Annotated in this window: 47 protein-coding genes and 1 other RNA gene (2 of these 48 only partly in view); 18 read left to right on the top strand and 30 right to left on the bottom strand. The window is 45.3% G+C overall.

Annotated elements, in window-relative coordinates:
• A protein-coding gene (locus A4R26_RS01475) for a hypothetical protein (protein WP_133054506.1) crosses the window boundary here: on the bottom strand, window positions 1–308 show its 5' portion. 232 nt of this gene lie to the left of the window's left edge; 308 of the gene's 540 nt are visible here — the first part of the coding sequence; the start codon lies at window positions 306–308; its stop codon lies beyond the left edge, outside the window.
• A complete protein-coding gene (locus A4R26_RS34600) occupies window positions 283–564 on the bottom strand; it encodes a hypothetical protein (protein WP_133054505.1) in 282 nt (93 codons plus the stop codon). Before A4R26_RS34600 ends, A4R26_RS01475 begins: the two co-directional genes overlap by 26 nt.
• An 877-nt stretch (window positions 565–1,441) precedes the next feature.
• On the opposite strand from A4R26_RS34600, the gene A4R26_RS01470 reads away from it, so the two are divergent.
• The 3 genes from A4R26_RS01470 (at window position 1,442) to A4R26_RS01460 (ending at window position 3,999) form a co-directional block, all read left to right on the top strand.
• Window positions 1,442–2,137 (top strand): rhodanese-like domain-containing protein, encoded by a 696-nt coding sequence (locus tag A4R26_RS01470; RefSeq protein ID WP_081158983.1) that lies wholly within the window; start codon window positions 1,442–1,444, stop codon window positions 2,135–2,137.
• A 112-nt stretch (window positions 2,138–2,249) separates the two neighbouring features.
• Window positions 2,250–3,266 (top strand): WD40/YVTN/BNR-like repeat-containing protein, encoded by a 1,017-nt coding sequence (locus A4R26_RS01465; RefSeq protein WP_081158981.1) that lies wholly within the window; start codon window positions 2,250–2,252, stop codon window positions 3,264–3,266.
• Between the two features lie 211 nt (window positions 3,267–3,477).
• Window positions 3,478–3,999: a ferritin gene (locus tag A4R26_RS01460; RefSeq protein ID WP_081158978.1), complete on the top strand. Its 522-nt coding sequence runs from the start codon at window positions 3,478–3,480 to the stop codon at window positions 3,997–3,999.
• Between the two features lie 331 nt (window positions 4,000–4,330).
• Here A4R26_RS01460 and smc read toward each other — a convergent pair whose 3' ends face one another.
• On the bottom strand, window positions 4,331–7,858 hold the full coding sequence (gene smc, locus A4R26_RS01455; protein WP_081158975.1) for a chromosome segregation protein SMC: 3,528 nt from the start codon (window positions 7,856–7,858) through the stop codon (window positions 4,331–4,333).
• A gap of 543 nt (window positions 7,859–8,401) precedes the next feature.
• On the opposite strand from smc, the gene A4R26_RS01450 reads away from it, so the two are divergent.
• Window positions 8,402–8,716 carry an antibiotic biosynthesis monooxygenase family protein gene (locus tag A4R26_RS01450; RefSeq protein WP_081158972.1) on the top strand — a complete coding sequence of 105 codons (315 nt, stop codon included), beginning with the start codon at window positions 8,402–8,404 and terminating at the stop codon, window positions 8,714–8,716.
• 241 nt (window positions 8,717–8,957) lie between these two features.
• Complete coding sequence (locus tag A4R26_RS01445; protein ID WP_207625656.1) at window positions 8,958–9,386, top strand: hypothetical protein; 429 nt, start codon at window positions 8,958–8,960, stop codon at window positions 9,384–9,386.
• Between the two features lie 133 nt (window positions 9,387–9,519).
• Here A4R26_RS01445 and fsa read toward each other — a convergent pair whose 3' ends face one another.
• From fsa to A4R26_RS01430, 3 genes are all read right to left on the bottom strand, one after another.
• Window positions 9,520–10,194, bottom strand: a complete 675-nt coding sequence (gene fsa / locus A4R26_RS01440) for a fructose-6-phosphate aldolase (RefSeq protein ID WP_081158970.1) — start codon at window positions 10,192–10,194, stop codon at window positions 9,520–9,522.
• A gap of 212 nt (window positions 10,195–10,406) precedes the next feature.
• An RNA gene (ffs, locus tag A4R26_RS01435) (signal recognition particle sRNA small type) lies at window positions 10,407–10,506 on the bottom strand.
• 143 nt (window positions 10,507–10,649) lie between these two features.
• Complete coding sequence (locus A4R26_RS01430) at window positions 10,650–11,945, bottom strand: type IX secretion system plug protein (RefSeq protein ID WP_081159429.1); 1,296 nt, start codon at window positions 11,943–11,945, stop codon at window positions 10,650–10,652.
• A 199-nt stretch (window positions 11,946–12,144) separates the two neighbouring features.
• On the opposite strand from A4R26_RS01430, the gene A4R26_RS01425 reads away from it, so the two are divergent.
• Window positions 12,145–13,374, top strand: a complete 1,230-nt coding sequence (locus A4R26_RS01425) for an ABC transporter permease (RefSeq protein WP_081158967.1) — start codon at window positions 12,145–12,147, stop codon at window positions 13,372–13,374.
• 102 nt (window positions 13,375–13,476) lie between these two features.
• On the opposite strand, the gene A4R26_RS01420 is transcribed toward A4R26_RS01425, so the two are convergent.
• The 4 genes from A4R26_RS01420 to fabF form a co-directional block, all read right to left on the bottom strand.
• A complete protein-coding gene (locus A4R26_RS01420; protein WP_081158964.1) occupies window positions 13,477–15,408 on the bottom strand; it encodes a menaquinone biosynthesis decarboxylase in 1,932 nt (643 codons plus the stop codon).
• A 420-nt stretch (window positions 15,409–15,828) separates the two neighbouring features.
• The gene (porG, locus tag A4R26_RS01415; RefSeq protein ID WP_081158961.1) at window positions 15,829–16,698 is read right to left on the bottom strand and encodes a type IX secretion system protein PorG; all 870 of its coding nucleotides are present in this window, start codon (window positions 16,696–16,698) and stop codon (window positions 15,829–15,831) included.
• A 307-nt stretch (window positions 16,699–17,005) separates the two neighbouring features.
• Window positions 17,006–17,647: a carbohydrate-binding family 9-like protein gene (locus A4R26_RS01410; RefSeq protein WP_081158959.1), complete on the bottom strand. Its 642-nt coding sequence runs from the start codon at window positions 17,645–17,647 to the stop codon at window positions 17,006–17,008.
• A 257-nt stretch (window positions 17,648–17,904) separates the two neighbouring features.
• Window positions 17,905–19,146 carry a beta-ketoacyl-ACP synthase II gene (gene fabF, locus A4R26_RS01405; protein WP_081158956.1) on the bottom strand — a complete coding sequence of 414 codons (1,242 nt, stop codon included), beginning with the start codon at window positions 19,144–19,146 and terminating at the stop codon, window positions 17,905–17,907.
• Window positions 19,147–19,235: 89 nt separating this feature from the next.
• Between fabF and A4R26_RS01400 the strand changes: the two genes are divergently transcribed.
• A complete protein-coding gene (locus A4R26_RS01400; protein WP_081159426.1) occupies window positions 19,236–19,646 on the top strand; it encodes a winged helix-turn-helix transcriptional regulator in 411 nt (136 codons plus the stop codon).
• A gap of 113 nt (window positions 19,647–19,759) precedes the next feature.
• Here the strand turns inward: A4R26_RS01400 and A4R26_RS01395 are convergent, their stop codons facing one another.
• Window positions 19,760–21,295 (bottom strand): S10 family peptidase, encoded by a 1,536-nt coding sequence (locus A4R26_RS01395; protein WP_081158953.1) that lies wholly within the window; start codon window positions 21,293–21,295, stop codon window positions 19,760–19,762.
• 172 nt (window positions 21,296–21,467) lie between these two features.
• Here A4R26_RS01395 and A4R26_RS01390 point away from each other — a divergent pair, with 172 nt between their 5' ends.
• The 6 genes from A4R26_RS01390 to A4R26_RS01365 all read left to right on the top strand — a co-directional run bounded on the left by A4R26_RS01390 (window position 21,468) and on the right by A4R26_RS01365 (window position 27,959).
• Complete coding sequence (locus A4R26_RS01390; RefSeq protein WP_081158950.1) at window positions 21,468–22,250, top strand: (Fe-S)-binding protein; 783 nt, start codon at window positions 21,468–21,470, stop codon at window positions 22,248–22,250.
• A gap of 343 nt (window positions 22,251–22,593) precedes the next feature.
• The gene (locus A4R26_RS01385) at window positions 22,594–23,301 is read left to right on the top strand and encodes a hypothetical protein (RefSeq protein ID WP_081158947.1); all 708 of its coding nucleotides are present in this window, start codon (window positions 22,594–22,596) and stop codon (window positions 23,299–23,301) included.
• Window positions 23,302–23,326: 25 nt separating this feature from the next.
• Entirely contained in the window at window positions 23,327–24,436 is a 1,110-nt protein-coding gene (locus tag A4R26_RS01380; protein ID WP_081158944.1) for a hypothetical protein, read from the top strand.
• Window positions 24,437–24,460: 24 nt separating this feature from the next.
• Window positions 24,461–26,257: an OmpA family protein gene (locus tag A4R26_RS01375; RefSeq protein WP_081158941.1), complete on the top strand. Its 1,797-nt coding sequence runs from the start codon at window positions 24,461–24,463 to the stop codon at window positions 26,255–26,257.
• Between the two features lie 66 nt (window positions 26,258–26,323).
• A complete protein-coding gene (locus tag A4R26_RS01370) occupies window positions 26,324–27,100 on the top strand; it encodes an ABC transporter permease (protein ID WP_081158938.1) in 777 nt (258 codons plus the stop codon).
• A 1-nt stretch (window position 27,101) separates the two neighbouring features.
• Entirely contained in the window at window positions 27,102–27,959 is an 858-nt protein-coding gene (locus A4R26_RS01365) for an ATP-binding cassette domain-containing protein (RefSeq protein WP_081158935.1), read from the top strand.
• Window positions 27,960–28,034: 75 nt separating this feature from the next.
• On the opposite strand, the gene A4R26_RS01360 is transcribed toward A4R26_RS01365, so the two are convergent.
• The gene (locus tag A4R26_RS01360) at window positions 28,035–30,935 is read right to left on the bottom strand and encodes a TonB-dependent receptor (protein WP_081158931.1); all 2,901 of its coding nucleotides are present in this window, start codon (window positions 30,933–30,935) and stop codon (window positions 28,035–28,037) included.
• A gap of 145 nt (window positions 30,936–31,080) precedes the next feature.
• Between A4R26_RS01360 and A4R26_RS01355 the strand changes: the two genes are divergently transcribed.
• Window positions 31,081–32,010, top strand: a complete 930-nt coding sequence (locus A4R26_RS01355; RefSeq protein ID WP_081158926.1) for a phosphoribosylaminoimidazolesuccinocarboxamide synthase — start codon at window positions 31,081–31,083, stop codon at window positions 32,008–32,010.
• A 226-nt stretch (window positions 32,011–32,236) separates the two neighbouring features.
• Here A4R26_RS01355 and A4R26_RS36010 read toward each other — a convergent pair whose 3' ends face one another.
• From A4R26_RS36010 to A4R26_RS01330, 5 genes are all read right to left on the bottom strand, one after another.
• The gene (locus tag A4R26_RS36010) at window positions 32,237–32,491 is read right to left on the bottom strand and encodes an ATP-grasp domain-containing protein (protein WP_081158923.1); all 255 of its coding nucleotides are present in this window, start codon (window positions 32,489–32,491) and stop codon (window positions 32,237–32,239) included.
• 31 nt (window positions 32,492–32,522) lie between these two features.
• Window positions 32,523–33,284 carry a hypothetical protein gene (locus A4R26_RS01345; RefSeq protein ID WP_081158921.1) on the bottom strand — a complete coding sequence of 254 codons (762 nt, stop codon included), beginning with the start codon at window positions 33,282–33,284 and terminating at the stop codon, window positions 32,523–32,525.
• 266 nt (window positions 33,285–33,550) lie between these two features.
• On the bottom strand, window positions 33,551–34,261 hold the full coding sequence (locus tag A4R26_RS01340) for a phytanoyl-CoA dioxygenase family protein (RefSeq protein WP_081159424.1): 711 nt from the start codon (window positions 34,259–34,261) through the stop codon (window positions 33,551–33,553).
• A 143-nt stretch (window positions 34,262–34,404) separates the two neighbouring features.
• Window positions 34,405–35,877, bottom strand: a complete 1,473-nt coding sequence (locus A4R26_RS01335; RefSeq protein ID WP_081158918.1) for a hypothetical protein — start codon at window positions 35,875–35,877, stop codon at window positions 34,405–34,407.
• Between the two features lie 265 nt (window positions 35,878–36,142).
• Complete coding sequence (locus tag A4R26_RS01330) at window positions 36,143–36,457, bottom strand: tetratricopeptide repeat protein (protein ID WP_081158914.1); 315 nt, start codon at window positions 36,455–36,457, stop codon at window positions 36,143–36,145.
• Between the two features lie 1,010 nt (window positions 36,458–37,467).
• Here A4R26_RS01330 and A4R26_RS01320 point away from each other — a divergent pair.
• Window positions 37,468–38,580: a lactonase family protein gene (locus A4R26_RS01320; protein WP_081158905.1), complete on the top strand. Its 1,113-nt coding sequence runs from the start codon at window positions 37,468–37,470 to the stop codon at window positions 38,578–38,580.
• Window positions 38,581–39,417: 837 nt separating this feature from the next.
• Here the strand turns inward: A4R26_RS01320 and trhO are convergent.
• The 4 genes from trhO to A4R26_RS01300 form a co-directional block, all read right to left on the bottom strand.
• A complete protein-coding gene (gene trhO, locus A4R26_RS01315) occupies window positions 39,418–40,458 on the bottom strand; it encodes an oxygen-dependent tRNA uridine(34) hydroxylase TrhO (protein ID WP_081159422.1) in 1,041 nt (346 codons plus the stop codon).
• Window positions 40,459–40,726: 268 nt separating this feature from the next.
• Window positions 40,727–43,192 carry a DUF5686 and carboxypeptidase regulatory-like domain-containing protein gene (locus A4R26_RS01310; RefSeq protein WP_081158903.1) on the bottom strand — a complete coding sequence of 822 codons (2,466 nt, stop codon included), beginning with the start codon at window positions 43,190–43,192 and terminating at the stop codon, window positions 40,727–40,729.
• 175 nt (window positions 43,193–43,367) lie between these two features.
• On the bottom strand, window positions 43,368–43,757 hold the full coding sequence (locus A4R26_RS01305; protein WP_081158900.1) for a hypothetical protein: 390 nt from the start codon (window positions 43,755–43,757) through the stop codon (window positions 43,368–43,370).
• Between the two features lie 37 nt (window positions 43,758–43,794).
• Window positions 43,795–46,254: a penicillin acylase family protein gene (locus A4R26_RS01300; RefSeq protein WP_081158898.1), complete on the bottom strand. Its 2,460-nt coding sequence runs from the start codon at window positions 46,252–46,254 to the stop codon at window positions 43,795–43,797.
• Between the two features lie 686 nt (window positions 46,255–46,940).
• Here A4R26_RS01300 and A4R26_RS01295 point away from each other — a divergent pair.
• A complete protein-coding gene (locus A4R26_RS01295; protein WP_081158897.1) occupies window positions 46,941–47,426 on the top strand; it encodes a cupin domain-containing protein in 486 nt (161 codons plus the stop codon).
• Window positions 47,427–47,531: 105 nt separating this feature from the next.
• Here A4R26_RS01295 and A4R26_RS01290 read toward each other — a convergent pair whose 3' ends face one another.
• Window positions 47,532–48,626, bottom strand: a complete 1,095-nt coding sequence (locus tag A4R26_RS01290) for an aminotransferase class I/II-fold pyridoxal phosphate-dependent enzyme (protein ID WP_081158894.1) — start codon at window positions 48,624–48,626, stop codon at window positions 47,532–47,534.
• 86 nt (window positions 48,627–48,712) lie between these two features.
• On the opposite strand from A4R26_RS01290, the gene A4R26_RS01285 reads away from it, so the two are divergent.
• Window positions 48,713–49,321, top strand: a complete 609-nt coding sequence (locus A4R26_RS01285) for a MiaE family protein (protein WP_081158891.1) — start codon at window positions 48,713–48,715, stop codon at window positions 49,319–49,321.
• Window positions 49,322–49,437: 116 nt separating this feature from the next.
• On the opposite strand, the gene A4R26_RS01280 is transcribed toward A4R26_RS01285, so the two are convergent.
• Window positions 49,438–50,136 carry a uracil-DNA glycosylase family protein gene (locus A4R26_RS01280; protein WP_081158888.1) on the bottom strand — a complete coding sequence of 233 codons (699 nt, stop codon included), beginning with the start codon at window positions 50,134–50,136 and terminating at the stop codon, window positions 49,438–49,440.
• Between the two features lie 110 nt (window positions 50,137–50,246).
• Here A4R26_RS01280 and A4R26_RS01275 point away from each other — a divergent pair, with 110 nt between their 5' ends.
• Entirely contained in the window at window positions 50,247–51,596 is a 1,350-nt protein-coding gene (locus A4R26_RS01275) for a Gfo/Idh/MocA family protein (RefSeq protein ID WP_081158885.1), read from the top strand.
• A gap of 155 nt (window positions 51,597–51,751) precedes the next feature.
• Here the strand turns inward: A4R26_RS01275 and A4R26_RS01270 are convergent, their stop codons facing one another.
• The 7 genes from A4R26_RS01270 to A4R26_RS01245 form a co-directional block, all read right to left on the bottom strand.
• Window positions 51,752–52,756 (bottom strand): GSCFA domain-containing protein, encoded by a 1,005-nt coding sequence (locus A4R26_RS01270; RefSeq protein ID WP_081158882.1) that lies wholly within the window; start codon window positions 52,754–52,756, stop codon window positions 51,752–51,754.
• Between the two features lie 212 nt (window positions 52,757–52,968).
• Complete coding sequence (locus A4R26_RS01265; RefSeq protein ID WP_081158879.1) at window positions 52,969–53,856, bottom strand: hydroxymethylglutaryl-CoA lyase; 888 nt, start codon at window positions 53,854–53,856, stop codon at window positions 52,969–52,971.
• 230 nt (window positions 53,857–54,086) lie between these two features.
• Window positions 54,087–54,851: a 23S rRNA (guanosine(2251)-2'-O)-methyltransferase RlmB gene (gene rlmB / locus A4R26_RS01260; protein ID WP_081158877.1), complete on the bottom strand. Its 765-nt coding sequence runs from the start codon at window positions 54,849–54,851 to the stop codon at window positions 54,087–54,089.
• A complete protein-coding gene (locus A4R26_RS01255) occupies window positions 54,835–55,395 on the bottom strand; it encodes an NUDIX domain-containing protein (RefSeq protein WP_081158874.1) in 561 nt (186 codons plus the stop codon). The genes rlmB and A4R26_RS01255 overlap by 17 nt, the downstream gene beginning before the upstream one ends.
• A 199-nt stretch (window positions 55,396–55,594) precedes the next feature.
• Window positions 55,595–55,759 carry a hypothetical protein gene (locus A4R26_RS34725; RefSeq protein WP_165760114.1) on the bottom strand — a complete coding sequence of 55 codons (165 nt, stop codon included), beginning with the start codon at window positions 55,757–55,759 and terminating at the stop codon, window positions 55,595–55,597.
• Window positions 55,760–55,859: 100 nt separating this feature from the next.
• Window positions 55,860–57,113 carry a methionine adenosyltransferase gene (gene metK, locus A4R26_RS01250; RefSeq protein ID WP_081158871.1) on the bottom strand — a complete coding sequence of 418 codons (1,254 nt, stop codon included), beginning with the start codon at window positions 57,111–57,113 and terminating at the stop codon, window positions 55,860–55,862.
• A gap of 170 nt (window positions 57,114–57,283) precedes the next feature.
• Window positions 57,284–57,671, bottom strand: the end of a protein-coding gene (locus A4R26_RS01245) for a glycogen/starch synthase (protein WP_081158868.1). Its footprint extends 425 nt past the window's final position; 388 of the gene's 813 nt are visible here — the last part of the coding sequence; its start codon lies beyond the right edge, outside the window; the stop codon is at window positions 57,284–57,286.

The following is a 57,671-nucleotide window of genomic DNA, read 5'->3' as shown; positions in this document are numbered from 1 at the left end:
GTCAACAACAAGCCTTTTGCCTGCGAGGTCAGCCTGATCTGCTGTAATTTCAGAATGATCTCCCAGATGATAGCGCCCGTAATGAGCAGCAATCCTGCGCCCAGTACATATTCAAGCACATTGGTGGTAAACCCCCTTATTATACAGTTCACCAGCGAGGCAGCCAGTAAAGCGGGCGCCGCCAGTTTCGTGAATTTCTTTACGGCGGCAGAAGAAGTAGAAAAATATAGAACGGAAAGTACTATAGGGACGTCGAGCAGTTTATAGATCACCGTGCATAACTCAAGGGTGCGAACCGGCAAAGCCATCCATGGCAAAACATTCATCAATGCGCACAACACCCAGTATAATGCCAATAACCTGAATGGCACTGCTGACCAAAGCTTTTTTCCAAGTACGATGAGCAAGGGAACTAAATGCAGGCCCAACGCCAAAATAGCCACAATCTGGTAAATACTGCTTTTCAAAATCGTTGATAGAGTTACGCTCTAAAATCGTCAAAAATTGAATAAATATTGCGTCTGGCGTGTTTTTCAGTAATTGTACCTTTACCGCTTTCTGCATAAAATACGATCAAAAAAATCAATTCTACACAAACGTTTGCATAAGGGAAATAGAGAATAGTCAACCAATCTGGCATAATTGTACTTCTATTATCGATTTAGCCGTAAATATCGTGTAAACAATCAGGTTATATCTGTACAACTCAACCGATATTTCTACTTAGTTCCCGGCACATCTGTTTACGTAAAATTTCACCGGCCTGAACATGCTTCATTTTTCCACGCGTTTTATCGACCATTTTTCAACAGTTGAATTACCAGTAAAAGTTCTTTACGGGTTAAGGTCAATCACTCCCTTCAAAAGATCTTATTACGGCCTGACAATAGGGCTTCCCATAGCCCGTTTTCGTAATTTTACTATACCACTAACTGGTTATTTACCCGCCACCTATGTTACTTAAACTATATACAACGTAATAACTGAAGATTATAAAATGAGCATATTTGCTCTATGAATTAAAGAGTTTAACATATATTTTTGATATACTGATTTAAACGATCAGCTAGTAGTAAGTTTTTAAAGAGGTTTTAAAATCCAACGTATCCTGAAAGACCATCCAACATCCAAATGACAAAACCTTGTTCTCTAAAAACGTAGAAATTACGTATGTAGATCGTATCCTGAAAAACCGTCCAAAGTTCAAGTCCAATTCCTTAAAAAAAACCGATCCAATTGAATCCCTGAAAAACCCAGTCGATATCCTGAAAACCCGTCCGTTAAAGTGATTTACCTTTGAAATGAAATCCAATACTTTTGAAGAGGTCTCAAATTTGGTAAGGTTCGACTGAAAATATTTAGTCCCGCTTTTAGCGGGACTTTTTTTTATTTCATACTTACGGTTTAACTTTTGGCTTTATTGAACTGTTAGTTTATTAATATGAAGAAACAAACCATCATTTTGTGCCTTGTGCTGTCTGCCTTTGTTTCGTTCAACGCGATTTCGCAGCAATTGCCCCCGGCCGACTTCGAAAAGGGCATGGCCGGTAAAACCAGCCAGTTACTCGACGTGCGAACCGCCGGTGAATATAAGTCGGGCCATATTGCACGTTCGCTGCAGGCCGACTGGAATAACCAGGACCAGTTCAAAAGCCGCGTGGCGCACCTCGATAAATCAAAACCGGTATACGTTTATTGCGCTTCCGGCGGTCGCAGCCGTTCTGCCGCCCGGTGGCTTCGAACCAATGGCTATACACAGGTATATGAACTTACCGGTGGTTTTATAAAATGGAAAGGAGAAGGCAAACCTGTTGAAGGCATGCCCGTTACCCAACCAATGACAACCGAAGCATTTAATGCAGCGATCTCAGGCGCCGGTATTGTACTGGTCGACTGTGGCGCCGAATGGTGCGCCCCCTGCCGTAAAATGAATGACGTGCTGCAGGTACTGGAAAAAGACCTCGCCGGTAAATACAAATTGGTGAAGATAGATGCGAGTGTTGATACAGAACTGATGAATGAAATAAAGGCCAGTGAGCTGCCCACTTTCATATTATATAAAAACGGGAAGGAAGTATGGCGCAAAACCGGTGTAGTTGAACTGGAAGAATTAAAAAAGCAGATCACCGGTCAATAACAACCAGGGTGGCCGGTAATTTAGGCAGGCCGTTCAAATGGTCGATCCTGTTTGAGATTTGGTAGTTGTTTTTGACCTATATTGTCGGTGCTAATCCAAAACTACATCACCGATGATCACCCGCTTAACTTTAATACTTATCTTCCTGATCGGTTCCAAAGTTCCCGCTTCTGCCCAAACCATTGAAATGCTTACGAGCGGACAATCCGTTTCGATACGGGGACTTTCGCCGGTGAACGACAACGTTGTTTGGGTAAGCGGCAGTCATGGCACCGTTGGAAGATCATTAGACGGTGGTAAAACCTGGCAATGGATCATCGTAAAAGGATTCGAAAAAACCGACTTCCGCGACATAGAGGCTTTTAATGCCAATACAGCCATCATCATGGGCATTGCCGAACCTGCAAGGATCTTAAAGACCACCGATGGCGGCGCCAGCTGGAAGGTAGTGTTCAGCGACTCAACAAAAGGCATGTTCCTCGACGCAATGGATTTCTATGATAACAAACACGGCGTTGTGGTGGGCGACCCTATAGATAACAAGTTCTTTATAGCAAAAACCACCAATGGCGGCAATACCTGGCGTAAAATACCTGCAGTGATGCAATCGAATGCCCTTGCCGGCGAAGCCTGTTTTGCCAGCAGCGGCACCAACATCCATTATTTCCGCAACAAGGATTTTCTTTTCGTAAGTGGCGGCAAAGCCAGCCGCTTACATGACGATGCCGGCGGCCGGCTTATCCCCATTATACAGGGTAAAGAAAGTACGGGCGCCAATTCCATTGCCGTTCGCAGTGATGGCCCGCGGGTAGCCAATACTTTTATCATTACCGGCGGCGATTTCACCAATGATAAAGACACTACCCTTAACTGTGTGCTCACTAACGACGGCGGCCATACCTGGATTCACCCCACTACCCCGCCCCATGGCTACCGCAGTTGCATTACCTATATCAGCAATAAAAAACTGTTGTGCTGCGGCACTTCGGGTGTCGACCTGTCGACCGATAGCGGAATGACCTGGCGCCTCATCAGCACAAATGGTTTTCATGTATGCCGGAAAGCCAAACACGGGAAAACGGTATTTTTAGCTGGAAGTAACGGACGCATTGCGAAGCTTGTTATGTGATATCCTGAACAGTTTGTGGTTTGTTGTTCTTTAACGCCGCAAGCAAATACAGTTTATAGCTGAAAGCAATTGCACGGTCTGGTAACCTGTTACCACGCTTCTTATGTATCGTTGCCTTTATGCCCCGCCGTACGCATATTTCAAAAATAAAGATGATTTCAGTAATGTTTTGACTATATTATTTCAGTAATTTGGATAAAATTTTTCACGTATGATCTCGAGCAAAATTGAAGAGGCATTAAACCGGCAAATAGACCTGGAAGGGTATTCTTCGATGTATTACCTTTCCATGGGCTCCTGGGCAGAAGTAAAAGGATATAAAGGCGTGGCGCAGTTCCTGTATCATCATTCCGATGAAGAAAGAATGCATATGTTGAAATTGTTCCGTTATATCAACGACCGCGGCGGCCGTGCTATAGTTCCTCCTTTTGCCGCTCCTCAAAAAGACTTCAAAGATATTCGCGAGATATTCGATATCGTTCACTCACATGAGGTAAAAGTATCAAACGAGATCAACGCGCTGGTTGAACTGTGTATCCAGGAAAAGGATTACACCACGCACAACTTCCTGCAATGGTATGTTACCGAGCAGATCGAGGAGGAAAGCCTTGCCCGTGAGATCATCGACAAGCTGAACCTCATTGGTGAAGATAAAGGCGGCATGTACCTGTTCGATCGCGACCTGGCTACAATGACCGGCCAGCAGGGCGGTAAAGGTGGACATGGACATTAAAACAAGAGACTTACATACATAAAAATCCCTCCGGTGTGCCGGAGGGATTTTTATTTTTCAACCATTGCAAAAAAAATATCGCAAATGGGACCTTCAGTAATTTACGATTCATGGCTATTTGTGGAGAGTTACTGAAAGGTGCGGCAAAAATAAAACAGGTAATCATATTTTATTGTACGAATTCATATCTGTGCAGATTTGGGCTAAAAGTGTGCACTTTTAGCATAAAAGCGTGCAAACTGAACTTGAAAATAAGTGTGCCACACCATGAATAAGTGTGCCACACCTTGAAGGTGTGGCACACTTAACTATATAAAGCGCTTTTTAGCTTTTAATTCAGTCCCCTGAAGTCGACCGGAACAAGCTTGCTCACCCCGGGCTCCTGCATGGTAACCCCGTAGATCACATCCACAGCGCTCATCGTTTGCTTGTTGTGTGTTACGATGATGAACTGGCTCTCCTGGCTGAACTTGCGGATCATTTGCGTGAACTTGCCCACGTTGGCGTCATCGAGCGGTGCATCCACCTCATCGAGGATACAGAATGGCGCCGGCTTAATAAGGTAGATCGCAAACAATAACGCTGTTGCTGTCAATGTTTTTTCTCCCCCGCTCAACTGGGTGATCGATGACGGCCTTTTTCCTTTAGGCTTGGCCACGATGTCGATGCTGGTCTCGGCCAGGTTCTCAGGGTTTTCAAGGATCATATCGGCCGAATCATCTTCGGTAAACAATGCCTTGAACACCTTCTGGAAGTTCTCACGCACCTTGTTGAAGGTATCGAGGAACTGCTGGTTGGCCGTGGCCTCTACTTCCTGTATTGTTTGTAGTAAACTATCTTTAGCGGTAACGAGGTCATTCTTTTGTTCAAGAATGAACTCATAACGTTTTTTCATTTCCGTGAACGCTTCAATGGCCGTTGGGTTCACTTCACCCAGGTTCTCGAGGCGTTTCTTCATACGATCGCCTTTCTCCTGCAACTCCTCAACGGGTGTATCGCCGGTGCGTGGCTGATCGAGGATATCGTCGAGGTTGATCTTGAACTCAACATTCAAACGCTCTTTCATTCCCGCCAGCTGCAGTTTCAGCTCGTTCAGCTTGTCCTTGATCTCGTTCAGCAAATGGTCTGTCTGCTCTCTTTCTTTCGATTTATGACGCAGTTCGCTTTCCTTTTCGCTCAGTGCATTGCGCAGGTTATAATAGGCCTGGTCGGCTTCGTTCAGTTTTTTCTCTTCTTCTTCCTTGCGGCGCATCATCTCAACCAGTCCGTTCTCGGCATTGCTCAGCTGCTCTTCACTTTCGGTGATATTCTCCAGCGTTTGCTTCAACTGCGAAGCATTCGACTCTACCTGGTTGCGCAGGTCAACCAGCTGTTTGCTCTTATAATCGAGCTCCTGCTTCATTGAATTGATCTTGCTGGTTTGCCTTGTTAACTGCAGGTTGTACTCATTGAAAACATTCTGCGCGTTGTTGTATTCGCTTTCGGCCGATTTGTAATCGTTCTCTACGATACCCAACTGTTCTCTCAGCTCATTCAACTGTTTTACCAGCTCTTCCCATTGCTGACGGGTGCCGGAAATAGATGAAGTCGTTTCCTCGAGGTTCATTTGCAGTTCTTCCAGCCTGTTCTGCGAAGAACTTTGTAAACCATGCAGGTTTTCCATTTTGTTCTCGAGTGAGAACATCTGGTTGGTGAGCGTATTGATATCGGCCTGTGCCTGTTTTATGGCGGTATCTTTCAACTGCTCGTTGTAACCGATCACCTCGTTATGCTTTTGCTGAATGCCATCTTTCAGGCCCTGAACCACTTCTTCCAGCACAATGATCTCTTCATGCAGTTTTTCGAGGTTTTTGGCGCGGCCGATCTTTTTACCTTCAAACAAACCAACGCTGCCGCCTGAAAGCGAGAATTTACCTTTTACATACTTACCGGTTTTCTCCAGAACTACCGAACCATTGCTGGTGGCCAGCGCATCGTCGCTTTCTGCGATAAATACATTGCCCAACAGGTATTCGGCAAGCTGACGGTATTGCGCATCCACCTCTATTACATCCATTGCGGCAATGGTGTTAGCGGGTGCATGACCGCTCCCGGCATCTGAATTGCGTTCGTTCAGTTTATCTAACAGGAAGAAGTTCGCTTTCCCCTTCTTGTTATTATCGAGCAGGTGTACGGCCTGTAAGCCTTCCTGCAGGTTGTTCACCACATAATAGTTCAGGTAAGGCTCCAGCACGTTCTCAACGGCGGCGCGGAAGTCTTCCTTTACATAAATGATATCCGACAGAATAGGCGCGGTATGGTTCCAGCCCGGGTTGTTGTGCAGGAACTTCACGCTTTCGGGATAGCCTTCCATAGAGTCGATCAAACTTTTCAGCAGGTCGTGCTCGTTCTTTTTGGCATCCAGTTTCCTGCCCTCTTCAGCCAACTGCTGGCGTAAAGCCTCCAGTTCGCGTTGGGAGATCAGGATCTGTTCTTTCGTTCTTTCCTGGTGTTCCTGTAATTGAACCAGGTCTACCTGTCTTTTTTCCAGCTCCTGCTCCTTCAGCATCTTTTCTTCTTCCAGCTGTTTCATCTGGCTGTAGCGGGCTTCGCGCTCTTCTTCTATCTGGTTAATGGCTTTCTGCACATTCTGGATAGAAGTATCGGCAACGGCTACTTTCTTTTCCGCATCGAACTGGTTGCGTTGCAGGCTCAGGTTCTCGGCTCGCAGGGTATCTACCTTTCCTCTCATTTCATCAAAAGCCGAACGTTTGGTATCCACCGCTTCTTTGTGCTCTTCCACCATTTGTTCCAACCCTTCGAGTTTGCCCTGCTCCTGTTCTACCTGAACACGGGTATATTCAATACTTTCTTCAATCGATTTCAGCGTTCCTTCGCTTTTGTTCAGAAACTCCTGCAGGCTGGTTTCCTTTTCTTTCAGGAAGTTCAGGCGCTGGGAAGCGAGGTTCTTTTCATTTTCCTTCGTACGCAGGGTCTGCAACAGATCGTTGAACTCGTGCTGCATGCTTTGCAGGGCGCGTTCTTTTTCAATGAACCCTACTTTTTCCTGCTCTATCACGGCTTCTTCGTTGGCAACCTCCGCGTCGAGCCGGATCTTTTTATCGGTCTCGATCTCCGATTGCGTGGTAAGCTCACGGTAAGTGATGTTGAAACCTTCGAGGGCCGCTTTGGCCAACTCTATGCTGAGCTCGCGGTACTCTTTCTTTATTTCGTAATACTTCTCCGCTTTTTTAGCCTGGTTTTCCAGTGTTTTCAACTGGTTGTTTATCTCAAACAAAAGGTCCTCGATACGGGCAAGGTCCTGCTCTGTAGCATCGAGCTTTTGTTTCGCTTCCTTTTTACGGGTTTTATAGATGGTGATGCCGGCTGCCTGCTCCAACATGCGGCGGCGGCTGTTCTCCTTGTCCTTGATGATCTCATCAACCATCCCCAGCTCGATGATGGCGTAGCTGTCGGTGCTTACCCCGGTATCCATAAACAGGTTCTGGATATCGCGCAAACGGCATTGAACGTCGTTGAGGCGGTATTCGCTTTCCCCGCTTTTATAGAATTTACGGGTTACCGTAATGGTACTGAACTCGGTGGGCAACAGGTTGCGGGTGTTTTCGAAAGTAAGGCTTACTTCGGCCAGTCCACTCGCCGAACGGGTTTTTGACCCGTTGAAAACCAGGCTTTCCAGGTTTTCACTGCGGAGGTGACTGATCTTCTGCTCCCCGATCACCCAGCGGATACTATCAATAATATTACTCTTACCACACCCGTTGGGGCCAATAACGCCCGTAATCCCCTCGTCGAAGTGGAGTACGGTTTTATCGGCGAAACTCTTGAACCCTTTGATTTCTAAGCTTTTTAAGCGCACTTGTTGGATTTATTTTAGGAAACGACAAAAATAACAAATAGCGATACAAAATAGTGCCGCTTACGCTATATAGCCTCAAAAGTTGTGCACTTTTGTGGAATAAAGCCTGTGAAATGGTGTTTATAAATGTTAATATCTTGTGCGTAACCAGGTGAATAACGCCTGATTTGACCGTACCTGTATGAATTGGAGATATTAAAGATAAATGTGAATTAAAAGCTGAACGCAAAACGCTTAACGCGGAACGCCAGATGCCGAAAGTTCAGCAGTCCTGTTTTCCGAAGCATCACTAAAATGCAGCAGGAAGTCAGGATTTTCTCCATTGTTACCTCGCTATTATACATTAACTTAACGAACGCTGAACGCGGAACGCACAACGCCAAACGCAAAACCCCGTAGTTGCAGGTGGTCCCAAATTCCTCATGCGCCGCTGAAATGCAGCCGAAAGAGAGGTACGATTTTTACAGGACATTCGCAGAGAGGACAATGCCTTAAGCCTTCAGCCTTAAGCATTAAGCATTTAATAATCAATCCCATTTTGCTATGATTACCAGAAACTGGACAGGAGTTATCAAACCTGAGTGTGCTGATGATTACCTCGCACACCTGAAAAACGATACGCTTAAAAGATTGTCGGCCATTAAAGGTTTTGTAAATGCATCCATCCTGAGGCGGGTGGTAACCGATGGAATTGAGTTCCTGGTAGTTACCTATTGGGAGAACATGGATGCCATCAGGGAATTTGCGGGTGAATCGGCCGACATTGCCGTGGTGCCGGCCATTGCCCAGGAAATGATGGTTCGGTACGACCCGGTGGTAAGGCATTATGAGGAAGTGCTGACGCTGGCGCCGGTATAAGTTTCTTAGTTCCGGGTTTGCGGGTTGTTCAGTTATTGAGTTCCCGACTAATTGCTTGCCAACTGAAACCGCAGCAGGTGGCGGCTGTATTTGCTTTCAACTTTCAGCTTTAGGCTTTTAGCTGTATTTGCCTTCGGCTTTCAGCTTTAGGCTTAATTTCTTTAACATGAATTTATACTCAACAACACAACCCAGGTAGGTACGTTATAGTCTAACAATAAGACAATATACCTTTTATACGATGTGCAAGCGACAAACCAACGTACCCCTTAAACAATTTCTGTTGCTGCTGCTGATTGTGGCAGCAGGCACTGCAGGGCGTGCCCAGCAGGTTGACAGTATTTTCTTTCACCTGTATACCGACAGCCTTAAAAAAGGCACGCATAATTATATAAATGTAGATGGCAAACTTTCGAACGGGCGCTGGCTTCCTTTAACCAATAAGGAGCTCGAATTTACTGCCTCGAACGGGAAGTTCGTAGGCAACAGCCTGGTAATCGATACGGCATTCAGGGGCGAAAAAGTGACGGTTAAAGCGGTGCTGAAAAACAATACGGCCATCTGGAAAGAAATAGACATCTACATAAAGAAAGTGGAAGTGGTGGAACGGCTGAAAACGGTTGAGGAGATCATGAACACCCCTTCGGGGCGGCGTAACAGAAGAGGTTAATGTGATAATACGATAATTTGATATGTGATAATGAAATACAGATATGGGATACCCGATAAAGCAAAAGGTATTGGAAGCTCCAATACCTTTTGCTTTTAAAATTGCTTATTGCCAGTTGTCTATTGTCAATTGATTATTTGGCGGTAGCTAATTCAGCACGCATTTTTTTGGCGTCTTCGAGAAATTTGGCCAGGCCGAGGTCAGTCAACGGGTGTTTCAACAGACCCAGAATTGGTTCCAGCGGTGAAGTGATCACATCAGAACCGGCTTCAGCACATTTTACGATATGCAACGGGCTGCGGATAGAAGCAGAAAGAATTTCTGTTTTATACCCCTGAATAGCATAGATCTGGGCAATTTGTTTGATCAGTTCCAGGCCATCCCAGTTGCTGTCGTCGATACGGCCAATGAAAGGAGAAACATAATTAGCGCCTGCTTTGGCGGCCAGAATTGCCTGACCGGCAGAGAAAACCAGTGTGCAGTTAGTTTTGATACCGTTGTCGGAAAACCATTTCAACGCTTTCACCCCGTCTTTGATCATCGGAACTTTTACCACGATATTTGGGTGAATAGCTGCCAGCTTTTTGCCTTCTTCAATGATCTCATCAACTGTGGTTCCTAATACTTCAGCGCTTACATCGCCATCAACCAGTTCACAAATAGTGAGGTAGTGTTGCATCACTGCATCTTCACCTTTAATGCCTTCTTTGGCCATGAGTGAGGGGTTGGTGGTAACACCGTCTAAGATACCAAGGTCGTGGGCCTCTTTGATTTGGGCAAGATTCGCTGTATCAATAAAAAACTTCATGATTATTTTTGATTTAAAATTGCAGATTGGATATTAGTTATTGAACTATTGTAAAATGAATATGGCAAATTTACGAATTTGCATTGTTATTAGGCGTAATTGATGAAGTAATGATTGAGCGAGCTGGTATTTCGACGGAACCGTCATCAAGAGTCATGCAGTATATTCGGAGCCATTCAATTGTAATCTTTCGTACACTCCAAAAAAAAGAAAAAAGGCAGGCGATTTACATCGCACCGCTACAACCACCTACCCTTGCTGCCTTCCGGCCCTGGGGGGGTTCAGCGGGAGCTGGTCGTGTAAGACCTGCCGGATGCAAATGTAGGAAAATGTTGAATATCGAACAGAAGAATTTTCAATTTCGAAGTAAAAAAAACATTTTACCGCATTCATCTTTAAACATTTACCGCATTTTCCCTCAACATTCGATATTCAACATTCATTATTCAATATTGCTATGGCGCCCCCACTCCTTTTCTTCCGGTGAGTGAGCTTACATGCGTGAGACCTACCAACTCATCGGCGCGTCCGGCCAGTGCCCTATAATATACAAGGATCATGTAATCGTTTTCCGTGTCCCAGAAATTGCCTTCGGTGCTTTCATAAGAGGGCACTCTTTTAGGATCGTTCTGATCGATGGTCACATAATTGTAATTATAATAACCCTGTTTCAGGAAAAGCGTTTTCTCATACATGCGTGTTTCATTATTGAAAACCAGTTTTGCGCTGTCGTTGAGGTTGTAATTGGTCAACAGCCCGGTTATAAAGAGGTCTTTATTGGCAAAAGGTACATTCTCCGGCGGTATAAACGTAAAGTGCACCGTTGCGTAATCGGTTTGCCAGTAAGGGTTGATGCTTTCAGTTGTTTCAATCGTATACATGCCATTTATATCGCGGTAATAAACAAAACGCTGCTGGCTTCTGTCAACATCGGGTTTTACGAAGATCTCGGTTGAACGGGCATTGTAATTGGCCTTTGCTACCCGGTCGCTTTGCAGGCGAAAACTGCGCAGATCGAGCCAGCGCCACTCCTTTCCACCCGGCATCACGATCTGGTCTTCGGTATTGAAATCAAGTTTTTTACCCGAGAAGAAAGTGGGCCGCACATTTACAAGTGCAGTATTCCAGCGGTTATTCTGCAGGATCACCACTTTTATCTGCTGCAGATGGTTCATCACCTGCAGGCGATCGCTTAATATAACCTGGAAAGGGATCTTTTGCCAGGTACGGAAGATCTCTCCATTGAATGGTTGTTGTATCTGGGCGCTAATGGTGGTTTGGTTATCCACCACCAGGAAGCGTTTGGTAAATGCCACTCTTGAGGTGTCGCCATTCAAAAAAACTTTGAGAATATAATTACCCGAGCGCGATGGTGCGCAGTTATTTTCAGGCACCACGGCAGAGTAATGGGTATAGCGGGTAAAAGCAATGGAAGAAATTCGATAGGTATTGATACGCTGATAAGAGAACCCTTTTATAAAATCGAAGCTGCTCAGCAATACCGGCGTCCAGTCGGCATTGCACAACTGGTAAGTATAGGAGTAATTTTTGACATTCGCATCCAGGTCGTCGAAATGTAATTCCAGCCTGTCGCTCCCATTCAGGTTCAGCACCGGATAACCCAGCTGGTTGCCTGAGGGGAATAACTGGGGGGTCTTGATATTCGGATAGAATACGGCTTCGGTCAATTGCGCTGTTGCCGCCCGGGAAAACGCCATCAGCGTAGTTAATAATATGACAATATTTTTCATGTTGTGCTTTGTAAAAATTCCAAATCTCAAATTACACGAACCAAAGAAAAGCACCAAATCGCAAATACACAGGTAAGGTCCGCCTTTTTGAAATTTGTGATCCGGCATTTGTTTCGGTATTTGGGTTTTATTATTTGGAACCTGAAATTTGCCGTTTGAGATTTAATAGCGTTATTTGGTGAACTAAAAATCATGCCGGTTGAATATTGCCGCTTTTATAGCACGCAGAATTGCGTTTAATCAGCAAAAATCGTTTTCCCGTTTTGTTATCCGGTTATCAATTGGAGCAACCGTTATCAGCGTAACGGTAATGATACTTACATTGACCTTTGCGAGCGGCTTTCAAAAAACGATCAGTCAAAAGGTTTTTAGTTTCTGGGGACATATCCGCATTCAAAGCTATTATTCAGCCCGGGTGGCCATTGCAGAAGAGACGCCTATTAATCGAAGCGACTCGGTTACGGGGTTAAAGCAGTTATATCCTGCCATTAAAACGGTACAGGCTTTTGCCACCAAGAACGCCATTCTTAAAACCGCCGAAACCATCGAAGGCGTATTATTCAAAGGGGTTGAAAAGGATTACGATTTCGCCAACCTGGAAAAATTCAGGGTAGATGGCCGGTGGCTCAAATTCACCGATAGCGGTTACAGTAACGAGCTCATGTTGTCGGCCTATACAGCCAACCTGTTAAAACTAAAAACGAACGATCAGCTGCTGATCTATTTCATTCAACCGGGCGCCCCGCCCCGCCCCCGCAAGCTTACCATTGCCGGCATTTTTAAAACAGGGATTGAAGAATATGACAAACTGATCGCTATTGGCGATCTGAAACTGATCCAGCGGCTGAACGACTGGGCGCCCGACCAGATCGGCGGTTACGAGATCTTTCTGAAGGATTTCACTAAGATGGATGCGGTAAGCGATGCCATTGTGCCTGATATACCCATCGGTTTACAAAGCAATACCATCAAATACATTTACCCGAGCATATTCGACTGGCTGGCCCTTCAAAATAAAACCATCTTTATTGTGCTGGCCATCATGACAGGCATTGCCATCCTGAATTTAATAACCTGTTTGCTGATTTTGGTACTGGAACGCACCCGCATGATCGGCATGTTGAAAGCCCTCGGCGCCCGCAATTTTACCATACGCGGCGTTTTTCTTTTCCATGGCGCCATTATCACTTTCTTCGGATTACTCCTCGGTAATGCATGCGCCCTGTTGATAGCCTGGCTGCAAAAAGAAACCGGTTTTATTAAACTACCCGAAGACGCCTATTATATTTCAGAAGCTGCGGTGGATGTAATCTGGTGGCAGATCGCCCTGGTGAACATCGGCACGTTCGTTATTTGTTTTGCGGTATTACTGATACCAACTATCATAGTGAAGAAAGTACAACCCATAAAGGCGATACAATTTAGATAGCAGTTTATAGTTTATTGTTTTTAGTTTATTGTTATTCCTACATGCAGAATGCCCGCCAGTCAGCGGGCACTCCGAAATTCGGTATCAACTATAAACCATAAACTATAAACCAGAAACAACTACCGCTTCCTCCCCATACATCTGGTCCTTGAACTTCAATGACGGCGAGGGAATGAATTCACCAATACCCAGTTGATCCCATTTGGCATCAACGGATGCTATGGTTTTATCATCTGCCACAATGATGTTCGGCCAGTCGCGCTGAAAATCGTCGAGCGCTGCGGTTTTTATGGTGCCGTCAAAACCCATACAGGCCCAGGTTTTACCCGGTATCTGGCGGGCGGGCTGCTGCACCAGTATGCTGTCCCTGCGGGGATCGAGGTTATTGCAGAAACGCCATAATGCAACCGGAAGGTCATTGGCATTAACGGTATGTTCTACATATAATACCATTTTTATTCCTTCTATCATACCGGTGGCGCATAATTGCTGATGCAGTTCGCGCACATGCCCTTTGCGGTTCTTTTCAACAGAAATAATTAAACAGGGAATATGAATGGCAGGCAAAGCATTATTAATGCCCCTGATCTCGGGGAACTGCTGCATCAACGCCTGTTTATCGAAGCGGTTGCTTAAGATCGGGAATGCAAAACGATCTTCTGTTTCCTCATCGAACTTCTTTGTGCCGTCGATGCACATTTTACCGCCGAAACCAAGTTTGCTGCAACTGTGATCAAGCACATCCATGGGACCGGTAGATAAATAAATATCAGTGGCCGGGTTCATATTGGCAAAAACATATTCAGCCAGTTTGGTGTAATTCTGAATAGTAACGCCTTCATCGGCCAGCACGAGGATCTTGTTGAACATCATTTGACCGGCGCCCCACATGGCGTTCATCACTTTTTGTCCCTGGCCGGCATATTCTTTTTTGATCTTGGTGATAACCAGGTTATGAAAAACGCCTTCCACCGGCATATCCATATCGATGATCTCGGGCACCATGGTCATTTTTATTGGCGCAAGGAAAATACGTTCGGTAGCCTTGCCCAGCCAGGCGTCTTCCTGCGGTGGAATACCTACGATCGTTGCAGGATATACCGGGTCTTTTTTATGGGTAATGGCGGTAATATGAAAACGCGGGTACCAGTCGGGCAATGAATAATAACCGGTATGATCGCCAAAGGGCCCTTCCCAGATCATTTCGTCACCGGGGTCAACATATCCTTCGATCACGAAGTCGGCATCGGCCGGCACTTCTATGTCGGGTTGTGTAATGCATTTTACCAGCTCCACTTTTTTCTTGCGCAGAAAACCGGCGAGCATGTATTCATCAACATTATCGGGCAATGGCGCTGTAGCCGAATAGGCATACACCGGGTCGCCCCCAAGCGCTACCGCCACCGGCATGCGTTTGTTTAACTTTTTATATTCATTGAAATGGCGCGCACTTACTTTATGCTTATGCCAGTGCATACCGGTAAGGGTTGGGCCGAACACCTGCATGCGGTACATGCCTACGTTGCGCGTATTGGTATTGGGATCTTTTGTATGAATAACGGGCAGCGTTACAAACGGGCCGCCGTCTTTTGGCCAGCAGGTGATCACCGGCAGCTTTGAAATATCGGGTTGCGCCATCACTACTTCCTGGCAGGCGCCGCGGCCGCTTTTTACTTTTGGCATCCAGGAGGCAAACTGCGACAGTTTGGGCAGCACCCTTAATTTATCCATTATGCTTTCCTTGGGCGATGCAAGCAGCTTGAACAGGTTTTCTATTTCGCGGGCCACATCGTCGAGATGCTGAACGCCCAGCGCCAGGCACATGCGTTTTTCGCTGCCATATGCGTTCATCAGCACCGGAAAATCGTAACCGGTATTCTCAAACAGGATGGCTTTTCCGCCGCCCGTAGTTTTACTAATCCTATCTGTGATCTCTGCAATTTCTAATTTGGGATCTACAAACGCTTTGATACGCACCAGTTCACCAGCCTGCTCCAGCGTATCGATAAAATGTTGTTGATTTCTAAATGACATGGGGCAAAAGTAAGTTGAAAAGTTAACAAGTTCACAGAGCCTGCCCCGATAAAGTCGGGGTTAACAAGTTCACTTGTTCGCGGGTTCACGAGAAGGCGTTGAAAAGTTGACTGGTTGACTGGTTGATAAGGTAACTAGTTGGCAGGCTCATGAGGGGGCGGTTGACAGCCTGATTAGCTGGCAGGTTCACAAAATAGAACTATAATTCGAAGAAGGAGGAAGTAAGTAAAAGGGTACGATCAATCGGTTGGGCTATATTAACGCAAAACAAACCGGTTTAGTATGGATGGATCAAAAAAAGTCCGAAGAGCTGAACCTGAAGGTTAGCGAGCTCTTCTGACTAATTATTTGAGTTTTGGCTTTCGGCCTTTGGCTTTTGGACTTCGGCTTTTGGCTTACAGCTTGTGGCTTGCAGCTTTCCTACAGCACATTCGGGCAGCCCAGCCTGTTCCTTCCGCCCTTTGAACGGCCAAAGCCGCTGCCGCTGCCATTGCCGGAACCTATTCCAATGTATAAGGTAAAACCGGTAAAATAATACCAGTCCTCGTATTTTGAACCACCACGCACAGAACCATCGGCGGGATAGGTAGCCGTGCTGCCTTTCAATTCATCGCTGCGGAATGCCATCGATACGGCTTTCAGGCCACGTTGCTGACCGAGCGCAAATTGATCGACATATGTTTTACTCACATCATCGAGGTAATCGGTGAACGTTTTCCGTACTGATATTTCATACGCCAGGATGGTATTGCTGCTGATCCTGAATTTCACCCCTACACCCACCGGAATGGCAAACTGCGTCAGTTTGTAAGGTTTGCGATCGGGGTATTGTTCAAGCCCCTGCCCTTCCGTACTGAGCGGTTTCAGGAAAACCTTATTTCCCAAAGTATCGTATGCGTATGGATTGTAGTGAAAAACCGTAATGCCGCTGTAGATATAGGGAGAAATTTTTCTATCCTCCATATTCAACAAGGTATATTCGAGCAGCAGGCTGCCTTCATTGATCTTTGAGGCAAAGCTCAGGTTTCGCTCGCGCAGTAACGGATCGCCGCTCCGCTTGTCGTCTCCTTCAATTGACCCGTGATTATACGCCAGGCGCAAAGCCAGATGAGGCGTGAAGTCATATTTGATACCCGCGCCAAAAGCAAAATTCGATTGCTGCAGGGTAAACTGATGATCCTGCAGATCACCTGCATAATTTGAAAGGCCTCCAAACAAGGTTACGTGAAAACGTTGCTGGGATACGGCTACTAATGGGCATAGAATACTAAGGAGCAAAAACTTTCGCATGCAATTTTTTTTAATGAATAATTTCAGAGAAAGTTTTCAGGGGATAGCGGACTACATTGAATTTATTATGACAAAGGGTAGATACGGTAAATTTTGAACGGGGGTTGGTAAGCAAAATGCATACCAATGTGACAATTTGTTAATATGACATAATGTGGTAATGCTTTAGGTGCGGCAGCGCTTATTTTCCGATATCTCGCGAATTGCAAATGTGCTCCACGTTTAGAAGCGTCGTTTTCCGCTACCCCGGCAGATGGCGGACTGTATTAACTATCGAATGATCACATTGTCGAATTAGCTAATTGGTTTACTCAAATTCCAGCGTGCCGAAGAACTGGCGCAAATGAAAGTTTGGCCGGGGCCATTGAATGTTCGACCAGGTTACAAAATGCGGTTCGGGCAGTTCATCGCCGCATTTGTAAAAATTGGCAACGCAGTTCTTCCCCTTTAAGGTTTGAAAATTGTGAAAGTAGAAGGCGGCAACCGGGATCATGAGGGTCAGTTCCCAGCCAATGGTTTCCTGGTTTTCGTCGTTGGTAAGTTCAGCCTTGTATTTTATCAGCTGGCTAATACCGGGCGGCAACAGGGTGCGGTTGGCATTATTTTCTCCATACCCGATCAAATGGGCGCCAATGCAATTGAATTCGAAATTGTAGTAGGCCGGTTCATCGTCGAACCCGATAAAGAACTCAACGCAGCTATCCTTATATACGGGAGAATGTAAGGTATTGTTAACTGCGCGCACCGTTTTTTCCTTAACGAAGTATTTGATGAATACGGCATCGCTGCCATGGGCCATAGCAAACTGCACATCGGGGTGATAAGGATAATCGGCCCAGGGAACATACACCAGTTGTTGTTTCGGTGCACTATCGAGCACCGGTGATATATCACGTAAAGGCGTATGCTGATCAATGCCATACAAATAAGGAACGCGCAAAAAACTCATACAATAAGGCCGCTTCAGGTTGTTAATTGAAGCCGAAAAATTACTCCATAGCATTGATTTGGAAAACTAAAATTGCGCAAACGATTGTTATTAGTTTATGGTTTCTTGTTTATGGTTTCTAGTTGGCCTGCCGCATTTTGAGCCATCTCAATACCTTGCTGGCATCTGCAATAAAGAACCACAAACAACAAACCATAAACCATAAACGGCCTAAACCCATAAACAAGCCTCATTACTCACAACTCACCAATCTTAACTTACATTTTCCTAAATACAACTATTCCGTTATGTCCGCCGAAACCGAACGTATTGCTCATGGCAATGTTCACTTTCTTTTCAACCGCGTCCTTCAATACGATCTGTATACCTGCCGGTAATTCGGGATCGAGGTGCTGTGTATTGATAGTGGGGGGAATTATACTTTCGTTTATGCTTGCTATTGATGCAATGGCCTCGATGGCGCCGGCAGCACCCAGCAGGTGACCGGTCATTGATTTGGTAGCGCTTAAATGAACGCCTTTCAGATCGTTGCCAAATAATTTCGTAATAGCTGCAATTTCACTCAGATCGCCAACCGGTGTCGACGTGGCATGCATATTCACGTAATCAACCTCACCGGCGTCGATTCCGCCATCTTTCAACGCCAGCCGCATGGCCTGGTACGCGCCCAACCCTTCCGGATGGGTAGCCGTCATATGCCAGGCATCGGCCGTCATGGCGGCGCCGGCTACTTCTGCATATATTTTGGCGCCCCGCTTACGGGCATGTTCATATTCTTCCAGCACCAGCGCCCCGGCGCCCTCGCCCATTACGAACCCATCGCGGTTTACATCGAACGGGCGGGATGCCGCCTGCGGGTCGTCATTACGCACCGACATGGCTTTCATGGCGCAAAAACCGCCAACAGACGCTTCGGTGATCGGGGCTTCCGACCCACCTGTAATAATGACCTTTGCCTTGCCCAGCCTGATGTAATTAAGCGCGTCCATAATGGCGGTATTGGATGTTGCGCAGGCCGAAACCGTAGTGTAATTAATGCCCATCAGGCGGTACCTGATGGAGATCATACCCGAAGCCATATTGGCAATCAGCTTGGGCACAAAGAAGGGGTTGAACCGCGGGTTGCGATCGCCCCCGATATATTCGGCCACCTGCTCTTCAAAGGTTTGCATACCACCCTGCCCCGATCCCCAGATAACACCGGTATCGAAGGGGTCCATGGCAGTAAAATCGAGCCCCGAATCTTTTATAGCCTGGTCGGCCGCCACCAGGGCATATTGAGTGAAAAGATCAGTCTTTCGCAATTCGCCCTTATCGAGAAAGGCAGCGGCATTGAACTGTTTCAGCTCTGCGGCAAAACGCGTTCTGAAACGTTCGGCATTGAAGCGGGTGATAGGCGCCGCGCCGCTTGTTCCAGCCCATAAATTCTTAATAAAGGCCGGTACATCGTTGCCAATGGGTGTCAAAGCGCCCATGCCGGTAACTACAACTCTATTCATATGATTTCTTTAACTACTTGCAAAACACAAGCGGTAGCAAAGATAAAGCAAACTACTTTATATTTGCAAGTGGTTCTAAATTTAACAGTATGCGATCTGACTGCCCGTTGAATTATGGTATTGAAATATTCTGTGATAAGTGGTCATTGCTTATCATCCGCGATCTGATGTTCTTTGGGAAGCGGTATTATAATGAATTCCTTGGCTCCGACGAGCATATTGCCACCAACCTGCTGGCCGACAGGTTAGCTATGCTCGAAAAGGAAAAGATCATTCGTAAAGCCAGGGATGCGCAGCATAAACAAAAGATCGTTTACAGCTTAACGGAAAAAGGCATCGACCTGCTGCCCGTGATCCTCACCATTGGCCTGTGGTCTGAAAAACACGCCACCATTGAGCTGAACCCCAACCGCGATATTATCCTCAGCGACGCGAAGAAGAATTTGTCTAAAGGGATAAAAAAGATAACGAAGAGGTTAATTGCACAACATTCCAAATAGATACAGTTTATGGTTTGTAGTTTATGGTTTATGGTTCTTTAATGCGTGAACCCTGCGAATGATCGGGCAATCGCAAAGTGCAACGACAACCACAAACCATAAACCACAAACAATTAATATTTTGCCGGTTTATCACCCGGAATCGCTTTCAGAATAAAATCCCGCAAATGCTGATTGGCCGTTGCGAGGTCTTCTTTTCTTAAATACATCATATGCCCGCTGCGGTATCCTTCCCACGTTAACCGATCTTTTAACTTACCGGCGGCATCGATCTGCCACATATTGTATTTGGCATTGAAATAATCGCAGGCGCCATCGTAATAACCCGACTGCACAAACACATGCAGGTAAGGGTTCATGGCCATAGCCTGGCGCAGGTTTTCACCGGTACGGTCATTCGAACGGTCCCAGGGCGATACGGGCCCGAACATATAATATTTGAGATCGGTCTTATAACGCAGTTCATCGCGCAGGTATATATTGATGGCAGGCGTAAACGCATGCAGCCAATGGCTTAGTTCGGCATTATAATCGGGTGCAACACCGGCGTCTTTACGGTCGATACCAAGGTAGCGGCTGTCGAGCCGGCCAACGGTATAACCTTTATCGCGCAACAGTTCTTTCCAGAAAGCGTTGGTGGCTATTTCGAGGTTATTCTGCAAAATGAATTGCTGCGACAAGCCGGAGTACCTTGCCATTTTTGCGGCAATGGCGTTTTTGTCGGCATCGGGCAAACTGCCGCCTTTGGCAAGAGCGGGTATCAATTCGTTCACCGTAAAGGTTTCCACTTCGGGCAATACGGCAGTAAGGTCTTTGCCTTGCAGATCGGCCGGTAGCTTTTTATGATACCAGGCAGTAGCGGCGAAATAAGGCAAACTGAGCGCTGCATCTACCGGGCCATCCCTGTAAATACCCAAATCGGTTGGTGAAACCAGTATCACACCGTTAAGGTACATCCATTGAGCATTCTGTAATTCCAGGGCAAGGCCCGAAACGCGCGTAGTGCCATAACTCTCTCCTATCAGGAACTTGGGTGAAGCCCAGCGTTTGTTGCGGCTTACGAAAGTATTGATCCAGCCGGCGAGGTATTTGATATCGGCATTCACACCAAAAAAAGTAGCAGGCGGAACGTCTTTATCGGCCGGACGTGAAAAACCGGTATTTACCGGGTCAACGAATACGATATCAGCTACGTCGAGGATCGAATGCTGATTATCCCTTAACCCATAGGGTTGAATGGGGTAACCTTCATCGTCGATCTTCAGCATGCGCGGGCCGGTATAACCGATCTCCATCCAAACCGAAGAAGTACCGGGACCGCCATTGAAAGAGATCACCAGCGGGCGGGTCGACAGGTCCTTCACATCGGACCGTTCATAATACGTATAAAAAACGCCGGCAAGCGGTTTGCCGCTCTCATCCCAAACCGGTAGCGAGCCGGCCGTCACTGTGTAAGGCACCCGCTGGCCTTTAATGGTAACGGTATTGGAAGTAGTGACGCTGCTGTCGAGCGCAAGGCGAACGGTATGCGACTGATCGCCCGTTTTGGCCACCCTCGGCACAGCCGGTTCGGCATCGGGTTTCCGCTGAGCCTGTAAGGAAAGTACGAAACACGTAAAAGGAACAATGATGAATAGTTTTTTTCTCATGATGTGTAGTTGTCTGTTTTCAGGTCGTCAAATATACCTGTTCCCCAATATATAGCGGTTATAGATATACACGGGTGGTCAATACCCCGTTTACGAATGGCATTATGATTACACAGTGTATGATTTAGCCGTCATAAACTGTATATTTGAGGCACATAAACCGGTATACCACATGCAAATACGAACTGTTGCTGAAATGATTGCGGCCGGCACTCCGCCGGATGTACTGTTCTGGGTTGGCTGCTCAGGAAGTTTTGACCAGCGGGCGCAAAAGATCACTAAAGCGTTTGCAACCATTCTTACCAAAGTGGGGATCAATTTTGCCGTGCTGGGTAAGGAAGAGTGCTGTACCGGCGACCCGGCCAGGCGGGCGGGTAATGAATTTATGTTCCAGATGATGGCCTACCAGAATATTCAGATCCTGAATGGCTATGGTATTAAGAAAATAGTAACGGCTTGTCCGCACTGCTTTAATATTCTCAAAAACGAATATCCCGAACTGGGTGGCACATATGAAGTGATTCACCATACCACTTTTTTACAACAGCTGCTCGATGAGGGAAAGATAACCCTGAAAGAAGGCGGCGCCTTTAAAGGAAAGCGTATTACCTATCACGATAGTTGTTATCTGGGCCGCGCCAATGATATTTATGAAGCGCCGCGCAAGGTGCTGGAAGCGCTGGATGCCGAACTGGTTGAAATGAAACGTTGCCGAACGAAAGGTTTGTGTTGCGGCGCCGGCGGTGCGCAAATGTTCAAGGAAGAAGAAAAAGGAAATGTTCGTATCAACCAGGAACGTATTCAGGAAGCGCTGGAAACCGGATCGGACATCGTAGCTGCCGCCTGTCCGTTTTGCAACACCATGCTTACTGATGGCGTAAAACAAAAGGAAAAAGAAGAGACGGTAAGGGTATTGGATGTAGCGGAACTGATAGCAGCGAGTATGGAAAACTAATTTGATAATGGGATAATTCGATAATGTGATAATGAAATACACAGCTGCGCGGCAGGGAAGCTGACCTTTTTGCACTCCATCACTTTAGTATAATTGCTAATACCAATCAACATTACGCCATTGATATTACAATAATCCTTAATTCAGTGCGTTTTGAGTACGCATGCCTTATATTTGTAAAGTTTCATTGCATCTATAACTACCAGAAAGGCATATTTAATCAGAAAAAAGTTGTTGATAAATACAAAAGTGTTTATCAAATAGTCTATTAGTCTATTTGTAAATCAGGATTTAATGTAGCGTTTAAATCCCTTTAGTTACCTTAAGTAAACCCTTATCATCCATGATTAAAAACTGGAAGAGCCTGTTTGTAAAAGAGACCGAATCCGAAACTGCTAAAAAAGATACAACCGAAAAAAATAAAACGGAATCTTTTTCATTCCCCGTTACAGATAGTCAATCCGTTCAAACCGGTTCGGCCAATGGTATGGCCACTCCACCACCGGCTATCGATCCTTCTGTACAGGAAGTGCTTAATGTGTATGAATCAGGTCTTGATTCCATCAACATGCCCGGTTACGATTTTTACGAATTCTACAAAGCAATCAGCAGTATTGGGCATGCTAATGACAGTACCTACCAGTTAGCATACCAGATGGCGAAGTCGCTCGACAAGACCATTACTCCGCAAAAGTTAATGACCGACGCCGAGTTTTATATCAGCAAAATAAATGAGGTGCATGGGCAGTATGTGAACCAGGGACAGCAAAAACTGAATTCCCTGCAGGAAAAAAAGAGTACCGACAAAGACAAACTGCAACGTGAAATAGATGCCGGAGCGGCCCGTATAACGCAGCTTCGCGCTGAACTACAACACCTGGAAGCAGATATCAGTCAAAAAAGAGCCGCGCTTACAAAAACAGACGAAACTTTCTATCCCCAGGAAAAAGCTATCCGCGAAAAATTACTGGCCAATGACATGGCCCGGAAAGTAAGCATCGACAAACTGAATATTATCAAAGAAGGGATCCTGAAACATATTAAAGCCTAACAACTTTTATTTTAAATCTATAAGAATGTCAACTGAATCCAGTAAGGTGCTTGAACTGCCTATTCTCAAGCATTTCGAAAAAAGCCAGATAACATTCAATCCCAAGAACTGGCGTAAAGGAGAAAAAGGAATTGCCACTGTAATTGGCCTGGTTATTCTGGGCACTATTGCATGGGGGTTATATAAATTTATTCTGCCTATTGTATTTACATGGGTGGGCCAGGTATTGGGCGCCATTGCCGCCGCCGTGCTGGTGATCGCTTTTTTCATAATGCTGCCGGTGATCATTAAAGCACTTAAAAAACTGGCCAGAATATTTCACAAGATGTTGATCAAATACGATCCGTTTGGCGAGCTGGAAGAACAAAAAGAAAAGATGACGCAGAACCGGGCACGATTTAAAGAAGCCAAGGCTAAGATCAAAGCTATTAAATCGAACATGGAAAGCGAATCGATAAAAGCGGAAAAAGAAGCAAAAGACTACCAGGATAAAGTGTTGGTGTTGCAATCAAAAGCAGAAACCACCAAAAGCAGGATGCAGGAGATGGACGCTAAAATGGGGGAAGCGGCCAAGGATTCTGATGAGTATGTCGAGTATCAAACAAATCTTATGAAAACCCTGAGCGAGGCACAGCGTATAAGCCATATGCTGAATCAAAGTACGAGCCTGGTACGAAAATACGGCAGCAGGGCGCATGTGATCGGCAAGTTAGACCGTAAACTCAATATGGTAGACACGGCCATGGAAATAAAGATCGCCGATTTTGAAGTGAGCATCGATATGCTGAAAAAAGAATACGCCTTTGCCCAGGCAGCCCGTGCCGCCACCGAGCAGGCCAAATCGGCCATGCTGTTTACCAAAGGATGGGAACTGGAGTATGCATTGGATGTGGTTACCAATACCATCGAGCTCGACCTGGCCACTACCAAAGAGAACCTGCTCGACCTCGACACGCTCACCAGCCAGTATTCAATGGATAGCGATGAGCTGTATTCCAAGCTCGATAAACTGGCCGACCAGATCAAAACCGATAATTATACTATTCCGGAATCGAAAAAATACAGCAACCCCAACTACAAATTATCACAGGAAGATAAGCTGGAAAGCAAAGGTTTCGGGGATATTTTCAATTAATTTAACCAACACACAGAACAACACATGAAATGGTCTAACCTAACCTTTTTTTCAAAGGCCCTGATAACGCTATTGGTAGCGGGCGCCATTGGTAGCGCTGTTTATTTTTTAAGTCCCGGCCTGCGTGTAGATGAATCCAAATCGCTTGAAAAACTGGATGTTTCGGACAAAGATGTAAATAATGTAACTACTTCGGCCGAGTTGCCGCTGCCCCAGGCAGAAGCATCTTCGGAAGCAGGTTCCAAACCACTGGTACGCATAGCCGGTTATGCCTGGAATGCCCAGTCGGGTATAATAGTAGCCAATGGCGGTTCCAAAACCACCAAAGGTTCGCTGATGGAAAAAAATGGCGTCAATCTTGAATTGATCCGCCAGGATTGGCTTTCAGAATTGCGTAACCAGCAAATGAAATTCGTTGAAGAGTTCGACAAAGGAAATAATATACCAAAAGAAGGAGTAGCGGCGATCATGATCATGGGTGATGGCGCACCTTTTTATATCAGCTCTGCACAACAGGCCCTCAATGATAAATATGGCGCTGGTAAATACCAGTTACAGGTATTGGGCGCTATTGGTTTAAGTTATGGTGAAGATAAAGTGATTGGGCCCCCAAGCTGGAAGATGAACCCACAGTCGATGAAAGGCGCCTTAATTTCAACTGTAATCGGCGATGGCGACTGGGTGGTAGCCGTTAACTATGCATTTGCCAACGGGCTGAAAGTAAATCCCGACCCCGCCACGTATGATGCAGAAGCCGTAAACTTCGTAGCCGCAGAAAATGACGATTATATTGAAGCGTCAAAAGCGCTTATTAAGTCGCAAACCCAGGGTTATACCGTTCCCATGAAAGAAGTAAAGGGCGGAAAGCTCACCGGTAAAACGATCAATAAAAAAATTGATGGTTGCGCAACATGGACGCCCGGCGATAAAATGGTATTCGATGCCCTGAACGGTTTTACCGATGTGGTATCTACCAAAGAATTCAATAACCAGATGCCTACTACCGTGATCGGGTTGAAACAATGGGCAGATGCCAACAAGGAACTGGTGACCAATATTTTTAAAGCAACTTTTCTGGCTACCAACCAGATGAAGCAATATGACAGCTGGCGCAAAAAGGCATCGGAAACCGTTGCCGAAAACTTCAAACAGGAAAACGGCGACTACTGGTACGCGATGTTTAAAGGCCAGCAGGGAGAAAAAGGCGGCATTTCCTATAACATGGGCGGTTCGCGCGTTTTCAACCTGGCCGACTGCAACCAATACTTTGGTGCTACCGATGGTATAAATCGTTATAAAGCTGTTTATGACCAGGTATCACGTTACCTGAAAGAACTGAACCCCGGTGGTTTTAACCAGAACGTTAAACGTATTGTGCCTTACGAAGAAGCTGTGAACATTTCTTACCTGAAAGGGATCACCAATATCGATGCAGGAACCACTTACACTGCTGATTATTCTAAAAAAGCAACAAGCGTAATGGCATCGGGTGAATGGCGCATCAATTTTGATGTGGGCAGAGCCACCGTTCGGCCTGAAGCCAAAGATGTACTGGACCAGATCTATAACCTGCTGATACAGGCAGAAGATTCAAAACTGGAACTGGTAGGCCATACCGATAATACCGGCACACAGGACGCCAATTATGCGTTGTCAACCGCCCGTGCCGAAGCGGTAAAGAATTTCCTTATACAGAAAGGCATACCCGCCACCCGCTTTCAGAAAACGGATGGCAAAGGCCAGGATGAACCTGTTGCCGATAACAGCACACCGGCCGGTAAAGCAAAGAACCGCCGGGTGGTGATCACTCTTCTTAAATAACCTGACTGTAATAAGGGTGAGGCATCTTTTTAGAAGATGCCTCACCCTTTTGCTTAAAAATATCTTATGAAACTTAAAAACTGGTTCAGGCCGTTTGAAAAAGTAGCTCATAAAGAGCGGTATATAATATTTGCCGCGTGGATAGCGCTGCTGGTAATTTACTGGATCATTTCCTCTTCAGGCGAAAAACATTTGTTCCCAACACCGGGTCAGGTTTGGGATGGGTTTCTTTCGTTGTACCAGGAAGGCCTTGTTGTTCATGTAGGCAGTTCGCTGGCTCTCTGCCTGCAAGCCACTGTTTACTCCATACTGGTTTCATTATTACTCGTATACATATCTCCCCTGCCCGCTTTGCAACCGCTGGCCATAACACTGAGTAAATTAAGGTACCTGCCGCTTACGGGCATCACTTTTTACCTGGCATTACTGGTGAGCAGCGCCCGTAATATGCAGGTAAGCGTGCTGGTGATCTTCATGAGTTTGTACTTCATTACGTCGCTGCTGGCGGTTTTAAAAGATGTACCCGCCGATGAGATCGATCATGCGCGTTCGCTGAAGTGCACCCGTTGGGAAGTGTTATGGGAAGTGATCATCAAAGGCCGGCTCGATTATGTGATCGATGTATTGCGCCAGAACCTGGCCATGACCTGGATGATGCTGGTAACCGTAGAATCGATCCTGGTGGCTGCCGGGGGGCTTGGTGTGCTGATCAAGAACAGCGACAAATTCATGAACCATGGCCGTATCGTAGCGCTACAGCTCGTGATCTTACTGGTAGGCCTGCTACTCGACTGGGTGCTTCGTGCAACCCGTAAATCCCTATTCAAGTATTCAACCTTCTGATATGACAACTGCAGCACAGACCTATGAGCAAAAAGGCGTCATCCTGCACGTAGAGAACCTGAGCGTTTCCTATGGTGACAGGACCATCATTCGCGACATTAATATTACCGAAAAAGATACTGTTCGCGCCAGCCGGCAACAGGGCCAGATCATTGCATTCCTGGGACGGTCGGGCCGCGGAAAATCAACCCTTTTCAGGGCGCTCACCGGATTGGAAAAACCTACCACCGGCCGGGTGCTGATTCCTGATCTAAGCAAGCCAGTTGAGAACGGACAACAACCCGCCAAACAGGTACACGAAGGCGACGTTGGGTTCGTAAATCAGAAATACACCCTGTTCAGGCATAAAACAGTATATGAAACGCTGCTGTTCGCTTTACGCAAAACCACTTTATCCAAACAGGAAAAAGATGAAAAGATCATGCATTACCTGAAAGACTGGGGTTTGGAAACCTGCAAAGATCAGTATCCAAACTTCTTGTCGGGCGGTCAGCGGCAGCGGACGGCCATCCTCGAGCAATTGCTCAGTTCGGGTCATTATATGGTGCTCGATGAACCATTTTCGGGTTTGGATATCGGTAATATCGTCAGCGTAAAAAAAGCGTTTCAACTAATTAATGAAAGCCATGAACTGAACACGATCATGTTCAGTACCCACGATATTGAACTGGCGATAGAGCTGGCCGATTCGGTTTATATACTTGGCTACAAACAGGAAGAGAACGGTCAGTTAGGTTCCGTTGCCACTGTATTAAAACATTTCGATCTGAAACAAATGGGCATTGCCTGGCAGGATAGCTTTACCGCGCAGCACCTCGATTGTGTGAAGATGGTGAAAGATATCATGCTGAAGAGTTGATCAGCACAGAGAAACATAAAAATAAATGCGGCAATCAGTAACGATGCCGCATTTTTTATAAAGCTTTACTGACTTTTAAAACACATTGTACCCAAAGCTCACGTAGTACAACCCGCCAACGCTTGGGTTACCAAACGCCGTAGTATAATACTTGTTCGTGAGGTTGGTAGCGCCCAGTTTGATCAGGCTTTTGATCTTAGGCAAACGATAGCTGATCATCGCATCAAGTGAACCGAATGATTCTACCTGGCCGGTACCGAAAGTACCTTGCCACAACATTTCATCCTGCCAGCGATACAGGACATTGAAACCCCAATTGCTGTTATTCACTTTATCATTACCGAAAGTTACATTGAAGCGAACCTTTGGCGTGTTGAAGAAAGTTACCAACCCCGAATCGACATCATTCAACTGATCGCCCGATACGTTAACACCGAAATCGTAGCCCTTGTTAAACCGGTAATTCACGCTTACCCCCCAGCCTAATGCATTTACTGTATTTTCTGAATTGGATACAAAAGAGTAATTGGTAGTCGTGAACGGGCTTGCCAGTTCAGTAAATGTTTTGGCTGGGTCGGCGCTGGCGCCTCTGCCCACCGCCTTACGGCCCAGGAAGTCTTTGTACTGGCTATAATAACCATATGCATCAACAAGCAGTTTCGGCGTAAGCAAACCGCGGTACCCAATTTCGTATGAGTTGGCGATCTCAGGTTTCAGCGTTCCGAAATCAGCCTCTTGTAGTAAAGTGGGATTAGGCGTGCCATTATTGATTGAATTGCGGTAAGCGACTATGCTTTCGGCAGTATAAGCAGGGCTTCCGCCAAAATTATAGAACGAATAGAAATCGGGTAACCCGCCGATAAGGATGCTCGCCGGCGTACGCAGGTTGATCCATTGGTCCTGCGTAGAAGGGAAACGATACGCCTGCTGATACGATAAGCGGATGCTGTTGTCTTTTGCCACTTTTAGTAGTGCGGTGGCGCGTGGTGTAAAGCGGCCGTCGAAGTTTTCGTTCTTATCGTACCGGCCTGAAACGGTTAATTTCAACCGCTCTTCCAGCACCCATTTCGATACCTGCGCGTAACCGCCCACTTCGTTGATACCGATGGTACCGGTACTATCGGCAAAGATGGTTCCGCTTGAGTTCAGCACATAGCGACGGAAGTTGGCGCCTACCAGTACTTCTGCAAATTTGATATGATCGCTCAGGTTATACTGGCCTTCGAAATGATACATATCTGATTTGTCTTCGAATTTAGCGCCGCCTTTGCTGATAGACTTATTTACTGCACTATCGAAAGCGGCCTGAAAGGCGGGTGTACCGGGCAAATAAGCACCCACCTGAGCAGAGTCCCGTGCTAAAGCATGTGCCTGAGCATCTGGAAGTCCGGCCATACGGGCGCCTGAATAAAATGAAGCGTACTGGCCAAACCATGTTTGATCGGCTTTCCAGGCACGGTTGATCGCCACTGCAGCCGTAGTGGCCGTATACGCGTCTCCAGAATTTTCCTGAATGGTATAACCACGCAAAAACCAGTTCCTGCCCCTGAACTCCAGTTTATACTGGCCCATTTTCAGGTTCTTGATGCTGTAACGATCGGCGCCGGTATACACCGTAGTACCGGTTCCCCAGTTACCAGCCAGAATAGCTTCAATATTTTCAGTTATTTTATAATGCAGGGCGCCGGATACTTTCACATTATAGGTATCATAGTCAACCAGCGTATTTTCGTTATATCCCGTACGGCTTACATTTTGTGAACCATAATACCCTCTTGCCAAACCATTGGCCATTAAATATAATGGCAGCGTTTGGGGATTGCCGGCATAGGCAGTGGTAGTAGCATAATGCCCAACGATTTCCTGCTGCGTCGGCGCCCGGCCCAGGGAAGTACTTAAATTGGTGATCACCCCGGGAAGCGTAGGATTGTTTGGTCCGAAAATACCTGCCTGTGCCAGTGCAGAGAGGCTCGCACTTGCCTCATCGCCAAACACGTTCACGCCATCATAATTGGGATCCGTATTACGATTACCATCTTTGAGTGAGCTGAACACGTTGTTCCGTTGCAGGTTGCGGTAATCGGTAGCCTGCCAGTCATCGGCCTTTATGAATTGACCCGACAACCGGAAAGCGAATTTTTCACTGATCTTTTTTGCATAACGAAGCGACCAGTCGTAGTAAGGCGTTGCATTGTCCTGCGCCGGATCGTCGAAGTGCATGTACCCATGTTTTACCTGGAAGCTCAACCCCTGGTATTTGAACGGGTTCTTACTGTTCATAAGCAGGGTACCGTTCATTCCACCTGAACCGTATAAGGCAGAAGAAGCGCCCTGTAACAGTTCCACGTTGTCAACATCCAGTTCGGTAAGCCCAATTATATTGCCCACGCTGAAGTTCAGACCGGGCGCCTGGTTATCCATTCCATCAACGAGCTGATTGAACCGCAGGTTACCACTGCCATTAAAACCACGGGTACTGATAGTACGGAAAGTCAAACTTGATGTTGTGAGGTCAACCCCTTTCAGGTTAGCCACGCCATCATAATAATTAGGTGCAGCAGCGGCGCGAATGGCGCCTATATTCATACGTTCGATCGACACAGGCGATTCCAGTATTCGTTCCGGAACGCGGCTTGCCGAAATAACTACCTCGGTACCCAGATCGGAACCGGGTACAAGGTCTACTTCAACAGGTGTTCCGCCACCGGATACAGCTACTTCTTTGGCAGTAAAGCCAATGGACGTAAATTCTAGCGTTAGGGGGAAGGCGCGGGAAGTGGTCAGTTTAAAATTACCTTTTTCATCTGTATAGGTCCCTGAACCTGTTCCTTTAATAACAACCGTAACGAAGGGAACGGGTTCTTTGTTGGTACTATTTCTTACGGTTCCGGAAATAGTTGTAGTTTGAGCCCTGGCAGCAATCGTAAAAAAAAAGAGCAAGGATAAAGCTGCCAGGCAACGAGAGTATTTACTCATGGCATGGAGTTTTTATGGTTATAGAGCAAAATACGGATTGTAATTTTCAACAGAAAATTTTATTTAATCACATCTTCTTGATTTTGTTGATATTTCGGGAATTCTTTTTTTTCATCATATTCAACATCGCTGGTATCTTCGGCCCATGAAATCATTACAATTTCCTCAGCAGACAAACTTTTACCGAGGCAAAGTAAGAGATGTATATACTATTGAAGATCAGTGGCTAGTAATGATTGCCAGTGACCGCATCTCTGCATTTGATGTGATCTTACCCCGCCCCATCCCTTATAAAGGACAAGTATTGAACCAGATTGCTGCTTACATGCTGCAGGCTACGCGCGACATTTGTGCCAACTGGTTAGTATCGGTACCTGCACCCAATGTGTCTATTGGTAAAAAATGTGTGCCTTTTAAGATCGAAATGGTAGTGCGTGGTAATTTAACAGGTCATGCATGGCGAACCTATGCCAGTGGAAAACGCGAATTATGCGGTGTACCCCTACCTGAAGGCATGAAAGAAAATGATTTTTTTCCAACCCCCATCATAACGCCAAGCACTAAAGCCGAAGCGGGCCACGATGAAGATATTTCAAAAGAACAAATAATTGCTACCGGGCTCGCCACAGCTGAAGATTGGGCCGTTCTGGAAGATTATACCCTGAAGTTATTCGCGCGCGGTAAAGAAATCGCCGCCAAACAGGGTTTGATCTTAGTTGATACAAAATATGAATTCGGCAAAATCGGCGATACCATTTACCTGATGGATGAAATTCATACGCCCGACAGCAGCCGCTACTTTTATGCCGACGGGTTCGGGGAAAGACAAAAGACCGGCGAACGCCAGCAACAGCTGAGCAAGGAATTCGTACGCGAATGGCTTATCGCCAACAATTTTATGGGCAAGGAAGGACAAACAGTTCCTGAAATGAGCGATGAGTGGATCAATACTATTTCGAAAAGATATATTGAACTGTATGAAAAAGTGATTGGCTCAACATTTCAGCCGCAGCACCTTTCGGAAGAAGAAACGGTTAGCCGGATAGTGAAAGAGTTGGAGAAAGTGAAGGGATAGTTGATGAGTTAACGGGTTAACTGGTTAACGGGTTGACGAGTTACCGGGTTGACGAGGGAATACAGCCCCCGAAATAAAGGCGAAAAAATATATTTTAAAAAGGTTGGCAGAGCAATTTGTCGACCTTATTTAATTTGTGAGCGATTTCAAAAACATTGCCTGGGTCGTAATTTTACTATCGGATCAAAGTTTCGTCAACATTGGAAAAATGAACATGCATTACCACTCATTTATTAATCGTTGCATCTATGATGCAGTCAATTACGTTCACTGCTTTACAACCGTTAAGTCCTGCGCCCCAGCATGCATTAAATTCGAGAACAAACCAACCTGTTTTTCCACTAAATGCAATATCAATAACTACAACTTTGGGCAACTCGTTTTTGTTAACGCAGATAAAATCCGATACAAATTTTCTTCCGCTTGTCAAATCAGCCGAACCTTCATATAACGCAATATCCTTTACTACTCCGTCCCTCACAAAACATCTTGCTCCGCCTGAATATCGTCAACTACTTTTGAGTTCTGTTGCCACAACCTTCCCACCAAATAAACTTAATATCTTCATTTATGGCGTAAGCATAGGTTGTCTTCTCATTTTCGAATTTATTATTAATTCTAACTACATAACATTTTTTGCCATTCTCCACCCATTCCCGTTCCAGTTCGATCTCATCTTTCTCATAGTTAACTTTCCGGGATAGCGTTACCTTCTTTTTTCCCCGATGGAACATGTTCTTTGCAAAAATCAATTTCGGAACATAAGCGTGCCGATCTTTATACAACAAATCAATACTATCTTTTTTATGCCGGTAGGTTGTTTCGTCCATTTTTCCTGACACATGGTCGACCAACATAGAAAAGTATTCCTTCGGCTTCGAAACTGTGTCCTCTACTTCGTACAATGAATCGTTTCGAAAAATGAATACAGTTTCCATGCAATTTACAACAAGTATGCGGCCGTCTGACATTATTGATTTCGCAAAAATTGTCTTGCCATAATTTGGTTTACTCACAACGTCTTTGAATTGATCAAGGGTATGAGCCCATTCGACTCCAGGTGTCCAGATTTTGATCGTGTCTGAAAAATTTCCACGAACGAAGAGCATTGAATCACAATTGTAAAAAAGATTGTACCCATCAGGAGGCTCTATCACGTTGAGCGCAAGTTTATTTTCCTTAAAATAGTTACAGGAAGAAACATAATTGCTGTCGTCCTGCGACAATGCTTTATCTGCAATCAACAAGAAAATTATGGCTATCAGAGTTTTCATATAATGGCGTTTAATGGCTATGGCATTGAGTTCGGCCGGGCCATCGGAAACGTCAAGCCCGAATCTGCAGCCGATGGATTATCTTTGCTGTATATGTAGGTGTTTAGATAAGTCTGCAATTAAATTTGAAATGTCGGGATCTTGTAATTCGTGGCGGTATTGCTGTTCAGTAGTCCAGCCCAGGCATTAAGTTAAATAAAATTATTACCGAGCAGGTTTTGCTTTCAGCCGCCTTAACACAAAACCCATGTTGTGCGCCCGGCTTATCAACATAAATTTATTCGTTCTGCCCAATTAAGTTCTGTTGGTAGTTCCTGATTTGAAAACTCAATGTGAATCACTCGCCGTTGCCTATTGTTGGTTGTTCTGCCTGAACTATGTAATAGTAACGGTTTCATAAGCATAATTCCGCCTTTTGATACATTGCAACTTACTTCCTTCTCAAAAGTCCAATCAATAGTTTCTGGTCTATAAACGCCTTTTAAATGAGACTTAGGTATAACTCTTAATGCGCCGTTGTTTTCATCGGTATCGTCAAGATGAATACGAACAGTCACGACATTTTGTAAAATGTTCAACGGTGGCTGAACTGCAAACTGATTCTGTTTTGTTGTCCAAAGGTCAAACCCATTCAAAGAAACTTTCTTATCAACAGAGATTGTCAGGTCCTGATGATATGAAACATACCAGTTTGATGTTTGTGGTTTATCAAAATAAATGCTTTTTACAACAAAATATTTGTCACCTAAAATTTGGCTTAAAATTGCTTTGAGATTATCATTGAAGACTGCGTCGATCGCTGATGGTACTTCCTTTAAAAATTGTCTAATAGCAAAGAGGTCTTCTGATTTCCTGAATGTGTCTTTGTCTGAGTTTGCCAGGTTGATTTGTCGCAATACATTTTCTACTTCGTCCATGGTATAGATCTCGTCAAAAATCACAAAACCATTCGATAAAAAGCTATCTGTTTGTTTCATGTAGAATCTCTCTTTAAGCTGACGCAACGGATCGGTAACCGCTGTTTAATTGAAATATATTATTGAAGTTATGTACAAAAACTGATTGTCTGATTTTTTGTTTTGCCGCCGTCATCATGATTCTTGTTGGCAGAAGTACATCGTCACTCGATGCCGTTGTCCTTTAATAATTTCGCAAACTCTTTACCTCCCCAATCCTTTCTCAATGCTGGGTTTATCTTGGCTACTTCTACTATACGCTTATTAATTTCTTTGTCTTTTAATGCAATCAGCACTTCAGTTGCTTTCAAATAAATATGTGCGTTATCTTCCGTTTTAAGTCGGTCAAACAGGGCTGATACAAAAGAAGTGTCGCCTAATTTTAATGCTTTGTCTGCGAATGTTGGAAACTGATGAACATTGATCTCTCTTATATTTTTGTTGATTTGCTCAATGGCGTATGGTCTGTCCCTAACTAAAACTGTGTCAAGCATAACAGCTAAAAGGTTTACGGGTTTTTCTTCATCTTCGCTGTAACTTCCTGTGTTGAAGTAATAAAAATCATCCGCATTTTGTATCGTCTTTTTTGTTAGCAGAAATGCCTTGTCTGGATTTTTTGGGTAAAGCAGCTTGAAGACTTTTGTATTTATCTTCTTTTCGCTTTCCCACATTGCCCAAAGGAGTTCATCATAAACAGGAGCGTAGAAGTCATGAACTGCTGCGAAGATAAAGTCTATGTGATATTGCCTTATGTTTTCGTGTTTCGTCTGTGTGAATGGTACTTTTAAAAGCTGAAGTGCTGCGTCATTTTTAAAACTGGCAATAGCTTTATATAATTCTCTCCAATCCGTACTCGAGGCTCCTTTGTCAATTGCTTCATACAAAGACCTTTCCAGTAAAGGCAGAAAAGCGTTGTCAGGAAACTCACTAATTGCTTTGTAAGTAAAGAAAAGTTTGCCATAACGTTCACCAGTCATTTCATTATTTAGGATTAACTGAATATCTTGTTTACGTTTGAATTTAGCTAGTGTTACTAACGCCGACTGATTGTTTTCTTTCAATACGAGTTCTCTAACTCTTTCGTAGGATGCTTCGCTTAACCTGGCTCGGTTTATTGCATTCTCTTTTGCATATAATTTATTTGGAGTATAAATAAGAAGACTGTCTAAATAGTTGAATTCGTTAGGTGTAAGTTTTTTCGAGTCTAAGTCAACATACTGAGGAGTAGCAAGGCTAATAAAAAAATCTCCTACTTTTTCACTACTTACAATACACCCAAACATTGTACTTACCTTTTCATCGTCGGGAATATGTTTGATAATTATTGGAAGCAGATTGACAGAAGTGTCATAGGTCAATGCCCAAAAAGAATAGCAACGAACTACACCGTTTGGATGATTCGTTAGCTCCTGGAGTTCACCATTTGTCGCAACCTTTTGTAATTCTGTAAAGTTGTCAAATTGTTTTGGTCGAATGCCACCGTTTCCAACTATACTGCCCATCAGCCTATTTTCCTTTTCAATTTTCGTAACAATCGCCTTTGTCTGACTGGAAATTTTTGTCTTGTCAAACTGAAACTGTTGTCCAAAACAGTTAAAGGTTAAAGCCACAATGATTATGGTAGCGAGATGTTTCATTTTGTATTTCTGCCAACGTTCGGGGCTTTGCGTTCGGGTGGGTTAGTAACCCTGAACTTAAGCCGATTGCAAAACCAAGCCCCATTTAGTCACCTAGCCGAACAGTCAAATTCAAACTTATGACTGGTTTCCTGTTTAACTCCATTCCAGCCGTTTCGCCACCTGACGAAATAAACGTTTTGTCCAGGCATTGTAGGGTGTAGAAGTTAAAAAAACTCATTGTTTATTCCGCTTCTAAGCTTTATTAGTTGTTGTGTGCAAGCGTTTAGTTACAAAGTGTCCCGATTTCTTTTTCAGCTTCAGGATCACCCAGGTCTTTGGCGATTTTAAGAGAAATGCAAGCACTATCTTTTTTCCCAAGTTTTGAAAATGTCATTCCCTTTTTGAAATAAGCTCTTGAATCTTTATTGTCAACCGAAATAACATTGTCGTAATATTTTATAGCTTCTTCAAATCTATTTAATTCTCGCAAAGACTCGGCCTTGTTGAAATAGGCCACTGCAGGATAATCTGTACCTTTTTCAATGACACTATTGAAGTCAGACAAAGCTTTTGCCGATAACCGCTGCCGATTGAAAATATATTATTGAAGTTATGTACAAAAGCTGATTGTAATTCGTCAGCAGGAACTGAAGCTGAAATTTGCATTTAGCTGATGCTAAAATTTCAAGCCCAATTTGCTTACAACCCAATGTTGCATATTTGTGCCTCGCCCTGCCGATTTTGTCAATGGTTAATTAATGTGTCCTTTATGTAACCTTTATACATGGTCCTGCGAATTGGATAAATTATCCCTTGTTTATTTGCAATAGCGGAGTCAATTATTGTAAATATTTTTAAGTCAGTTTCATCAAAAGGTGTCGTAAAATTATCACTTGGTGTTGCTAAAAGCGTTGTCAAGGATGGCGTCTTTCTATTTTGATTGTAACTAAAAAACGTCTTACGAACTAAACTGTCATTATAAAGTATCTGAAATTCCCTTTTGCCATTCTTAAACCTTTCTGCATAAATCTCAGTACAGCCACAATGAGAAAGTGTCACAGCGTTAATTGTTACATAGTCTTTTTTTGATGATGAACTTTTATAGATATTTCTTGTCGTGTTGCACCCGGAAATCGAAAAGAATACCTGCACAATAACGATAAATTGAAGAAAAGTACTTTTCAATATCATATAGAACCCGAGAGGTTGGTTATGGCATAACATACAACTGCTGCCGCTCGAATTCAAGCCCTTTGTCAGCTAGCCGCCGGCCGGTCGATTCGTTCGTATTTTCAATCACGGTATGTAACTAATAAACATGGCTTCGCCTTCTCAGTCACACCTGCAACTAATTAAACCTGGCCTTATACGATAACGTTACCCGGGTTTCAAGATTACAAAAAATTACTCAGATCTTAAAGTGGAGTAAGTTAATGAGTTAACAAAAAAATATTAACCCGGTGTTTAATGAGCAGCGGGACTTGTGGTTTTTAAAATTGATGGCAGCCGGATCCGGGTCGCAGCATTTTTTCAACACCTTATAACGCAATGGCAGGATGTTAACTTGTTAACCCGTTAACTTGTCAACTATTTAACTATCTTCCATGTATGAAACACCTATGGCACATTATTTTATTGTTTGCCTTACATATAACCGGTAATTGTCAAATGAACTACTATCTGTTGGTGGGTACCTATACCCGGGGAAAAAGCGAAGGCCTGTATGTTTATAAAATGAACACGCAAACAGGCGAAGTGGCGGCCGTTAGTAATGCAAAGGCGGCCAACCCCTCCTATCTGGCGCTTTCGCCCGATGAAAAATTTGTATACGCCGTAAATGAAGACGCCAATGACAAGGGCAGCGTTTCGGTGTTCTCTTTCGATAAAAGCAATGGCACTTTAAAATATATCGATAAACAAACCAGCGGCGGCGACCATCCCTGTTATGTGGCCGTTAACAAAACCGGTAAATGGGTGGCTGTGGCCAATTATAGTGGCGGCAGTTTCTCCACATTACCCATTATGGCCAATGGAACGCTGGGCAACCCTACCACGGTTCAGCATACAGGCAGCAGCGTTGATAAGGAACGGCAGGAAAAACCGCATGTGCATTCCACCGTTTTTTCGCCCGATGATAAATATATTTTTGTGCCCGACCTCGGCATCGATAAGGTAATGATCTATTCCTTCAATCCAGGCAGCGGGAAACCCGAACCGGCATCAGTGCCATTTGCGGCCACACCGGCCGGGAGTGGACCGCGGCATTTCACCTTTCATCCCAATGGGAAACTGGCCTACCTGGTTGAAGAAATGGGCGGCGCCGTTTCGGCATATAAGTATAAGGATGGAAAGCTCACGCTGATCCAACATATTTCAACCTATCCGGCCGGTTTTACCGGTAAAAAATGGTCGGCCGATATTCATGTTTCACCCGATGGTAAATTCCTGTATGCTACCAACCGCACTCCATCGAACACCATTGCCATTTTCTCCATCGATAAAAGCGGCAAGCTCACAGCCATTGGGCATGAATCAACCAAAGGCGAAGTACCGCGCAATTTCACTATTGACCCAACGGGTAATTTTTTGCTGGTGGCCAACCAGGAAACCGATAATGTGGTGATCTTCAAACGCGATAAAAAATCCGGTAAGCTCACCGATACCGGCAAAAGCATCAAAGTGGGTAACCCCGTGTGTTTGAAGTGGGCGAAAGATAAGTAGCTGTTGTTTTACTTCAAAAATTCGTGCTTTATTTCAGCGTTAATGCTGCCGTTTTAAGGATAAAAGGCAATTTTTTCAGGAAATCTCTGAATCCCTTCGGGTAACCTAAAAAGCCTTTAGGAAAACTCAAAATCTTTCAGGAGAAGGGAAAAACTTTCGGGAAATTGTAAAAGATAGCGGGAATCGCCATTTACCTCCAGGAAATTGTAAAATACTTCGGGAAAACGTAAATCCCTTCGGGAAATGCCATTTCCCTACAGGAAAGCCGAAAAGCTTTCAGGAAATCAGAAAAGTTGGCAGAAGTTGATTGTTGCAGCGCTACTAAGGCCCATTTCAACACAACATAAGTGAATTTCAGGCTAACATCAGTCCGTCGCAAGCCTACATGCCATTAAAACAAATCAACATCAGTTAAAAACAACCCAACTGCCGGTCATTTAAGGCTAACATTAGTCCGTCGCAAGCCTACATGCCATTAAAACAAGTCAACATCAGTTAAAAACAACCCAACTGCGGGTCATTTAAGGCTAACATCAGTCCGTCGCAAGCCTACATGCCATTAAAACAAGTCAACATCAGTTAAAAACAATCCAACTGCGGGCCATTTCAGGTTAGCATTAGTCCGTCGCAAGCCTATATGCCATTAAAACAAGTCAACATCAGTTAAAAACAATCCAACTGCGGGCCATTTCAGGTTAGCATTAGTCCGTCGCCGGTTAAAATGGCATCATTATACGTCGAACTACCCACAAAACAGGCTGATCATGGGTCTTTCAGGCCAACATTAGTTCCTGAAAGATAAATTATATCGATGTGGGCAGCACTTTTGCCAATTGCCTATTGATCCTCCCCCAGCCTCGGTCTCAGCCTGTGACGCGATTTATTGAAGATATTCCGGCCTTTGTCGATGCCCTTGCGCAGTTCCTTTCTTTCTTCTTCGGGCAAATGAATAAAATCCTGGCATTCCTTACTGCAGCAGCCTTCATGTTTGGCGGCACATGCTTCGCACTGGATAAATAACAGGTGGCAGCCGTCATTCGCACAGTTCACATGCGTATCGGCAGGTTTACCGCATTGGTGGCATTTGGAAATTATTTCGGGCGTAATGCGCTCGCCCAGCCGGTTGTCGAACACAAAGTTCTTACCAATGAACCTGCTGTCGAGCCCCTGTTCTTTTATTTGTTTGGCGTAATTGATGATACCGCCTTCGAGGTGAAATACATTTTTAAACCCATGATGCAGCATGTAGGCGCTGGCCTTCTCGCAACGGATACCGCCGGTGCAATACATGATGATGTTCTTGTCTTTCTGGTCCTTCAGCATATCTACCGCCATAGGTAACTGTTCGCGGAAGGTATCGCTGGGCACTTCCAGCGCTTTTACAAAATGGCCTACCTCGTATTCGTAATGGTTGCGCATGTCAACCACAATGGTTTGCGGATCGTTCAGCAACGTATTCATTTGTTCGGCATTCACATATCTGCCTTTGTTGCTCATATTGAACGTTTCATCGGTAATGCCATCGGCCACGATCTTTTCACGCACTTTTATCTTCAGCACCCAAAACGATTTGCCGTCATCGTCTACAGCAATGTTCAACCGTATGCCGTTCAACGGTTCAATGGTATACATATACGTTTTAAAGGCCTCGAAATTGCTTTGCGGCACACTGATCTGGGCATTGATGCCTTCATGCGCCACATAAATGCGGCCAAACACTTTTAAGGCGGCTAAGTTTTTGTAAAGTTCGTTGCGGAATTGTTCCGGCTCGGCAATGGGGAAATACTGATAGAAAGAAATGGTAGTACGGGGTTCTGTTTCCTGGTACAAAAGCTCTTTCAACTCCTTCTGGGAGACGCGGTTGTGTAAGATAGCCATATTTGAATTTTTGCGACCGCTTGCAGGGCAGTCAAAAATTAATAAAACGGGGCAAATATATGAAGAATTGGTGTATGTACTTAAATAGGGTTTTGTACCAATAAGAAACAGTTTATGGTTTGTGGTTTGTGGTTTATGGTTGCTACCGCACTTTGAGATTACCTCATTTTTTTCAACATGTTGCAAGGCTCAGAAACCAGGAAGTTGAAAAGTAATCGGAGATCCCGGATAAAAGAACCATAAACAGAAAACCATAAACAATAAACCATTACAGTTTTCCAAACCCTCTTATTCCCAATCGTACCCCAAACGCAGCCACCCGGCCTTTTTCGAATCCCCATACAAAATCGAACCGCGCAATTTTAAGCAGGTTCTCAAAACCGGCGAACACTTCCACATATTCCTTGTCGCTATCGGCGTATAAGGCGTTTGCGCCCATTACGAGGTACAAGTTGAGATTACGAAAGGCAGGGATCTTGTTGGTGAGCAATCCATTGAAGTGATGTTCTATATGCCCCTCCGCATACAGGCGGTTCATATTGCTGTATTTATAGTATGGCAGTAATTGAAAGCCATTGAGGTATTCAACCGACGCCAGGATCTGGTTACCGTTGAAATGCGTGTAATCGATCACGGCTACGCTGTCGCGGTTCATAAACCCGCCGATCACCGCCTTATACCGGAAATTACCGCCAAGGTTCAGATCGATGCTCTCGCTTACATCGAACCGCCATTTGGCATAATCGATGTCGCTGCCCAGCCAGTTGTGGATACCCTTTGAATAAGAAAACGTAAAGGTTGGATACCGGGAACCGATATTCACGATCCTTTCGGGATACTCGATGTATTTGGTTCCGGGCAACCAGCTTACCCCAATGGTACCGATCAACGCCTGGTGGCGTTGGAAATTTTCGGTCATCACCTCAATGGGAAAGTTCGGGGTAAACGCTATGTCCTTACGATCGCCGAAAGAGTAATTGCTGGTATTCTCCAGCGGTATGCGATCTTCATATTTCATACCGCCGAAAAAGGTAAGTCCATTCCCTACGTCTTTTGAAAAGTTGAACCGTCCATACCATGCTTCGTAGAATTTGGCATAATTACGTTCGAACAACCAGCTGCGAATGGTATTACTGAGCTGACTGATGGGGTTGTTATTATTTATCTGGTTCACCCATTTTCCACCGCTTATCGAAAACGATGAAAAATATTTGCGGCCATGTGTGTAGGTAACGGTTGCTGCTGAATTGAAATGACGGTTACTGAACCCATACCGCACCGCCGGTTCTATACCTAAGGCCCGGCGGGAAGCAGGAACGGTATCGAGGCGTTTGGTATATCTTCCACCCAAATTCACCAGCCACCCCTCCACTGTATTGTAAGCTACCGTTTGCAGCAACGGGTAAAAGCTATAGGTTTCCCGTTTTTTCTCCCTGTAAAAATTTTGTCCGGTAGCCACCAGCGGAAACAAATGCAGTTTGTTCCGCCTGCGGTCGATGGAATCGAGGTAACGCGGGTCTTTGTGCGCTTTCTCCAGGCTGTCTTTTTTTCGGTAATCGGTTATTTCTTCCAGCTGCAAAGGCAGGGGCCTGATGGAATCCCAGAAGGCGGCAGGCTTTTTATTGCTACCCTCGTAGATCTTCAGATAGGTATTATTAAAGAACTTACGTTCGAATGTGGGGTTTATATCGAATTTGGAATACACATTTACAAAACTGCCGTATGCATCGAAACCAAACAGCTTCACCGCCGGGTACAACACCTGGGTTTTAATCACCCATACATCGTTGTTGTAAGGCACATACAGTTGCTCTATCTTCAGCGAATCGATGATTTCCATTTGCGATGCTTTCGTTAGCTGTAACTGCAAACTATGTATGCGCCAGTCGCCTTCGGTAATATTGATATACCCGCTGAACAACGGTTCATACCGCCTTTTGGGCGTTACTTTTATACGGTTGATCTCGCGGCCGTCTTCCACAAAACTGCCTTCATAATGATAGCGGTAAAAATTCAGCGCACTGGATGCTATGGGAGAAATAAAACCGCGCGGGTTCAATCCTCGCCCCACCTGAATATTGTTCTCGTAAAATGAAACGATCTGCGGCGTGCTTAACCCAAACTCATCGCTTCTGCCGCTTACACGCGTTGAAAGCACCTCGATCTTGCTTCTCTTTCCATTTTCAACCGAGTACCGCGCAATAGTCTCCGACAGAAAAAGCATTTTGATCTTGCTGGTATCTCCGTCTTCAAATTCAATTTTTTCACCGAGGAACTTTTTGGGATAGGCGCGTAACTGCAGTTGTCCCTTTATATATACTTCGCTTTGAAAAGTTTTAAGCTGGTTCAGGTAGTATGGTCTTTTTTTAATGGCATTGCGAATGATCTCATAGGCGGGATCCTGGGCGCCGGGCCGCACCACTACTTCCTTTAAACTTAGCTGTTGTAAGGAGAGTTGAAAATTGAGCGTGATATCCTCTGTTCCTACGGTAATGGTTTTTTCCTGCCGGTTGTAACCTACATACTGCGCAACTATAGTGTATGTACCGGCATCGAGCTGCAGAAAATAATCGCCGGCTTTATTGGCGGTGGTGCCCTGTGTAGAACCTTTTATGAGGATGGATGCATAAACCAATATCTGACCCTTTTCGTCGGTGACCCTGCCGCTGATCCGTGCAGCCTCAGTGGTTGACTGGCAAACAATAAAGAGGGTAATAAAGGTCAATAATCTCATATCGCGACGAACGCGAAAATAAGGCCAATTGTTGATTAGCTGCTCACTAAATTAGTTAAAACACCCCTGCAGCGGGCTCAACGGGTCAATTCCGCATGCGAAAAGGAGAAAAAGCGGTTCCAGATTAAATTCCCTGCAACCCCGCAGAGCGGGCAGGCTCTGTAACGGGTTTCAACTAATACCCACTGGTATACCTTTGTTCTTCGAGTTCCTTCCATTCATCATAATACCTGCGTAAAAAACTTCCCGATAAGGCGGAAAGGCCACCGACAATTGCGCCAACAATCGCTGTTATCAGAATGATCAGGGCCGATGAGCCCCCCAATGGGAAAAGGCTGGCCATGCGCTGCGACAAAATGCTGTCGTTTTGCGCGTCGATCCACAACACCAGCGCGCCCCATAATAAAAATATGCTGGTAAAACCCATTAAGTACGCCATGCCCGGTTTCTGATAAATAAACACCGACACCAGGAATGCTACCAGTCCGGCGCTCCAGAAAGGAAGATACAAACCGGCGGCGAAGCTGACGATGACTGTTAATGCTATTGAGATCCCGAATTTCATCCTGCTTTGTAATTTAAAAGTAGCAATGGTGAATGTGCTAATTATTAAAGTTTATGGTAAACAATATCCTTTTATCCTTAACATCCTTCTCGTCCATTACCCACAACTGATTGTATCTCCCCGCTGCCCAGTCGTACACAAAATTATCGTAGTACCTGCTGCCGGGGTTGCCGCTTTGTCCGCCCGGATAAATGCCCCAGGCATCGGTCTTATCAGTCATTTCAACGATCATGCGCCAGCTTGGCCCATGAAATTGTTTGGTGGCGTTGATGACGTTCTCGCCCCCGCCCGTTTCCATATGATACCGGCTCAATGGCGCCAGGCGCAGCAAATGCCGTATGCCGGCGTCTTTGTATTTACCCCAGTTCAGTTCGCCTTCCGCATCGGCCTTTGAAACAACCGGCACCACTTTTTTAAATGCTGCGGTTACCACGTCTTTTACGCTCTCTACGGTTTGGGTATTGATATTGTCGGCAAATTTAAAATTGGCGAAGGAAAGACATTTAACCAGCGTTGCCTTCTCGGGCATAATGACCGGTTTGTTGGCAACATCGAGTTCGTCGTTCCAGACTTCTTTTTCAAGGTTTTCTATCCAGAGCTGAAATATGGCAGGCGCCTTTTCCATGGCATCATACCGCAAATTCCAGCCGCGCAGGATATCGAGGTATTTGTTCTCCTCGGTACTTAACGTGTTTTCATCAATATTGGCCATCATAATGGGTAATGCCGTTTCTGCAAACACATTGAAGTTGTCGGTTTGCATTTTCTTCATATCATCGATGGTAATGCCATTCAACTGCCGCAGGTATCGGTTAATGATGATGCCGCGGTAAATGGGATAACTGCCGCCAAGGTAGAACGGATAGGTTGTATCGGTGGCCGCCTGGTTGGCGCTGCTTACAAAACCACGGGCTGAATCAATTTCGTTATCGTTATGGGGATTGTCTTTTTGGTCAATGTATCCCTGCCACAGGTAAGCGGTATCGGTTCCGGGCATAATAAAATCGCCCTGGCGGCGCCATTTGGCCGGAAATTTTCCCTGTTGCCAGATGGCGATATCACCGCTTTTTGAAGCAAAAACGAAATTCTGGCCCGGACAATAGAAATACTTAATGGCATCCTCATAATCTGATTTGCTTTTCATGCGGTTGAGCAGATAAAAGGTTTTCAGTTCGTTGGAACCGTCATGCGCTTTCCACCGAACGGCATAATTGGTATAGGCCGATGCCCTGTTGCTTCCGGTGAATGAATTATCATACTGCACCGGCCCAAAAATGGTATAGGCAACCGTATCGTAAAATGGCGCCCGCCCTTTTATTTTGAATGTATCAACATGCAGTTCGCTTTGTTTCCAGGCGCCATTGAACTCGTATTGTTCCCTGGTCTGGTCTTTGAAGTGAACGACGAAATAATCTTTTACATCGCGGCCGGCATTGGTAACGCCCCATGAGCAGCTGTCGTTGAAGCCAATGATCACTGCTGGCGAACCGGGAAAAGTAACCCCATACACATTGTATTGCGGGGTATGCAACTGCATTTCGAACCAAAGGGATGGCAGGTTCAGCCCCAGGTGCGGATCGTTACATAAAATAGGGCGGCCGCTTTTTGTTTTGGTTCCATCAACCGCCCAGTTATTACTGCCATTGTCTTTATCGGGTTTATCAACCGGTGTGGGCGCTATGTCGGCAAACGTGTTCCATTTAAAATACAGCGAGTCGGTAGTAACCGGCATCAGCGGCCTGGCCGCGGGAGCATTGAATGTTGTGCCCCTGGGCACAATGGGGTCGAGCGAATCCTGCATTACCGGGTACAGCAGTTCAAAGTCTTCCTGGCTTAAAACGTTACGTACATTGGTATATTCGAAATCATTTTCAGAACCTGTAAGGTCATAGCTCATATACTTCAGGAAAAGCGCCGTCTTGAAATTGTTCCAGTGCTCGGGCACATAGTTCAGCAGGCGGTATTCGAGTGGCAATTCATTGGCAGGCAAATGATCTATATAAGCATTTACACCGGCAGTGTATGCATCGAGCATACTTTTGGTGTTGGGGTCGTTCTCCATACTGTCGAGCGAACGGCTGGCGCCCAGTTTCATACCTACCCTGCGCATATTGCGGTCGTAATTCAAATAGGCATTGTTGGGACCGGCGCCCAGTACTTCCGATAAACGGCCTGCGGCAGCATGGGTTTGAAACTCCATTTGCCAGAGGCGGTACTTTGCGTGCAGGTAACCCTGTACGAGATACAGGTCTTCATCGTTCTGTGCAAATACGTGCGGCACCATTCTGTCGTCGACATACACCTGCACTTTTTCTTTTAGCTGGGGTAAATACAAATTGAGATCGGCATGGGCATCAACAGGCTCGGCATTTTGCCAGAACCCGGTTTGCGGACTGAGAAAACTACCCAGCGGCGGAATGCTTCCTATGGGCATGCTCAGGGTAATGATCAAACCGATGGTTACTACTACGGTAACAATAAGTGGAATAATGCGCATATTGCTAATTCACATCAGGGGTTAGAAGGATTTTTTAAAAGTAGTGCATTTTTTAATACGGAAAACAAAGCTGAAAGCCGAAAGCTGAAAGCCGAAAGCAAATTCGGTTGTTTTTACGTTAGACTTTGGGCTTTCAGCTTCAGGGAGGTGGCTTCTGAAAACCATAGCTGAAAGCTATTAGCAGCGGCATTTATTTAAATATTCTTAAATCTATCAGCGAAAACTACCACAAAGTTGTATTGTGAGGAACCCTGCTAATACGGACTTTTGTAGTGCAATCAGTGCGATGGATGCCTGGTATAAAAATGTAGTGACATGGAAGCCCGGATATATCAGCGAAAGAAGAGAATGCTTGCCTTGTTGTTTGTGGCGCTTTTATTAATAATATTTTTCGTATAGCAATTATACATTGAAGTTGTTCGCAGTTCAGTAGTCATCAGCAATCGTTTAGTTCATCAACCTTAGAGGTTACAGTCCGTGGTACCGCCCCGACGTTTCGTCGGGGCTTTTTTATGGCCATTCATGTAAAGTTTAAGGTGTGCCACACTTACTTTTCCGCCGCCAGGAAAGTGTGGCACACCTTCATTGCCGGCGACCGTTGGCATAATCTAATACATAATTGGTCAAATTTTAGTAACTTACCCATCAGTTCTTTTAATTATTCGTCACCTAAATATTGTTTTGCTATGAAAAAGACAGCCTATTCTGCCATGGCAATGCTGCTGGTTCCATGGCTGTCCTGTACCAACAACCCGGTGCAGAACATTGCAAGTCCCCCGATGGATAAAGGTGAAAAAGCAAAAATGATACTTCCGCCCGTACGGGATACCGTGCTGCAAAGCGGCAGAAAGAACATGTATCTGGCCGGGCACCGCAACCAACCCGGATTCTTTATTGAGCGTTACGTTTTCCCGCCCGGTTATAAAGGAATGCCGCATGTGCATAATTCCGACCTCTATGTTACCATTCTCAGCGGTTCAGCCCATATTGTTATGGATAAAATATTCGATACTACTATTGCCGCCATGGCTTATGGCCCGGGAAGTTATGTGGTTATAAAAGCCGATCAGCCGCACTACGAATGGTTCACCGAGGAATGCACCATGCAGGTATCGGGAATTGGCCCGAATGAGACCTATTATTTGCCGGAGAATGAAATAAGGAAAAAGTAAGGTTTATGGTTTGTTGTTTATCGTTTATTGTTCTTTATTGCGCGAGTTCAAAATTAAATTTTAAACCTCAAAGCGCGGCAGCAACCAAAAACTATAAACCATAAACTATAAACAGCTAATTACCCCCTGAAGCTCCGTCAACGTATTGAAAGCATGCAACACAATCCTCAACCGCTCCTTCCCTGCCGGAACCGTAGGATATAAAATGGCGCGTACATCGAGCCCGGCGGTTTGCAGATCGCCAGCTACCTTCTTAACCTGGTCGTTCCCCGGTATAATAACTATTTGCACCGGCGTATCGGAAACCAGCTTTTTACAATTGATGTTCGCCTGTTGAAAAGTATTTATCAGTTGTTGCAAATGCGCCCTTTCGGCATGCATTTGCGGAAATAACTCATATGCACAACGTATAGCGGCCACGCTGGCCTCGGGCAATGCCGTGCTATAGATGAACGACCGGCAGAAATTGATAAGATAATTGCGCAACCGCCCGCTCCCAAGCACAATAGCGCCATGGCAGCCTACCGCTTTTCCAAAAGTATGTATACGGGCAAAACAGGCGGCCTGCAGGTTGAGTTGCTGAACCAGTCCTTCCCCCTGCCCGCCTACCACCCCGGTAGCATGGGCTTCGTCAACGATCAAATGCGCGCCGTACTGTTCGCACAAAGCGCTGATGGCGGTCAATGGGGCCTTATCGCCATCCATCGAGAACACCGATTCCGTAACAACGAATATTTCACCGGTGGCGGCCTGCAGCCTTTTTTCCAGGTCTTCGAGGTCATTGTGCCTGAATGAAAAGGATTGGGCAAAACTGAGCCGAATGCCATCGCGCAGGGAGGCATGGCTGAGGTAATCGTAAATAATGGTATCGCCCCGCTGGGGAACACAACTCAGCAAACCCAGGTTGGCATCATAACCTGAATTGAATAGCAACGCCGCTTCGGCCGCATGAAAGGCGGCCAGCATTTCCTCCGTTTCTTCAACCAGTTTATAATTGCCGGCGAGCAGGCGCGAACCGGTACTGCCATGTTTCCAGGTATGGGCGGTTTCACCCAGCTTTTTTTCTATCAGCCCGTTGTGCACAATGCCGAGGTAATCGTTTGAACAGAAATCGGTTCTGTCATTGGGCAACTGCAGGCGGCGGAAAGCATTCTGCTGCTGCCGCTCGTTGAGTTTTTTCAGTAAGAATGAGTCGTTCATAACTTGCATTGAAGTGTGCCGCACCTTGAAGGTGTGGCACACTTAAGGCTCAAATATCGCACTTAGCCATTAACTTTGTGCACTTTATGAGCACTACCAACGAAACAAAAAATATCCTCGGGCTGCACCTGCCCACAGACCCGCGCTGGGTGAACCTGGCCGAATTGTCGCTGGAGTATATTCTAACCGATCATGCGTATTGCGAGCAAAAGGCAGCTACCAGTTGCATTTCGCTCATACAGCGATACAGCGAATTGGAAAAGCTGGTGACTGAGCTGGCCCCCATCGTTACCGAAGAATGGGGACACTTTCGCCTGGTGCTGGCCGAACTGCATAAACGCAATCTGAAGCTGGGCAAACAACGAAAGGATGAATATGTAAACCAGCTGCAGTTATTTCAAAAGAAAGACGGCAGCCCTGAACAAAGGCTGCTCGATAAGCTGTTGATCTTTGCCCTGATAGAAGCCCGCAGCTGCGAACGCTTCAAACGCCTGAGCGAAGGTCTCGACGATGAATACCTGCGCAATTTTTACCGCCGCTTTATGGAAAGCGAAGCCGGCCATTATCATTTATTCATAGAGCTGGCCGAAACCTATGTAGAAAAATCAATTGTACGCAAACGCTGGCAGGAATGGCTGGCTTATGAAGCCGTGTTGATGCAGAAAATAGAAGTGCGGGGAGATCGAATTCACTAGTTTGTGGTTTGTGGTTTAGGGTTTGTGGTTCATAAACACACGAGTTAAAAATTAATTTTAACTCTCAAAGCGCGGCAGCAACAACAAACTACAAACAACAAACCACAAATTATAAACTATAAACTCCTTCTTAATTTCTCCAAATATACTTTTACATACTCATCCACCTTCTTCCTCCGGTATTGCATCACCCACCGCGGATGCGGCAGCGGAATTATTTCCTTAAAGAAACCGTGCTTCGCATTGATCTTCTGAAAGATCTTGTAATTGGTGCCTTCCCCCAGACAAAAACAATGCTCACGCGTAGTTGCAATGGTATCCAGCTGTTCGTTGATGCTTTGTAAAATGAACGGCTCGCTGTCTTTCAGTAATTCCTTATCGTCATAATAGTTCAGGTTAACGCCATCCTTTGTAAATCCCAGCGGCGACATGGCTGTAATATAAAAGTCGTAATAGAATGCTTTGGCACCGCCATACGCTTCTACCACTGCATATATAAAATGCGACGATAACTCCGCTTTTTTCGGCAGGTCGTTATCGATGCCGCACACTTCTTTCAGGCGTATGGGATCGGTGAACGGAATACCGGTAACGCCGCCGCCAAAACGCCCGGGATTGATACCGAAGATGAATGTACGCGGATGATGATCGTTGTAAAATCTGGTATAGAACGTTTCGGCCAGTTGCCAGGCCTCCGCATCGGCAAATGGGTTCATAATGGACACACCGGCCGGTAATTTGATATGGGGCGACAGGTTTTTACAGAAATTCAGAATTGCATTCGATTGCGTAAGTTTTTGAGCGGCAGTGTTCATGTTCGCTTATTTGGTATTTTGGCAGCACCAAATTGGTGCTTCAGGTGTGCCACACTTTCCCTCGCCTTCGCTCAGGATGTGTGGCACACCTCTAAAACAAAATTAAAGCTATGAACCGAAGATCATTTGTCAAAAATACCGGCCTGGCATCAGCGGGTTTATTATTACCCGCCGCCGGTATTTTCGCAGCGGCTGAGCCTGCCGTTAAACTGGGTTTTATCGGCGTTGGCCTGCGCGGCCAGGGTCACCTCGAAAATGCGCTTCGGCGTAAAGATGTTAATGTGGTAGCCATATGCGATATCGATGAGCGCATGCTGGAGCGGAGCGCCAGCCTGTTTAAAAAAGCCGGCAAACCCATGGCCAAAGTGTATAAAGACGATGTGAACGCATGGAAGAAAATGCTTGAACTGAAAGAGCTCGATGCGGTGATCATTGCCACGCCCTGGGAATGGCATGCACCCATGATCATCGGTTGCCTCGAAGCCGGCATTAAATATATCGGCACCGAAGTAATGCTGGGCATCACCCTGCAGGACCACTGGGAGGTGGTAAAAGCCGCCGAACATCACAACGCCCATGTGATGATGCTCGAGAACGTGTGTTACCGCCGCGATGTTATGGCCGTATTGAACATGGTTCGGCAGGGCATGTTTGGTGAACTTATTCACCTGCAGGGCGGCTATCAGCACGATCTGCGGCATGTGAAATTCAATAATGGAACACAACCCTATGGCGGCGGCGTTGAATTTGGAGAGAAAGCATTTTCAGAGGCGCGCTGGCGTACGGAGCATTCCGTGCATCGTAACGGTGATTTGTATCCTACCCATGGTATTGGCCCGGTTGCGGAAATGATCAATATCAATTATGGCAATCGCTTTGTATCACTCTCCAGCTTTGCCACCAAAGCGCGCGGACTACATGACTATATTGTAAAGAACGGCGGCGAACAACACCCCAATGCCAAAGTGGAATTTAAACTGGGCGATGTAGTTACCACCATGATCAAATGTGCAAACGGTGAAACCGTACTGCTGCAACATGATACCAACCTGCCCCGCCCCTACTCGCTTGGCTTTCGCGTACAGGGCACCAAAGGCATCTGGATGGACGTAAATCATTCGCTCTACATTGAAGGGGTAAGCAAAACCAATGATCAATGGGAAGATGCAAAGGCTTACATAGATAAATACGATCACCCGTTATGGAAACGCTGGGGCGCATCTACCGAAGGCGCCGGTCATGGCGGAATGGATTTCTTTGTGTTGCACGCATTCATTGAATCGGTAAAACGTAAGACCAGAACGCCTATGGATGTATATGATGCTGCCGTGTGGAGCGCCATTACCCCATTGAGCGAGCAAAGCATAGCATTGGGCAACGAAACGGTGGAGTTCCCCGATTTTACAAATGGGCAATGGATGTATAGGAAAAACAGGTTTGCTTTTGGGGATGAATATTAGTTTGTAGTTTGTGGTTTGTAGTTTGTGGTTTGTAGTTTGTGGTTGCTGCCGCGCTTTGAGGTTCACTATTAATTTTGAACTCGCGTATAAAAAACAACAAACAACAAACAACAAACAACAAACCACAAACTTATACATATCTCCCAGTCTGTTTCTTATTGCAAAAAGTATCTTATATCCTCATCAAGATTCAAAAACGGATATTTTCGCTGCAGTTCCTGCGCCTTCTCCAGATGGGTTTTTAAAAATCTTTTATGTGCTTCGGTTGAAGGCTGAAAAGGTTTGTGTTTACGGGCTATCACTATCTTTTTTATTTCTTCTGCAAGTTGCTGCGCTTTCTCATCGACAAAATGCCGCATGAATTTGTCGAGCACAAAAGAAGTAGCCTGGTAATTGGGATGCACCATATCGATATCGTAGAACCGGTAATCGCGCAACACATCTATCACCAGCTCATACGCCGGGAAATAATACAGCCGGTCGAATTTATTCACCATGTGATGAACAACTTCTATCAGCCGCGCCTTGCTGCGGTTATTATCGATAACGCCATCGCGAATATGCCGCACCGGGCTTACCGTAAAGATCACTTTCAGGTTGGGGTTGAACTGGAACAACTGGTGCAAACAGTTGTCGAGCATGGTAGTCGTTTCCTCTATGGTGAGCAGGTGTTTATTGAACCAGCCTGCAGGCGTGCGGTGGTTATTGGCAACGGCGCCGCGAACTGCGCCCCGGCGAAATGAAACAGGTACCTGTTCGGTCAACCGGTATGAAAAGGAAGTGCCTAAAGTAATGATAAGCCAGTTGGCCGTTTTCAGGTAAGCATGCGCTTCCTGTTGCGAGGCATTGATGCCGCGCAGGCATTCCTGCAGATCGGTTTTTGAGAACCGGCTATGGTGTTGCCAGCTTTGCCAAACCTCGTTATAATAAAAAAGCTCTTCGGTTTGATACTGTTTGTTCTGAACATATGAAACCAGACTGCTTGCTACACTGGCCGGATCGAACAAAATACCATTGGGATTCTGCAGCACACTGAACTTAAGCTCATCGAGCTTTTCGCCGATGTGCTCGGTAAAGCACGACCCCATTAACATGATATTATCCTGGTAATTGATGGGATTCGACAAAGTGGAGATCTGAATCGGTATCTGTAGGTCCATAATCACATTTATCAGGTTTATACATTAAGAGATAAGGTTCAAAGTTGAACAGTCATAAGGAATGCAAAGGACGAAGGAGGAATGAAGAGGCATGAAGTTCAATTTCGGATTTTGAGATTTAGAAACTTTGAGATTTCATCAGGTTTTACCCTCTGATAGATCTCAAAATCCCGAAATCCTGAAATCGCTAAATTTCTTACTAATAGCGCTTTTCATAAGGTAAATATTTCGTTAGCTAAGTTAACACTTTTCGCTAGCGCTGTTTTATTCAACATGGGCAAATTATCATATTGTTCTAAATATGATATGAGCCATTCGGTATCGATGTTGCCAACGAGGTCGTCATTGGCCATGGGGCAGCCGCCAATACCTTTCATGGCTGAGTCGAACCGGCGGCAGCCTGCCTTGCGGGCGGCTTCTATCTTGGCGGCGCGGTTGTGGGCACTGCTATGGAGGTGCACCCCGATCTGGTGTTGAGGAAGTTTTTCGATCACATAACTGGTCATGGAATATACCTGTTCAGGCGTGGCGAGGCCCACGGTGTCGGCAAGCGAAATAACGGGAACGCCGAGGGCTGCGATCCTGTTCACCCATTCAAACACGATCTCCGGCGACCAGGCATCGCCATAAGGGTTGCCAAAACCCATGGAGATATAAATGACGAGCGCTTTACGGCTTTGTTCGCAAATACGTTGTATGTCAGTTACCCGTTGCAGCGATTGCGCAATGCTGCTGTTGGTATTGCGTTGTTGAAAGGTTTCGCTTACGGAAAATGGAAAACCCAGGTAGCTGATCGCATCAAATGCGGCCGCTTCTTCTGCTCCGCGCACATTGGCAATGATGGCCAGCAATTTCGTTGGCGAATCTACCGGCAGTTGCTGCAGCCCCTTTAAAACGGTTGCCGTATCGGTGAGTTGCGGAATGGCTTTGGCCGATACAAAACTGCCAAAATCAAGCGTGTGAAAGCCTACCTGCAACAAAGAATGCAGGTATTCGATCTTTTTTTCGGTTGGAATAAAAACCGGCCAGCCCTGCATGGCGTCGCGGGGACATTCGATCAGTTGAATCGGCTCCGTTGTACTTTGTTCACTGGTATTCATAACCACAGTTTATAGTTTGTTGTTTGTGGTTTGTTGTTTGTGGTTTGTGGTTCTTTCATTCGTGACAACTAAATATATGCAGGCTTCACGCAATGGCAGCCCGTTCCTGCGGCCTCATTTTCTTTTCCAGATTACCCACAACCTGTATTTCACCTGTAACCTGTAACAGTGGTTTATTGGCCATTATCACAACTTGTCCCGCTCTGCGGGATTATCGAATTATCACATTATCACATTCTACTCTTCATTGCTTCATACAGCACGATTCCGGTGGCAACCGACACATTGAACGATTCAAAATTTCCCGCCATCGGGATCTTTATTTTTTCATCGCATATTTTCATCAACGCAGGGAATACGCCGTTCTCTTCATTTCCCATTACAATGCAGCAGGGCGCTGTATAATCAACTTCATACAGGAACTTTTCGGCAGTCATTTCAGTGGCAAGTACTTTTATCCCGTTCAGGTGCAGGGTATCTACCGCTTTCATTAAACTGTTCACCCGGCAAATATTGATCTTTTCCAGGGCGCCGGCCGATGATTTCATGGCCTCTTCATTCAGGGCGCCAACGCCTTTGTCGGGAATGATAATGGCCTGCGCGCCGCAACACACCGCACTGCGGGCAATAGCCCCGATATTACGCACATCGGTTATACCATCGAGTATTACAAACAAAGGCGTTTCACCGTTACCCATAACATGGTCTATCACCTGTTGCAGGTCCATATACTGTACCAGGCCCGCAATGGCAATAACGCCCTGGTGATTGGCCTTTGTAAAGGATTGCAGTTTTTCGGGTGGCACCTGTTGTATGGGAATGTTCTGATCCCGTGCCAGTTGCCTGATAGTGCCAATGGAATCGCCGCTTACATTTCGCTGAAAGAATATTTTATCGATAGGCCTGCCCGATTGAATGGCTTCAATTACCGGCTGACGGCCAATGATCAACGATCCTTTGTTTATACCTGGTTTCTTTTTATGATAACCGTCCATCTGCCAACATGAGTTTTACTTTTAAAATAGCTGCTACCGACATCGAATCGGTTATTTCGCCGCGTTCTACCATTTTGTATGCTTCTTCAAACGGCAGTTTCTTTACCTGCAATTGTTCCGTTTCTTCGGGCGAGGCGGTATGCTGGCTTAAATTCCTTGCCAGGTAAACCACCGCATATTCATCCGTAACGGAATTGCTCAGGTGCATTTCAACGAGATGCGTCCACTCGGCTGCCACCAACCCGGTTTCTTCGAGCAATTCGCGTTTGGCCGATTCAACAGGGTCAATGCCGAAGGCGCCACCGCCTTCAGGTATTTCCCAGCTATAGCGATCGATCGTGAAGCGGTACTGTCCAACCAGATATGTATTCAATTCGTCATCGAGCGGCAGGGCGCCGGTGGCAATGCCTTTAAAATGCACTTTGCCATAGATGCCTTTGCCGCCTGAAGGATTGATCACATCGAATTCGGTGAGTTGTATCCAGGGATTTTCATAGATCTTTTTTTCATCTATTACCTTCCATGGATTGAGCTGTTCATTCATGGCCCGAAAATAGAACATCTGCTACAAAAAAAAGTCCTGACGGTACCGTCAGGACTGAATAATCTATTTCTAAGTCTTTATAAGAGTTTAATTGCGGCCACCAGCAAAGAAGACCAACCTATCATTAACACAATTATCCATTTCAATTGATCTTTGAAACATTGCTCCATGCGGGTTACCAACTTGTTGATATCACTTTTTAAGCAAAAAAATCTTCTTTTGTGGCAAGCCGGTCTTTTTCAGTATTGAATTTATTATCAACAATATCTTCAATACTTGCAACTACCGCCTGTGCATCTTCTTTATTCATGAAGTGCTTATTCAACAATTCGTACATTTTAACCGCCTGTGATGCTGTCACCATTCTCTCACGGTTTCAACAAATATAACTAAAATATCTCATACAAACAAATACCATCCCGCAAAACAGGATGGCATTCAAGTACTTACATGAGTTCAATTTTTTATCTGATCCCGAAAGCCTGCTTGATCTTCCTTACATAATCCAGCTTCTCCCAGGTAAACAGCTCCACTTTTTTCTTAATGGTTTTACCATCGGGTGCAGTGAAGGTTTTTTCAACCACTTCCGGCTGACGGCCCATGTGTCCGTATGCAGCAGTTTCACTGTAAATAGGATTACGCAGTTTAAGACGTTGCTCAATGAAGTAAGGACGCATATCGAAGATCTGGCTAACGCGTTTGGCTATTTCACCATCGGTAAGCTCAACTTTGGCAGTGCCATAGGTATTGATGTACAAACCCATTGGCTGGGCAACACCAATAGCGTATGAAACCTGTACCAGTACTTCATCGCACAAACCGGCAGCAACCAGGTTCTTCGCAATGTGACGGGTAGCATAGGCAGCAGAACGGTCAACCTTTGAAGGATCTTTTCCGCTGAACGCGCCACCACCGTGAGCGCCTTTACCACCGTAGGTATCAACGATGATCTTACGGCCGGTTAAACCAGTATCGCCATGCGGTCCGCCGATAACGAACTTACCGGTTGGGTTTACGTGGTACTTGATCTTATCGTTGAACAGGTGAGCGTATTTTTTATACTTTGCTTTAACGCGTGGGATCAGGATGTTGATCACATCTTCCCTGATCTTTTTAGCCATTTTTGATTCTGAATCAAAATCATCGTGCTGGGTGCTTACAACAATAGCATCGATACGAACAGGCTTGTTGTTATCATCGTATTCGAGGGTAACCTGGCTTTTGGCATCGGGACGTAGGTACTCGATCTTTTTTCCTTCGCGGCGCAGGGAGGCCAGTTCTATCAATAATTTATGGGCAATGTCCAATGCCAGTGGCATATAATCTTCGGTTTCGTTGGTAGCGTAACCAAACATCATACCCTGGTCACCAGCGCCCTGATCTTCTTTCTTTGTTCTGTCAACACCCTGGTTAATATCGGACGACTGCTCGTGAATGGCTGATAATACACCGCATGAGCTGGCTTCGAACATGTACTCGCTTTTGGTATAACCAATTTTGCGAATCACCTCACGGGCTATTTCCTGAACATCGAGATATGCCTTCGATTTAACTTCACCCGCCAGCACTACCTGACCGGTTGTAACCAATGTTTCACAAGCTACTTTCGATTGGGCGTCAAATGCCAGGAAGTTGTCAATAAGGGCATCAGAGATCTGGTCAGCTATTTTATCAGGATGGCCTTCCGAAACACTCTCAGAAGTAAATAAGTAAGGCATAAATCTTTGTTTGTTGGAATTGTATAGAATATTAATGGGAGCAAAAATATAGTTATAAGTTATAAGTTCTAAGTATTATGTTGATGAAATAGGTAATTGTTAATTACATGTGAACATCTAATCACTTATAACTTATTACTTAAAACTTACTACTTTTTATAACTTTCAACTTACTTGGTTAAATCGTGATAGAGTTGCAGGTAATCTGTAAGGTCCGACTCGGCATTGTAAGTGAGCACCTTCTTACCTTTTACCTTTCCAAAATCCTCAACCAGCTTTTTGTCAACCTTATCGGCGCCAAAGGTAATGGCATCGGCATACGTGGCGCCGCCACGCATCATGGCCGTGGTAGTACCTTCTTTGAATGGCTCGAGGTCTTTTTCTTTTACGACAGAGCTGATAGAAGCGATCTTCAGAAAATCATCACCCAGTTTCTCCTTGTGTGTATTGTTGCCGATGGTATATATGACCTTGCTGTGTGAGAATACCGGCTCTTTTTTGTAGGCTGTCTTTTGGTACAGGGGAATTAAACCGGTCATCCAGCCGCTGCAATGAATG

The organism is Niastella populi (assembly GCF_002078015.1).
Taxonomy (GTDB): domain Bacteria; phylum Bacteroidota; class Bacteroidia; order Chitinophagales; family Chitinophagaceae; genus Niastella; species Niastella populi.
Note: the sequence above shows the minus strand (reverse complement) of the source record. Positions and strands in the feature narration are given on the sequence as shown.

Bases quoted from the DNA above. Each gene is read 5' to 3' on its own strand.
- A4R26_RS34600 (WP_133054505.1), bottom strand. From the start codon at position 564: ATGCAGAAAGCGGTAAAGGTACAATTACTGAAAAACACGCCAGACGCA.
- A4R26_RS01470 (WP_081158983.1), top strand. From the start codon at position 1,442: ATGAAGAAACAAACCATCATTTTGTGCCTTGTGCTGTCTGCCTTTGTT.
- A4R26_RS01465 (WP_081158981.1), top strand. From the start codon at position 2,250: ATGATCACCCGCTTAACTTTAATACTTATCTTCCTGATCGGTTCCAAA.
- A4R26_RS01460 (WP_081158978.1), top strand. From the start codon at position 3,478: ATGATCTCGAGCAAAATTGAAGAGGCATTAAACCGGCAAATAGACCTG.
- A4R26_RS01450 (WP_081158972.1), top strand. From the start codon at position 8,402: ATGATTACCAGAAACTGGACAGGAGTTATCAAACCTGAGTGTGCTGAT.
- A4R26_RS01445 (WP_207625656.1), top strand. From the start codon at position 8,958: ATGTGCAAGCGACAAACCAACGTACCCCTTAAACAATTTCTGTTGCTG.
- fsa (WP_081158970.1), bottom strand. From the start codon at position 10,194: ATGAAGTTTTTTATTGATACAGCGAATCTTGCCCAAATCAAAGAGGCC.
- A4R26_RS01430 (WP_081159429.1), bottom strand. From the start codon at position 11,945: ATGAAAAATATTGTCATATTATTAACTACGCTGATGGCGTTTTCCCGG.
- A4R26_RS01420 (WP_081158964.1), bottom strand. From the start codon at position 15,408: ATGTCATTTAGAAATCAACAACATTTTATCGATACGCTGGAGCAGGCT.
- porG (WP_081158961.1), bottom strand. From the start codon at position 16,698: ATGCGAAAGTTTTTGCTCCTTAGTATTCTATGCCCATTAGTAGCCGTA.
- A4R26_RS01410 (WP_081158959.1), bottom strand. From the start codon at position 17,647: ATGAGTTTTTTGCGCGTTCCTTATTTGTATGGCATTGATCAGCATACG.
- fabF (WP_081158956.1), bottom strand. From the start codon at position 19,146: ATGAATAGAGTTGTAGTTACCGGCATGGGCGCTTTGACACCCATTGGC.
- A4R26_RS01400 (WP_081159426.1), top strand. From the start codon at position 19,236: ATGCGATCTGACTGCCCGTTGAATTATGGTATTGAAATATTCTGTGAT.
- A4R26_RS01395 (WP_081158953.1), bottom strand. From the start codon at position 21,295: ATGAGAAAAAAACTATTCATCATTGTTCCTTTTACGTGTTTCGTACTT.
- A4R26_RS01390 (WP_081158950.1), top strand. From the start codon at position 21,468: ATGCAAATACGAACTGTTGCTGAAATGATTGCGGCCGGCACTCCGCCG.
- A4R26_RS01385 (WP_081158947.1), top strand. From the start codon at position 22,594: ATGATTAAAAACTGGAAGAGCCTGTTTGTAAAAGAGACCGAATCCGAA.
- A4R26_RS01380 (WP_081158944.1), top strand. From the start codon at position 23,327: ATGTCAACTGAATCCAGTAAGGTGCTTGAACTGCCTATTCTCAAGCAT.
- A4R26_RS01375 (WP_081158941.1), top strand. From the start codon at position 24,461: ATGAAATGGTCTAACCTAACCTTTTTTTCAAAGGCCCTGATAACGCTA.
- A4R26_RS01370 (WP_081158938.1), top strand. From the start codon at position 26,324: ATGAAACTTAAAAACTGGTTCAGGCCGTTTGAAAAAGTAGCTCATAAA.
- A4R26_RS01365 (WP_081158935.1), top strand. From the start codon at position 27,102: ATGACAACTGCAGCACAGACCTATGAGCAAAAAGGCGTCATCCTGCAC.
- A4R26_RS01360 (WP_081158931.1), bottom strand. From the start codon at position 30,935: ATGAGTAAATACTCTCGTTGCCTGGCAGCTTTATCCTTGCTCTTTTTT.
- A4R26_RS01355 (WP_081158926.1), top strand. From the start codon at position 31,081: ATGAAATCATTACAATTTCCTCAGCAGACAAACTTTTACCGAGGCAAA.
- A4R26_RS01345 (WP_081158921.1), bottom strand. From the start codon at position 33,284: ATGAAAACTCTGATAGCCATAATTTTCTTGTTGATTGCAGATAAAGCA.
- A4R26_RS01340 (WP_081159424.1), bottom strand. From the start codon at position 34,261: ATGAAACAAACAGATAGCTTTTTATCGAATGGTTTTGTGATTTTTGAC.
- A4R26_RS01335 (WP_081158918.1), bottom strand. From the start codon at position 35,877: ATGAAACATCTCGCTACCATAATCATTGTGGCTTTAACCTTTAACTGT.
- A4R26_RS01320 (WP_081158905.1), top strand. From the start codon at position 37,468: ATGAAACACCTATGGCACATTATTTTATTGTTTGCCTTACATATAACC.
- trhO (WP_081159422.1), bottom strand. From the start codon at position 40,458: ATGGCTATCTTACACAACCGCGTCTCCCAGAAGGAGTTGAAAGAGCTT.
- A4R26_RS01310 (WP_081158903.1), bottom strand. From the start codon at position 43,192: ATGAGATTATTGACCTTTATTACCCTCTTTATTGTTTGCCAGTCAACC.
- A4R26_RS01305 (WP_081158900.1), bottom strand. From the start codon at position 43,757: ATGAAATTCGGGATCTCAATAGCATTAACAGTCATCGTCAGCTTCGCC.
- A4R26_RS01300 (WP_081158898.1), bottom strand. From the start codon at position 46,254: ATGCGCATTATTCCACTTATTGTTACCGTAGTAGTAACCATCGGTTTG.
- A4R26_RS01295 (WP_081158897.1), top strand. From the start codon at position 46,941: ATGAAAAAGACAGCCTATTCTGCCATGGCAATGCTGCTGGTTCCATGG.
- A4R26_RS01290 (WP_081158894.1), bottom strand. From the start codon at position 48,626: ATGAACGACTCATTCTTACTGAAAAAACTCAACGAGCGGCAGCAGCAG.
- A4R26_RS01285 (WP_081158891.1), top strand. From the start codon at position 48,713: ATGAGCACTACCAACGAAACAAAAAATATCCTCGGGCTGCACCTGCCC.
- A4R26_RS01280 (WP_081158888.1), bottom strand. From the start codon at position 50,136: ATGAACACTGCCGCTCAAAAACTTACGCAATCGAATGCAATTCTGAAT.
- A4R26_RS01275 (WP_081158885.1), top strand. From the start codon at position 50,247: ATGAACCGAAGATCATTTGTCAAAAATACCGGCCTGGCATCAGCGGGT.
- A4R26_RS01270 (WP_081158882.1), bottom strand. From the start codon at position 52,756: ATGGACCTACAGATACCGATTCAGATCTCCACTTTGTCGAATCCCATC.
- A4R26_RS01265 (WP_081158879.1), bottom strand. From the start codon at position 53,856: ATGAATACCAGTGAACAAAGTACAACGGAGCCGATTCAACTGATCGAA.
- rlmB (WP_081158877.1), bottom strand. From the start codon at position 54,851: ATGGACGGTTATCATAAAAAGAAACCAGGTATAAACAAAGGATCGTTG.
- A4R26_RS01255 (WP_081158874.1), bottom strand. From the start codon at position 55,395: ATGAATGAACAGCTCAATCCATGGAAGGTAATAGATGAAAAAAAGATC.
- A4R26_RS34725 (WP_165760114.1), bottom strand. From the start codon at position 55,759: ATGGTGACAGCATCACAGGCGGTTAAAATGTACGAATTGTTGAATAAG.
- metK (WP_081158871.1), bottom strand. From the start codon at position 57,113: ATGCCTTACTTATTTACTTCTGAGAGTGTTTCGGAAGGCCATCCTGAT.